This is a genomic window from Hyunsoonleella flava (genome assembly GCF_004310325.1).
Lineage (GTDB): Bacteria > Bacteroidota > Bacteroidia > Flavobacteriales > Flavobacteriaceae > Jejuia > Jejuia flava.
The window spans coordinates 115,344-173,014 of record NZ_SIRT01000008.1; the positions used below are offsets into that span (position 1 = coordinate 115,344).

The 57,671-nt window shown below is 34.9% G+C and carries 58 protein-coding genes (1 of these 58 only partly in view); 26 read left to right on the plus strand and 32 right to left on the minus strand.

Annotation, left to right across the window (positions count from 1 at the left end):
• The first annotated feature begins 38 nt into the window (after positions 1–38).
• The 5 genes from EYD45_RS10500 to aldA all read left to right on the plus strand — a co-directional run bounded on the left by EYD45_RS10500 (position 39) and on the right by aldA (position 6,702).
• Positions 39–1,319, plus strand: a complete 1,281-nt coding sequence (locus tag EYD45_RS10500; protein WP_130964506.1) for a sugar isomerase — start codon at positions 39–41, stop codon at positions 1,317–1,319.
• 8 nt (positions 1,320–1,327) lie between these two features.
• A complete protein-coding gene (locus EYD45_RS10505) occupies positions 1,328–2,704 on the plus strand; it encodes an FGGY-family carbohydrate kinase (protein WP_130964507.1) in 1,377 nt (458 codons plus the stop codon).
• 61 nt (positions 2,705–2,765) lie between these two features.
• The gene (locus EYD45_RS10510; protein ID WP_130964508.1) at positions 2,766–4,055 is read left to right on the plus strand and encodes a class II aldolase/adducin family protein; all 1,290 of its coding nucleotides are present in this window, start codon (positions 2,766–2,768) and stop codon (positions 4,053–4,055) included.
• A 5-nt stretch (positions 4,056–4,060) separates the two neighbouring features.
• A complete protein-coding gene (locus EYD45_RS10515) occupies positions 4,061–5,209 on the plus strand; it encodes an alpha-hydroxy acid oxidase (RefSeq protein WP_130964509.1) in 1,149 nt (382 codons plus the stop codon).
• A gap of 53 nt (positions 5,210–5,262) precedes the next feature.
• The gene (gene aldA, locus EYD45_RS10520; protein WP_130964510.1) at positions 5,263–6,702 is read left to right on the plus strand and encodes an aldehyde dehydrogenase; all 1,440 of its coding nucleotides are present in this window, start codon (positions 5,263–5,265) and stop codon (positions 6,700–6,702) included.
• An 81-nt stretch (positions 6,703–6,783) separates the two neighbouring features.
• Here aldA and EYD45_RS10525 read toward each other — a convergent pair whose 3' ends face one another.
• From EYD45_RS10525 to EYD45_RS10540, 4 genes are read right to left on the minus strand one after another with little or no spacing between them, the layout of a single operon-like run.
• Complete coding sequence (locus tag EYD45_RS10525; protein ID WP_130964511.1) at positions 6,784–7,560, minus strand: carboxylesterase family protein; 777 nt, start codon at positions 7,558–7,560, stop codon at positions 6,784–6,786.
• A 40-nt stretch (positions 7,561–7,600) separates the two neighbouring features.
• A complete protein-coding gene (locus tag EYD45_RS10530; protein ID WP_165453926.1) occupies positions 7,601–8,206 on the minus strand; it encodes a LutC/YkgG family protein in 606 nt (201 codons plus the stop codon).
• Entirely contained in the window at positions 8,172–9,539 is a 1,368-nt protein-coding gene (locus EYD45_RS10535) for a lactate utilization protein B (protein WP_130964513.1), read from the minus strand. Before EYD45_RS10535 ends, EYD45_RS10530 begins: the two co-directional genes overlap by 35 nt.
• Positions 9,540–9,542: 3 nt before the next feature.
• Positions 9,543–10,295: a (Fe-S)-binding protein gene (locus tag EYD45_RS10540; RefSeq protein ID WP_130964514.1), complete on the minus strand. Its 753-nt coding sequence runs from the start codon at positions 10,293–10,295 to the stop codon at positions 9,543–9,545.
• Positions 10,296–10,552: 257 nt separating this feature from the next.
• Here EYD45_RS10540 and EYD45_RS10545 point away from each other — a divergent pair, with 257 nt between their 5' ends.
• Together EYD45_RS10545 and EYD45_RS16755 are read left to right on the plus strand one after the other, a co-directional pair.
• Positions 10,553–11,944: a purine-cytosine permease family protein gene (locus EYD45_RS10545; RefSeq protein WP_130964515.1), complete on the plus strand. Its 1,392-nt coding sequence runs from the start codon at positions 10,553–10,555 to the stop codon at positions 11,942–11,944.
• Positions 11,945–11,947: 3 nt separating this feature from the next.
• Positions 11,948–12,118: a hypothetical protein gene (locus EYD45_RS16755; protein ID WP_165453927.1), complete on the plus strand. Its 171-nt coding sequence runs from the start codon at positions 11,948–11,950 to the stop codon at positions 12,116–12,118.
• Between the two features lie 193 nt (positions 12,119–12,311).
• On the opposite strand, the gene EYD45_RS10550 is transcribed toward EYD45_RS16755, so the two are convergent.
• From EYD45_RS10550 to EYD45_RS10570, 5 genes are all read right to left on the minus strand, one after another.
• Complete coding sequence (locus EYD45_RS10550; protein ID WP_130964516.1) at positions 12,312–13,148, minus strand: GIN domain-containing protein; 837 nt, start codon at positions 13,146–13,148, stop codon at positions 12,312–12,314.
• A 166-nt stretch (positions 13,149–13,314) separates the two neighbouring features.
• Positions 13,315–14,040, minus strand: coding sequence for a head GIN domain-containing protein (locus EYD45_RS10555; protein WP_130964517.1), 726 nt, complete (start codon positions 14,038–14,040; stop codon positions 13,315–13,317).
• A gap of 118 nt (positions 14,041–14,158) precedes the next feature.
• Positions 14,159–15,964, minus strand: a complete 1,806-nt coding sequence (locus tag EYD45_RS10560; protein WP_130964518.1) for a PspC domain-containing protein — start codon at positions 15,962–15,964, stop codon at positions 14,159–14,161.
• A complete protein-coding gene (locus EYD45_RS10565) occupies positions 15,964–16,302 on the minus strand; it encodes a PadR family transcriptional regulator (RefSeq protein ID WP_130964519.1) in 339 nt (112 codons plus the stop codon). Before EYD45_RS10565 ends, EYD45_RS10560 begins: the two co-directional genes overlap by 1 nt.
• Before the next feature lie 198 nt (positions 16,303–16,500).
• Positions 16,501–16,947 (minus strand): DUF4870 domain-containing protein, encoded by a 447-nt coding sequence (locus tag EYD45_RS10570; protein ID WP_130964520.1) that lies wholly within the window; start codon positions 16,945–16,947, stop codon positions 16,501–16,503.
• A 156-nt stretch (positions 16,948–17,103) separates the two neighbouring features.
• On the opposite strand from EYD45_RS10570, the gene EYD45_RS10575 reads away from it, so the two are divergent.
• From EYD45_RS10575 to EYD45_RS10585, 3 genes are all read left to right on the plus strand, one after another.
• Positions 17,104–17,559: a DUF4442 domain-containing protein gene (locus tag EYD45_RS10575; RefSeq protein WP_130964521.1), complete on the plus strand. Its 456-nt coding sequence runs from the start codon at positions 17,104–17,106 to the stop codon at positions 17,557–17,559.
• Positions 17,560–17,689: 130 nt separating this feature from the next.
• Complete coding sequence (locus EYD45_RS10580; RefSeq protein ID WP_130964522.1) at positions 17,690–18,490, plus strand: TIGR00266 family protein; 801 nt, start codon at positions 17,690–17,692, stop codon at positions 18,488–18,490.
• A 125-nt stretch (positions 18,491–18,615) separates the two neighbouring features.
• On the plus strand, positions 18,616–18,813 hold the full coding sequence (locus EYD45_RS10585; RefSeq protein WP_130964523.1) for a hypothetical protein: 198 nt from the start codon (positions 18,616–18,618) through the stop codon (positions 18,811–18,813).
• Positions 18,814–18,868: 55 nt separating this feature from the next.
• Here EYD45_RS10585 and EYD45_RS10590 read toward each other — a convergent pair whose 3' ends face one another.
• The 5 genes from EYD45_RS10590 to EYD45_RS10610 all read right to left on the minus strand — a co-directional run bounded on the left by EYD45_RS10590 (position 18,869) and on the right by EYD45_RS10610 (position 23,193).
• Entirely contained in the window at positions 18,869–19,816 is a 948-nt protein-coding gene (locus EYD45_RS10590) for an MBL fold metallo-hydrolase (RefSeq protein ID WP_233702620.1), read from the minus strand.
• 59 nt (positions 19,817–19,875) lie between these two features.
• Complete coding sequence (locus EYD45_RS10595; RefSeq protein ID WP_130964525.1) at positions 19,876–20,883, minus strand: M28 family metallopeptidase; 1,008 nt, start codon at positions 20,881–20,883, stop codon at positions 19,876–19,878.
• Between the two features lie 19 nt (positions 20,884–20,902).
• Positions 20,903–21,952 carry a M28 family metallopeptidase gene (locus EYD45_RS10600; protein ID WP_130964526.1) on the minus strand — a complete coding sequence of 350 codons (1,050 nt, stop codon included), beginning with the start codon at positions 21,950–21,952 and terminating at the stop codon, positions 20,903–20,905.
• 118 nt (positions 21,953–22,070) lie between these two features.
• Positions 22,071–22,412 carry an FUSC family protein gene (locus EYD45_RS10605; RefSeq protein ID WP_130964527.1) on the minus strand — a complete coding sequence of 114 codons (342 nt, stop codon included), beginning with the start codon at positions 22,410–22,412 and terminating at the stop codon, positions 22,071–22,073.
• Positions 22,413–22,425: 13 nt separating this feature from the next.
• Positions 22,426–23,193 carry a DUF3108 domain-containing protein gene (locus tag EYD45_RS10610; RefSeq protein WP_130964528.1) on the minus strand — a complete coding sequence of 256 codons (768 nt, stop codon included), beginning with the start codon at positions 23,191–23,193 and terminating at the stop codon, positions 22,426–22,428.
• A 184-nt stretch (positions 23,194–23,377) separates the two neighbouring features.
• Here EYD45_RS10610 and EYD45_RS10615 point away from each other — a divergent pair, with 184 nt between their 5' ends.
• Together EYD45_RS10615 and EYD45_RS10620 are read left to right on the plus strand one after the other, a co-directional pair.
• Positions 23,378–24,223, plus strand: coding sequence for a universal stress protein (locus EYD45_RS10615; protein WP_130964529.1), 846 nt, complete (start codon positions 23,378–23,380; stop codon positions 24,221–24,223).
• Positions 24,224–24,369: 146 nt separating this feature from the next.
• Positions 24,370–24,711 carry a DUF4870 domain-containing protein gene (locus EYD45_RS10620; protein ID WP_130964530.1) on the plus strand — a complete coding sequence of 114 codons (342 nt, stop codon included), beginning with the start codon at positions 24,370–24,372 and terminating at the stop codon, positions 24,709–24,711.
• A gap of 552 nt (positions 24,712–25,263) precedes the next feature.
• Here EYD45_RS10620 and dnaN read toward each other — a convergent pair.
• The 4 genes from dnaN to EYD45_RS10640 form a co-directional block, all read right to left on the minus strand.
• Positions 25,264–26,382 (minus strand): DNA polymerase III subunit beta, encoded by a 1,119-nt coding sequence (gene dnaN / locus EYD45_RS10625; protein ID WP_130964531.1) that lies wholly within the window; start codon positions 26,380–26,382, stop codon positions 25,264–25,266.
• Between the two features lie 84 nt (positions 26,383–26,466).
• Entirely contained in the window at positions 26,467–28,869 is a 2,403-nt protein-coding gene (gldG, locus tag EYD45_RS10630) for a gliding motility-associated ABC transporter substrate-binding protein GldG (protein ID WP_233702622.1), read from the minus strand.
• 129 nt (positions 28,870–28,998) lie between these two features.
• Positions 28,999–29,295: a putative quinol monooxygenase gene (locus EYD45_RS10635; RefSeq protein ID WP_130964532.1), complete on the minus strand. Its 297-nt coding sequence runs from the start codon at positions 29,293–29,295 to the stop codon at positions 28,999–29,001.
• A gap of 8 nt (positions 29,296–29,303) precedes the next feature.
• Positions 29,304–30,170 carry an SAM hydrolase/SAM-dependent halogenase family protein gene (locus tag EYD45_RS10640; RefSeq protein WP_130964533.1) on the minus strand — a complete coding sequence of 289 codons (867 nt, stop codon included), beginning with the start codon at positions 30,168–30,170 and terminating at the stop codon, positions 29,304–29,306.
• Positions 30,171–30,417: 247 nt separating this feature from the next.
• Between EYD45_RS10640 and EYD45_RS10645 the strand changes: the two genes are divergently transcribed.
• Both EYD45_RS10645 and EYD45_RS10650 read left to right on the plus strand, forming a co-directional pair.
• A complete protein-coding gene (locus tag EYD45_RS10645) occupies positions 30,418–31,371 on the plus strand; it encodes a PhoH family protein (protein ID WP_130964534.1) in 954 nt (317 codons plus the stop codon).
• 167 nt (positions 31,372–31,538) lie between these two features.
• Positions 31,539–32,486 (plus strand): phosphoribosylaminoimidazolesuccinocarboxamide synthase, encoded by a 948-nt coding sequence (locus tag EYD45_RS10650; protein ID WP_130964535.1) that lies wholly within the window; start codon positions 31,539–31,541, stop codon positions 32,484–32,486.
• Between the two features lie 2 nt (positions 32,487–32,488).
• Here the strand turns inward: EYD45_RS10650 and EYD45_RS10655 are convergent, their stop codons facing one another.
• The 3 genes from EYD45_RS10655 to EYD45_RS10665 form a co-directional block, all read right to left on the minus strand.
• Positions 32,489–33,136: an HAD family hydrolase gene (locus EYD45_RS10655; protein ID WP_130964536.1), complete on the minus strand. Its 648-nt coding sequence runs from the start codon at positions 33,134–33,136 to the stop codon at positions 32,489–32,491.
• Between the two features lie 9 nt (positions 33,137–33,145).
• Entirely contained in the window at positions 33,146–33,931 is a 786-nt protein-coding gene (locus EYD45_RS10660; protein WP_130964537.1) for a carbonic anhydrase, read from the minus strand.
• An 88-nt stretch (positions 33,932–34,019) separates the two neighbouring features.
• Positions 34,020–34,391, minus strand: coding sequence for an RNA methyltransferase (locus tag EYD45_RS10665; RefSeq protein ID WP_130964538.1), 372 nt, complete (start codon positions 34,389–34,391; stop codon positions 34,020–34,022).
• 80 nt (positions 34,392–34,471) lie between these two features.
• Between EYD45_RS10665 and EYD45_RS10670 the strand changes: the two genes are divergently transcribed.
• From EYD45_RS10670 to acs, 3 genes are all read left to right on the plus strand, one after another.
• Positions 34,472–34,729 carry a DUF4212 domain-containing protein gene (locus tag EYD45_RS10670; protein ID WP_130964539.1) on the plus strand — a complete coding sequence of 86 codons (258 nt, stop codon included), beginning with the start codon at positions 34,472–34,474 and terminating at the stop codon, positions 34,727–34,729.
• Positions 34,719–36,497: a sodium:solute symporter family protein gene (locus EYD45_RS10675; protein WP_394343489.1), complete on the plus strand. Its 1,779-nt coding sequence runs from the start codon at positions 34,719–34,721 to the stop codon at positions 36,495–36,497. The genes EYD45_RS10670 and EYD45_RS10675 overlap by 11 nt, the downstream gene beginning before the upstream one ends.
• Positions 36,498–36,721: 224 nt before the next feature.
• Complete coding sequence (acs, locus tag EYD45_RS10680) at positions 36,722–38,629, plus strand: acetate--CoA ligase (RefSeq protein WP_130964540.1); 1,908 nt, start codon at positions 36,722–36,724, stop codon at positions 38,627–38,629.
• 52 nt (positions 38,630–38,681) lie between these two features.
• Here the strand turns inward: acs and EYD45_RS10685 are convergent, their stop codons facing one another.
• Positions 38,682–39,296: a fumarylacetoacetate hydrolase family protein gene (locus EYD45_RS10685; protein ID WP_130964541.1), complete on the minus strand. Its 615-nt coding sequence runs from the start codon at positions 39,294–39,296 to the stop codon at positions 38,682–38,684.
• 101 nt (positions 39,297–39,397) lie between these two features.
• On the opposite strand from EYD45_RS10685, the gene EYD45_RS10690 reads away from it, so the two are divergent.
• Complete coding sequence (locus EYD45_RS10690) at positions 39,398–39,940, plus strand: DinB family protein (protein ID WP_233702623.1); 543 nt, start codon at positions 39,398–39,400, stop codon at positions 39,938–39,940.
• Between the two features lies 1 nt (position 39,941).
• Here EYD45_RS10690 and EYD45_RS10695 read toward each other — a convergent pair whose 3' ends face one another.
• Positions 39,942–41,147 (minus strand): multidrug effflux MFS transporter, encoded by a 1,206-nt coding sequence (locus tag EYD45_RS10695; protein ID WP_130964543.1) that lies wholly within the window; start codon positions 41,145–41,147, stop codon positions 39,942–39,944.
• A gap of 145 nt (positions 41,148–41,292) precedes the next feature.
• Here EYD45_RS10695 and EYD45_RS10700 point away from each other — a divergent pair, with 145 nt between their 5' ends.
• Positions 41,293–41,934, plus strand: coding sequence for an acyloxyacyl hydrolase (locus EYD45_RS10700; RefSeq protein WP_130964544.1), 642 nt, complete (start codon positions 41,293–41,295; stop codon positions 41,932–41,934).
• A gap of 168 nt (positions 41,935–42,102) precedes the next feature.
• Positions 42,103–43,629, plus strand: coding sequence for a helix-turn-helix transcriptional regulator (locus EYD45_RS10705; protein ID WP_130964545.1), 1,527 nt, complete (start codon positions 42,103–42,105; stop codon positions 43,627–43,629).
• Positions 43,630–43,940: 311 nt separating this feature from the next.
• Here the strand turns inward: EYD45_RS10705 and EYD45_RS10710 are convergent, their stop codons facing one another.
• The 4 genes from EYD45_RS10710 to EYD45_RS10725 form a co-directional block, all read right to left on the minus strand.
• Positions 43,941–45,491, minus strand: coding sequence for an acyl-CoA carboxylase subunit beta (locus tag EYD45_RS10710; RefSeq protein ID WP_130964546.1), 1,551 nt, complete (start codon positions 45,489–45,491; stop codon positions 43,941–43,943).
• 55 nt (positions 45,492–45,546) lie between these two features.
• On the minus strand, positions 45,547–46,989 hold the full coding sequence (gene accC, locus EYD45_RS10715) for an acetyl-CoA carboxylase biotin carboxylase subunit (RefSeq protein WP_130964547.1): 1,443 nt from the start codon (positions 46,987–46,989) through the stop codon (positions 45,547–45,549).
• Between the two features lie 96 nt (positions 46,990–47,085).
• A complete protein-coding gene (locus EYD45_RS10720; protein WP_130964548.1) occupies positions 47,086–47,571 on the minus strand; it encodes an acetyl-CoA carboxylase biotin carboxyl carrier protein subunit in 486 nt (161 codons plus the stop codon).
• Between the two features lie 57 nt (positions 47,572–47,628).
• Positions 47,629–48,180: an NUDIX hydrolase gene (locus tag EYD45_RS10725; RefSeq protein ID WP_130964549.1), complete on the minus strand. Its 552-nt coding sequence runs from the start codon at positions 48,178–48,180 to the stop codon at positions 47,629–47,631.
• A gap of 138 nt (positions 48,181–48,318) precedes the next feature.
• Between EYD45_RS10725 and pyrR the strand changes: the two genes are divergently transcribed.
• Genes pyrR through EYD45_RS10745 form a run of 4 tightly spaced genes read left to right on the plus strand, consistent with a single transcriptional unit; the run spans position 48,319 to position 51,045 of the window.
• Positions 48,319–48,858, plus strand: coding sequence for a bifunctional pyr operon transcriptional regulator/uracil phosphoribosyltransferase PyrR (gene pyrR / locus EYD45_RS10730; RefSeq protein WP_130964550.1), 540 nt, complete (start codon positions 48,319–48,321; stop codon positions 48,856–48,858).
• Between the two features lie 7 nt (positions 48,859–48,865).
• On the plus strand, positions 48,866–49,795 hold the full coding sequence (locus EYD45_RS10735) for an aspartate carbamoyltransferase catalytic subunit (RefSeq protein ID WP_130964551.1): 930 nt from the start codon (positions 48,866–48,868) through the stop codon (positions 49,793–49,795).
• A 3-nt stretch (positions 49,796–49,798) separates the two neighbouring features.
• Positions 49,799–50,131, plus strand: coding sequence for a ribonuclease Z (locus EYD45_RS10740; RefSeq protein ID WP_130964552.1), 333 nt, complete (start codon positions 49,799–49,801; stop codon positions 50,129–50,131).
• Between the two features lie 5 nt (positions 50,132–50,136).
• Complete coding sequence (locus tag EYD45_RS10745; protein WP_130964553.1) at positions 50,137–51,045, plus strand: ribonuclease Z; 909 nt, start codon at positions 50,137–50,139, stop codon at positions 51,043–51,045.
• Here the strand turns inward: EYD45_RS10745 and EYD45_RS10750 are convergent.
• Positions 51,038–51,451, minus strand: coding sequence for a hypothetical protein (locus EYD45_RS10750; RefSeq protein WP_130964554.1), 414 nt, complete (start codon positions 51,449–51,451; stop codon positions 51,038–51,040). The genes EYD45_RS10745 and EYD45_RS10750 overlap by 8 nt on opposite strands.
• 106 nt (positions 51,452–51,557) lie before the next feature.
• Here EYD45_RS10750 and pdxH point away from each other — a divergent pair, with 106 nt between their 5' ends.
• Positions 51,558–52,205: a pyridoxamine 5'-phosphate oxidase gene (gene pdxH / locus EYD45_RS10755; protein WP_130964555.1), complete on the plus strand. Its 648-nt coding sequence runs from the start codon at positions 51,558–51,560 to the stop codon at positions 52,203–52,205.
• Between the two features lie 167 nt (positions 52,206–52,372).
• On the plus strand, positions 52,373–52,867 hold the full coding sequence (locus EYD45_RS10760; protein WP_130964556.1) for a CAP domain-containing protein: 495 nt from the start codon (positions 52,373–52,375) through the stop codon (positions 52,865–52,867).
• A 190-nt stretch (positions 52,868–53,057) separates the two neighbouring features.
• Here EYD45_RS10760 and EYD45_RS10765 read toward each other — a convergent pair whose 3' ends face one another.
• The 4 genes from EYD45_RS10765 to EYD45_RS10780 all read right to left on the minus strand — a co-directional run.
• The gene (locus EYD45_RS10765; protein WP_233702624.1) at positions 53,058–53,513 is read right to left on the minus strand and encodes a DUF5063 domain-containing protein; all 456 of its coding nucleotides are present in this window, start codon (positions 53,511–53,513) and stop codon (positions 53,058–53,060) included.
• Positions 53,514–53,610: 97 nt separating this feature from the next.
• Positions 53,611–55,557 (minus strand): OmpA family protein, encoded by a 1,947-nt coding sequence (locus EYD45_RS10770; RefSeq protein WP_130964558.1) that lies wholly within the window; start codon positions 55,555–55,557, stop codon positions 53,611–53,613.
• 67 nt (positions 55,558–55,624) lie between these two features.
• Positions 55,625–57,547: an OmpA family protein gene (locus EYD45_RS10775; RefSeq protein WP_233702625.1), complete on the minus strand. Its 1,923-nt coding sequence runs from the start codon at positions 57,545–57,547 to the stop codon at positions 55,625–55,627.
• An 18-nt stretch (positions 57,548–57,565) separates the two neighbouring features.
• Positions 57,566–57,671, minus strand: the 3' end of a protein-coding gene (locus EYD45_RS10780) for a PorP/SprF family type IX secretion system membrane protein (RefSeq protein ID WP_130964559.1). Its footprint extends 815 nt past the window's final position; 106 of the gene's 921 nt are visible here — the last part of the coding sequence; the start codon falls outside the window, past its right edge; its stop codon occupies positions 57,566–57,568.

The following is a 57,671-nucleotide window of genomic DNA, read 5'->3' on the forward strand; positions in this document are numbered from 1 at the left end:
TTTATGGAAGTTTCTTTTCTTTTAAAGGTTAAAAAAACATGAAAATTCAGCAAGAACAAGTATTCGAAAACAACAAAAAGAACTTAAAAAATCATGAGGAGAGCTATGATTTTTTAGCAAACAAGTTAAGCAAAGATGGGCACGACGTTTCTAAAATTGTTTCAGAACTATCAGACTTTCAAGTTGCAATACCAAGTTGGGCTTTAGGGGCAGGAGGAACACGTTTTGGACGTTTTTCATTTTATGGGGAGCCATCAAGCCTTGAGCAAAAAATAGACGATATAGGTGTTTTACATAGTTTAACACAAACCGCAGGGGCTGTGTCGTTACATATTCCTTGGGATATCCCTTCAGATTATGCAGCAATTAAAGAAAAAGCAGATGCTTTAAATATTAAATTCGATGCTGTAAATTCAAACACATTTCAAGATCAAAAAGATGCTGCAGAGAGCTATAAGTACGGTTCTTTGAGTAATACAAGCAAAGCTGTACGTGAACAAGCTATTCAGCATAACTTAGATGTTATTAAAATAGGAGACAAACTTGGTTCAAAAGCTTTAACAGTTTGGTTAGCTGACGGCTCTTGCTTTCCTGGACAAAATAATTTCCAAACCGCTTTCCAAAATACACAAGATAGCTTAATAGATATTTATAAAGGATTACCTGATGACTGGAAGTTGTTGGTAGAGTATAAACCTTATGAGCCAAACTTTTATAGTACGGTAATTCAAGATTGGGGCGCGTCTTTAATGTTGGCAAATGGTTGCGGAGATAAAGCTTATACCTTAGTAGACTTGGGGCATCACTTACCAAACTCAAATATTGAGCAAATTGTATCAATTTTACAGTTAAAAGGTAAGTTGGGAGGTTTCCACTTTAATGACAGTAAGTATGGAGATGATGATTTAACGGTAGGTAGTATCAAACCTTACGCCTTATTCTTAATCTTTAACGAGTTGGTGTATGGTATGCAAAACAACCCACAAAACCCAGATTTAGCGTGGATGATAGATGCAAGCCATAATGTAAAAGACCCTTTGGAAGATTTGATACAATCGCTAGAAGCCATTCAGGAAGCTTACGCAAAAGCAATGTTGATTGATCAAAACGCGCTTAAAGCAGCACAAATTGATAACGATGTTGTAAAATGTCAAGAAATTTTACAGGGTGCCTACAGAACAGACGTTAGGCCGTTATTAGAAAAGGCACGCCTAAATACAGGAGGAGCATTAAGCCCAATAAACGCATACCGTGAGCTAAATGTAAGAGGCAGTTTAATTTCAGAAAGAGGTAAACATACTGTAGCAACCGGTTTATAACCACAATAATGAAACAAAAAGTAACCGCCGTTTTTGACATTGGAAAAACAAATAAAAAGTTTTTTCTATTTGACAAAAAATTTAAGGAAGTACATAAGGAATACATTTCTTTTGAAGAAATAGAAGATGAAGATGGGCACCCAACAGAAAACCTTCCTGCACTAAAAAAATGGTTAAAAAAAGTTTTCGATCGTATCCTAGAGAAAAAGGAGTTTAATGTAGAGGCTATCAACTTTTCAACTTACGGTGCCAGTTTTGTACATATTGATGAAAACGGAAAGCCCCTAACACCGCTTTACAATTATACAAAGCCATTACCAAGCAACATTGTAGATTCGTTCTTTAAGAAGTACGGACCTAAAGAAGAATTTCTTAAAACTACCGGATGTGTGGATTTAAGTATGCTTAACTCTGGACTACAATTGTATTGGTTAAAATATTCTCAACCAGAGGTTTTTTCTAAAATCAAATACTCATTGCACTTGCCTCAGTATTTAAGTTATGTGTTTACGGGAATTCCTTTAAGCGAATATACCAGTATTGGCTGCCATACAGCATTATGGGATTTTGGAAAGAAAGACTATCATGATTGGGTTTATAAAGAAGGCATAGACAAGATATTACCTCCAATAGTTTCAACTGAAACTAGCGTAAACATGAATTACAATGGTAATAGAATAAAAATTGGTGTGGGTATTCATGACAGTTCCGCAGCCTTATTACCCTATGTAAGAAGTATTAAGAAGAAGTTTGTTTTAGTGTCTACAGGTACTTGGAGTATTGTGTTTAATCCTTTTGCCGGAGATCAAATTTTAGATGATGCATTTAAAAATGATACTCTGAATTATATGCGGATTAATGGAAGGCCAGTTAGAGCTGCACGTATATTTTTAGGGAATGAATATAAATTGCAAGTAGAAAAACTCAACAAGCACTTTGGCGTAAATGATGAATATCACCAAACAGTTAGTTTCGATTACGACACGTATCTTGAGATTATGAAGGATTTTAAGTATTGTTTCAAATGGGAAAGTATTACGGACGATAATATGCCTGAAAAGACAGCTTTTTATTTTGATAAGTATGAGCATGCTTATCATCAAATGATGACGGAACTTGTGCTATTACAAATAAAGTGTATTAAAGAAGCACTAGGTAGTGATGAAATTAAACGTATATATGTAGACGGCGGTTTTAGTAATAACGATATTTATATAAAACTCCTATCACATAATTTTAACGATAAGAAGTTAAGTACGACAGATGCGTCCCTTGGTTCAGCACTAGGGGCGGCTATTTCAATTTCAGATAAGAAACTGAATTCGAAATTTTTAAAGCAAAATTATGCTCTTAAAAAGCATGTGCCTTTTATAGTTAATGGATAGTCCAAGTAATTATAATTAGTTTAAAATTAAATAAATAACATTATTTCCAAATCAAAATAAAATGTCTAAAAACATAAAATTAGTTCATCCAAGAGATCAAATTACAGAAATCATCAGCAGAGTTTATAAAAGGGGAATGACCACAACTTCTGGTGGTAATATTTCTATTATAGATGAGCAAGGAGATATTTGGGTAACACCTTCAGCAATAGACAAAGGGTCTTTAAGAGCGTCGGATATTATATGCGTAAAACAGGATGGAACCATCATCGGTAAGCATAAACCGTCATCTGAGTTTCCGTTCCATAAGGCCATTTACGAGGCAAGACCAGATATTAAGTCAGTTATTCACGCACACCCGCCAGCTTTGGTGTCGTTTAGTATCGTGCGTCAAATTCCTAACACGAATATTATTTCTCAAGCAAAACATATATGCGGTCCGATAGGATACGCAAAGTATAGACTTCCTGGTAGTGAAGATTTAGGAGATGTGATTGCAGATGAATTTAAAAAGGGATACAAAGCTGTTATAATGGAAAATCATGGAACCGTTTTAGGAGGAAGTGATTTAACAGATGCTTACGAACGTTTTGAGGCTTTAGAGTTTTGTGCAAGAACTATCATATATGGATCGCAAATAGGAGCACCAAAATATTTATCAGACGAACAAATAGACGCATTTGAATCTCAGGCTACTGGTGTGTTGCCAGAAATGGAAGCTACCGACTATACTTCTGATGAAGTGGAAAAACGCTTAGAAATTTGTAAAATAGTACAGCGTTCTTGTCAACAAGGTTTAATGATTGGTTCCTATGGAACAGTGTCTATGCGTTGGAAAGACAACGACTTTTTAATTACACCAACCAATGTTAATCGATGGGATTTAGATTTAGATGATATCGTTCAAATAAAAGATGGACATAGAGAGGCTGGAAAAATACCAAGTAGAGCTACATGGATGCATCAAGAGATTTATAATAGAAACCCTGATGTCAATTCCATTATCATGACACAATCACCATATCTCATGGCTTTTGGAGTTACAGCAGAATATCTTAACGTAAGAACTATCCCAGAGAGCTGGATATTTTTACAGGATATTAATTTTGTTGAGTATGGAAGTCATTTCAGAAAGAATAATAATTCAGATATTGTAGATAACTGTCCTACTGCTTTAATTATTGAAAATGATTCTGTAATTATTACTGGAGATAAGTTGCTACAAACTTTTGACTATTTGGAAGTTGCCGAATTTAGCGCAAAATCCATAGTACTCGGAAATTCATTAGGTGATATGGTACCTATAAATGATGAACAGGTAGAAGATTTAAGAAAGAAATTTTTAGCATAAAAAATATGGCAATAAGTTTTGATACACGTTATCCATCAATTGATGATTTAAGAACCAAAGCTCAAAAAAAGATACCAAAATTTGCATTTGAATATCTTGATGGTGGGTGTAATGAAGACGTTAATTTAGTACGAAATACTGCGGAATTAAGGGAAGTACAACTTAAGCCTAATTATTTAAGAAAGCATCATGGTTCTTCATTGAAAACTAAGTTGTTCGGTGTGGAGTATGATGCACCTTTTGGTATTGCACCAGTTGGTTTACAAGGTTTAATGTGGCCTAATTCACCAGAAATTTTAGCAAAAGCGGCATTTGAGCATAATATCCCATTTATTTTAAGTACTGTAACAACAACAAGTATAGAGAGAGCTAGTGAACTAACGGAAGGCAAGGCTTGGTTTCAGTTGTATCATCCTACTGAAAATAGCTTACGTGATGATATTATCAAACGAGCTGAAGTAGCGGAATGTCCAGTTTTGGTTATTCTTTGTGATGTACCAACTTTTGGTTTTAGACCTAGAGATATCAGAAATGGGTTGGCAATGCCACCAAAAATGAATCTAGCAAATATTTTAGAGGGTTTCACGCATCCACATTGGAGTTTACAAACTTTAAAACATGGTATTCCTAATTTTGCAACCTTAAAACCATATATGCCTAAAAACTTGGATTTAAAGCAATTAGGTAAATTTATGGATCAAACTTTTAGTGGAAGACTAAACGAAGAAAAAATAAAGCCTATCCGAGATATGTGGAAAGGTAAGTTGGTACTAAAAGGTGTAGCTTCTGAGTATGATACAGAAGAGGCAATCAAATTAGGACTGGATGGTATTATTGTTTCCAATCACGGAGGTCGTCAATTGGATGCTGGTCAATCTACAGTAAAGCCTTTATCTACTATTGCTGAAAAGTATGGAGACAAAATAGAGGTGATGATGGATAGTGGCGTACGCTCAGGGCCAGATGTAGCAAGAGCAATGGCTAGTGGTGCTAAATTCACTTTTATGGGGCGCTCTTTTATGTATGGTGTGTCAGCACTTGGTAAAAAAGGAGGTAACCACACAATTTCTTTATTAAAAACAGAATTGCAGCAAGTTATGGAGCAGCTATGTTGTGAGACAACGAGCGATTTTCCTAATCACTTGATAAAATAGAATAAAACCTTAGATAATTCTAAGATACTAACTAAACCAAACTTTAATATATCATGAAGCATTACAAGCAATTTATCAATGGCCAATTTATTGACTCCAAAGCTACTTCTGTTATTGAGATTTTAAATCCATGTACAGAAGAAGTTATCAGTACTATATCAACAGGAACCGTAGAAGATGCTAATAATGCTTTAGAAGCGGCACAAGCCTCACAACCAGCATGGGAAGCGTTACCGGCAATACAAAGAGCAGCATATTTACATAAAATGGCTGATGTTATTAGAGAAAACCGAGTGTTTTTGGCTGAAACATTGTCTAGAGAACAAGCCAAAGTTATTGGTTTAGCACAAGTTGAAATTGATGTGACAGCTGATTATTTTGATTACAATGCAGGTTGGGCAAGACGTATAGAAGGTGAGATTATTCAAAGTGATAGAGAAAAAGAACATATTTATTTACATAAAGTGCCAATTGGAGTTGCAGTAGGTATTTGTCCTTGGAATTTTCCATTTTTCGTAATGGCACGTAAAGTTGCAGCTTCATTAATAACAGGAAATACTTGTGTAATTAAACCAAGTTCTGAAGCACCAAATACCATTATGGAATTTGCTGACCTTATCCAAAAAATTGAATTACCAGACGGTGTTTTAAACTTTGTTTGTGGTGCAGGTAGAACAGTTGGAAATGCCTTGTCTGCAAGTCCTATTACAGGTATTATCAGTTTAACGGGTAGTGTTGGTGCAGGACAAAAAGTAATTACTGCAGCTGCGGAAAATATCACAAAAGTATCGTTAGAGTTAGGAGGAAAGGCACCTGCTATTGTTTGTGCAGATGCTAATATGGAATTAGCTATTAATTCTGTGGTATCTTCTAAAGTTATTTTTAGCGGACAAGTTTGTAACTGTGCAGAACGCGTGTATGTTGAAGATAGTATTTATGATGAATTTGTAGACAAGCTCACTAAGAAAATGAGCGAAGTTACCATTGAAGATGCTATTACAGGAACTAATGCTGATATGAGTAGCTTGGTATCTAAAGATCAATTAGATAAAATTACTGAAATGGTTGAGTTTGCTAAGAAAGAAGGTGCTGAGGTACTTGTTGGTGGTGGTCAACCAGATAAATTTGATAGAGGTTACTTTTATGAGCCAACTGTAATAACAGGTTGTAGTCAGGATAGTCAAATTATTCAAGAAGAAGTTTTTGGTCCTGTATTACCAGTAATGAAGTTTAATACTTTAGATGAAGCGATTGCGATGTCTAATGATACAGAATTTGGTTTAACTTCATCGATATTTTCTGAAAACTTCAATAATATTATGAAGGCTACAAATGGACTTCATTTTGGAGAAACTTATGTAAACAGAGAACATTTTGAAGCTATTCAAGGATTTCATGCTGGATGGAAAAAATCTGGTGTTGGTGGAGCTGATGGTAAATATGGTATGGAAGAATATTTACATACAAAAGTAGTTTACGCTAAATACTACTAGAAGTATTATTTAATATATAAGAGAAAGCTCAGCTATAGATTAATAATAGCTGAGCTTTTTTATTTAAAGTATTAAAACTATCTAATTATTATTTGAAAAGTTAAGCATCCATTCCACACATTCTACATGACTAAATAGTTTTTTGTTTCCTTGTGGATGATTGGCACCAGGAAAAGCAATATACTTTACATTTTTATTGCCTGCGGCCTTTAACAGGTCGGTCATTTTTTTTACTGAAGCTACGTTTTTTCCATCTTCTCCACCTACCATCCCGAATACAGGAAAATTAGCAAGTTTATCAAAACTATCATTATCAGAAACACCACTAAATCCTCCTGGAGCTGCAGCTGCAAAACGTTCTGGAGATTGCTGTATCCATTCCCAAGAGCCTCGACCTCCCATACTATGTCCCATAACATAAATACGACTTTGGTCTATTTGAGGATAGGTCTCAAGTATGTAATCTAACATGATATTCAGTGTTTTAGGATCCCATTTTTCAAAAGAATTGGGTTCTAATAGCATTAAATCTTTACCAGCTAACTCAGCAAGAGATAGTCCTTTTACTTTAGCGGAACGCTTAAGTTGTTCTTCAATACTCCATTTCTTTCCACCACCACCATGTAATGTGATAAGAAGTGGTAGCTTACCTTTAATTTCTTTCTTTGGGAAAGCTATGAATGCAGTTTTTTTAAGATTACCCAATTTAGATTGTAAGTCTTCAGGCCAGTGTAACAAACTTACTTCCATGTTTTTAAAAGTGTTGTTTATTTCATTAAGTGCCTTTTCAATATCTGGCGTTTGCTGAAAACTGGTAAGTAAAAGAAAAGTAAATATGCTAAAAGCTAATTTTTTCATTGTTTAAAATTTATGTTATTAAATTTCTATTGACAATATTTTAAACCAATAAAACCGTTAAACTCATAGCGCCGTGAGCACCAACTACAAGACATTGCTCTATATCTGCTGTTTTAGACGGTCCTGATATAAACACGCCAAAATCTCTATCTCTTTTAGCAATGTTATCATAGGCTTCTAGCATGTGCAAGCAAATATTACGCTTGTCTAGAATGATAACTAAATCATTGGTGATAAAAGGAAGTGCACGTACCAAGCTATTATTTGCCGTTATCCAAATAGCACCATTTTCAGAAACACCAAGTTCTCCTTCAACAATGGCTAAATCAATATGTTCAAGTGTATGCGGATCAGTGTTTTTATCAATTTCAACATTACCCAGGTTAGATTTAGTTGTTGTAGCAACAATAGTTGATTTATTTGGGTACTGCTCCTTAATCTTAGCGTCAATAGCATCAGTAGTAATCTCAAAAACTTGTCCGCCAACTAAAGCTAAATTGTCCTTAAAAGTTTTTACTACATCAATATCTTCCTGAAATGCCGATTCATCAATTTCTGGTAAAGGAAGTACCTCAGGTTTATTCTTTTTTACTGCTTTTAATATGGCTTCTCTACTCATTTTTACGTCTTTTTTTATACCATTCATCAAAACTCTCATGTTTTACTTCAGGCAAGTCTCTGGCTTTACCCCAAGCATTTAACTTGTTGTAAATCATAAATCGTGGTGCATGTTTTAATGCAAATCGAGCAGATTTTCCTGCCATTTTGTAAAGCTTAGGTTTTGATAAAACTACACCAGCAGTTTTTAAAATTGATTTTTTTACAATGGGTTGCTTTTCTTCTTGAACAATAATTTGGCGCCATTTATAGAGCTGTTCATGAATATTAATTTTTACAGGGCAAACATTGGAGCAGGAACCACATAAGGTTGATGCAAATGGCAGCGAACTGTGCTTTTTTAAATCCTTTCCTGGTGAAAGAATTGAACCTATAGGCCCAGGAATTGTATAATCATAACTATGGCCGCCACTCCTCCTGTAAATAGGGCAGGTGTTCATACAAGCACCACAACGTATACAATGAAGTGAGGCTCTAAAGTCTTCTCTACTTAGTTGCTCGGTTCTTCCGTTATCCACAATAACTATGTGCATTTCTTTACCCTCTTCAGCTTTGTTAAAATGTGAAGAATAGGTTGTAATGGGTTGCCCTGTTGCACTTCTGGCAAGCAATCTTAAAAATACACCTAAGTGTTTTTCTTGGGGTATAATTTTTTCAATGCCCATACAAGCAATATGAGCTTTGGCCAAATGTACGCCCATATCTGCGTTGCCTTCATTTGTACAAACTACAACACCACCGGTATCTGCTACGGCAAAATTTACACCAGTAATGGCTACATCGGCATTAAGGAATTTGTCTCTAAGATGTTTTCTAGCTTCACCAACTAAATATTCTGGGTTTCCACCACTAGGTTTAGTGTTTAAATGCTCCTGAAATAACACATCAACATCTTCTTTGGTTTTATGTATCGCGGGCAATACAATATGGCTTGGTGGTTCTTCAGCCAATTGTACAATACGCTCACCTAAATCTGTATCCACAACTTCAATGCCTTTTGATTCCAAAAACGGATTCAAATGACATTCTTCGGTTAGCATAGATTTACTTTTTACTACTTTTTTAGCATTATGTTTTTCAAGTATACTGTTTATGATAGTGTTATGTTCTTCAGCGTTTGATGCCCAATGCACTTGGATACCATTATTTTTTGCATTTGTTTCAAATTGAATGAGATATTTATCTAAGTTTGATAAAACATTAGCTTTTATGCCAGACCCTAGTTGTCTTAAATATTCCCAACCTTGAACATTATGTGCTGATTTATCACGTTTTTCCCTAACGTACCACAAAGCTTTATCATGCCAATTTACTTTTGCTTCGTCTTTATTAAATTCCGTTGCTTTTTGTGCGTGCCCCATAACTTATAAACTACTATTTAGTATTTCGGCAATATGCATCACCTTAAGTGGTTGTTTGTTTCTGTTTACAATCCCTTCCATGTGCATCAAGCAGGAATGGTCTGCGCCAGTAAGTACCTCCACATCACTATCTATATGGTCCTGCACACGATCTTTTCCCATTTTAGAAGAAATTGCTTCCTCAAAAACAGCAAAGGTGCCACCAAAACCACAACACTCATCTTTTCTATTAAGTGCCATCAGTTCTAAGCCTTTTACTTCTTTTAGTAAATCTTCTTCAGTAGAGTAATGTTCGCCTTGTACTTCAGAACACTTTCCTAATTTAAGTCCGCGCAAACCATGACAACTTTTATGCAATCCTACTTTGTGAGGAAACGAAGCACCTAAATCTGTTTTTCCAAGAATTTTTACAATGAATTCGCAAAGTTCATAAGCATTATTTCTAACGCGTTTTACCTCAGGCGTTTGTTCTAAAATATCAAAATGATGTTTTACATGATAGATGCAACTTCCAGAGGGCCCAACTATATAATCATAGTCATTGAAATTTTTAACAAATAAGTTGCAAATGCCTTTGGAGTCTTGCTCGTATCCTGAATTTCCAAGAGGTTGACCACAACAGGTTTGTCCTTCGGGGTAATACACATCAACTCCTAATTTCTCAAGGAGTTCAAGCGTTGCAATACCGACCTGAGGATATAATTGATTAACGTAACAGGGGATAAATAATCCGACTTTTATGGCGCTATTAGTCATTTAGTTTAGTGAAGTTTTAGTTAATTAAAAATATCTTAAATTGTGACAAAAACTGTCCTGTTCTGACCTGTATTTTAGAATGCAGTTTTGATTTTTATAATTTCTAATTACAGGGTTACTCAAGTTCTTATTCGTATTTAGGAATTTTTTAGTAACAGAACAGTACAGGATGCAAAAACCTGATGGACGTCCTATTTTCGTTTTCATGAGTATTATAAATTATTCAATACAACTAACTAATTAAACCGTAAGAACTTATGATCCAACACAATATTGACGACGATTATGAAGAATTAGCAGTAGGTGAATTTGAAAGAACCCCTGTGCCAAAATCTAGATTAAAGGGATGGAAATCTTTTTTAGGGATGTATGCAGGTGAACATGCTGCAGGTACTGAATTTATGATTGGCCCCTTGTTTTTAGCTGCAGGAGCCAGTTTGAAAGATTTAATACTGGGATTGTTTATTGGTAATATTCTGGCTATACTTACCTGGAGATATATAGTAGCTCCTATAGCTGTATCAAAAAAATTGACCTTATATTATCAATTGGAAAAAATAGCAGGAAAGCATCTTGTAAAGGTGTATAATGTTGTGAATGGGGTACTTTTCTGTTTTTTAGCGGGCGCCATGATTACGGTTTCTGCTAGTGCTGTCGGGGTTCCGTTCGATATAAGTTTTTCTGTTCCTGAGAGTATCTTTGGTTTAAGTAGTGCCGCGTTTTCAGGAATTGTTATTATCGTAGGTATAGTAATGACCATTGTAGCAGCTGCTGGTTACAATATGGTTTCTAAATTTGCCAATATTGCTGCGCCTTGGATGATTATTGTTTTTGCTGCTTGTGGGATATCTGCAATGTCTCAAATGGAGGTTGATTCTTGGAAAAGTCTTCTAACAGAATGGGATCAAGGAATAAGTGTGGTACAGTCTATTAATGGTAAGGTAGATTTTGGTTTTTGGAAAATTGTAATTTTCGCGTGGTTATGTAATGCTGCTATGCATTTTGGAATGTCTGACTTGAGTATTATGCGTTTTGCCAAGGATAGTCGGGCAGGATGGGGGCCTTCTATAGGGATGTTTTTAGGACACTACATGGCATGGATTTGTGCTTCGTTAATGCTAGCAGCCCAAATAAAATTAACAGGCGATATTTCTGCTAATCCAGGAGCTTTAGCTTGGAGTGTAGTAGGGTGGACTGGAATTATTTGTGTTATTATTGCCGGTTGGACAACCGCCAACCCAACCATTTATAGAGCTGGTCTTGCGTTTCAAAGTTTGTTTTCTTCTAAGGCAAAAGCCTATTCAGGCGTAATTTTAGCTGGTGTTGTGGCTACTGTTGCAGGTATTTTTCCAACACTATCTAGTAAGTTGCTTGATTTTGTCGGTTTGTATGGTACCATTTTGGGACCTATGGGAGGGGTAATTTTTGTTAACCATTACTTGGCAAAGAAAATGGGCTTTACCGAAGACTATGCAGATGAAAAGGGATCTAGCTTCAATGTAGCTGTTTTATTAGCTTGGACCATTCCCGTAGCTTTGGGCTTGTACTTTATATTTGCAAAAGGATTATTTCCTGCTTATGCAGTGATACCTTGTTGGATCGCTTCCAGCGTGTTATATGTACTTATTATGAAACTTCAAAAATCTTAAATTATGAAAATACTAAAATTGATTAGTGTCTTATCCATTAGCGTTTTGATACTGCTGGTAGGCATACTTTCATTCTTAGGTACTATAGAGGTGGCCAATATGAAAACGCTTATGTTAGTAGGAACAATCCTATGGTTTGCTACTACACCCTTCTGGATGAAAGAAGAGGAGTAGATTATTAAAAGATGTTTTTTTAATAGTAATAAAGCGCTTATCTAAAATAGGGCTTGCCGATAAATTTCAGGTAATAGTGCTTAAAAAATGTAACAAAAAACGAACTTGTCTTGAACGAGTCAATTTGATTGCTAAGATAATGAGCAATGTAATACTATTGTCTTAGTTCGATTTGTTTTTCTGTAAATGACGTTTATTTTACTTTCTTTTGAAGTTTTGTAGTATCTGTCATACTATTGATGGTAATCTTAGGGTTTTGATACAAATAGATAGAACTTGTACCTGTAGCATCAATAGTAATATCTTTAATTACTTCTAAATAGGCATCACTGGAAATATTACAAACTACGTTACAAGTATTTATCGTAAAGTTTTTTCCGTTTAATTGTGCATTATTGTCCAACTCTAAGCTTGCAGTATCGCAATTACCTTCAATAACTGCGTTAGCTCTTTCGTATATATTGGCGTTTACGCTTGGAGCATTTACCAAAGCTTCTAATTTGCCATTACCGCGCATATTTACAGCACAGGTGTCTGCTGTTATGTTCAATTTGGTTTTTGCTTTATCTGCACTTTCAAAATTGAAATTATTCGTTTTTATTGTTAGGGCTACTTTGGCTGAACCACTAGTTTTCAATGAGCCATAAAACAAATCTAGAGGTGTTAACCCGTTTACTTCTGCATCATCAGTAACTTCAATATGCTGTAAAAAATCGTCATAACTTACTTTAATGTTTAAGCGTTTTTTCGATGTTATTCTTTTCAATTTATTAAAGTATAGGACACTATCCTTTACCATAAAATCAATCACTTCATGTAAATTCTCATCAGTTTCAATTTCTACCGATGGTATCTTGTTGTAGATTAAATCGATTTCAAAATCTTCATCTAAAGCAATGGTATGAAACGCATTAATTTCAGTAATTACAATAGAAACTAAACGGTTTCCTTTTATTTTATCTGGGTTTTGGGAGTATGTTTCGGTAAACGTTACCAAAACTAGAACTAATGCTAAAAAATATCTTATCATTTTAATGAGGGTTAAAAAGCATAACGCAAATACTATACCGTTATTCTGCTTATTTAGACACACTTAAGTAGAGGGAAGTCACTTTTTGGAGAAAATCAAAGATAATAAAAAACCACCCAAACCAATTAAGGTTTAAGGTGGTCAAAAATTCACAAAGTTTAGTTGGTTATCTTTTACTGATGCTGCCACCAGAGCTTTTATCTGTATCAAGCATTTCAGGATTACCGTAGTATTTCACGCCACCGCCACTAGAAGCTTTGGCGATTAAAGCTTTAGACGTATTAACCGTTAAGTTCGCACCACTAGAGGCTGAAACTTCAGACGACTCAGCTTTTAAGTCACCTGCTTTTATGTTACTGCCGCTACTGGCATCTGCAGATAGACTTACAGTTTCTCCTGATACTTTTAGGTTGCTTCCACTTGAGGAATCACAGGTTAAATCGTTAGTGTTTACCTTTACTTTCATGTTGCTGCCACTACTAGATTTTAAAGCAAGCTTTTCCGAGGTAATGGTATTGGTAGAATATACATTGCTACCACTTGTAGAAGTAATACCAGAGATTGATTTAAAATTCACATTTACTTTTTTAGAAGATGCTTTACCTATTTGTTCCTTGCAATGAATTTTAAGAACGCCATCCTTTACTTCAGTTAAAATAAGTTCTTGCAGGTTTTCATCTGCTTCAACAGTAATGCTCTCGTTACCGCCTTGTGTGAGGTAAACACTTAAGCCTTCTGTTGCTTTTATTTTAGAGAATGGCTCATCCACGGTTCTGGTTTCCATAACGACATTGCCGTTACCTTTTACGCCCCCATTCCAATTCATATTGATGCAGGAGAACATAAGCAAGCTTAAGATTGAGGTTACAATGATTCTGATTAGTGTTGTCATGATGTTTTGTTTTAAAGTGATTGATGATTAGTATTTAATTTTATAGTCTAAATTTAGAATGATTTATAAATAATTTATAATCTAAATATCTGAATTGTTGAATTATAGCGATGAATTGTTAATTGTCTGATTTTATGTCAATACCACTTCTGTCAATATTAACTTTAACATCGTCAGATTCTACTTTTATGCCTTCTTTATTAATTTTTACATTATCGTTGCCATCGCCTATTTCAATGCCATCTTCATTAATTTTAATGCCTTCGGTGTCTACATTAACTTCAAAAGCCTCGTCTTCATTGCAGTCCAAACATTTCGTGTCGTCATGTAATATTTTCAAATAGTGTTCTTCCTGTCCATTATCTAAAATGTCATTGTAGTAAGGGGAATTTCTGTGAAAAGAGTAGGTATTATCATCAGCATACAGTGTTGCACCTTCTGGTAAATACAATATTAATTCCACTTCTTGATCTCTAAATTTATTTTCAAAATCAGTAATTAAAAAGGCATCTAGTAATAATTCGTTGTTGTTCAATGCATAGCTATAGTTAATCGCTTCAGCACGTTTTTTAGCAATAGTATAACTGCTACCTTCAGCTCTTTTTTCAATGCTTAAAGCTGCTAAGGAATCCTTTGTAGATCTTACTATTAATCTAACATCCGAAGAATAGATGATTTTTTCGTCATTTTCATCGGTTACAATTCTAAAACCATGAGCGTCTCTATATAAATGACCGTGTTTTGATCTATAGTAATTATCATTACCTACCATCTTTACAAAAACGGTATCCTTGGCAGTGATGTTAATTTGCTCTTTTTGAACAATATTGGCATCAAAAGCATGTTCGCTAGCATGTTTTACGCCCATTACAATTAAGCCTATTATAGCTATTAACCACAATCCAATTAAGGAGAATTTAGCAATATAACCAATGGACTTTAGGTTATTTACCAAAATTTTTAATCCCAGATAAGCCAAGAAAAAGAATGGTACCCCCACAGCAAAAAGCACAAGTAACGACACCAGCCATATTGGGGTGTTTGCTGCGTTAGCCGCATCAACAATATCAAAACCTGGTATATTCACAGCATCCGAAATACCAACCGTAAATAATGACACTATTAAAGCTATTACCGTAACTGATCCCACAAAGAGCAGTATAGCACCGATAAATTTGGCAAATATTTTAAAGAAGAACATAATAACATCCCCAAGGGTTTCAAAAAAACTTCTTGATGAAGATTTTATGGAATTAGCACCCTTCTTAACATCTACATTTTTGGCTGCATTAGAAACAGAGTCTGATACATTTTTGGCAACATCGCCAACGGTTTCAGTTACGGTATCAAACCCATCCTTAATTTTTTTTTCTATGTTACTAATGTTTACCGGTTCCCCTGTCATCATTATCTTTTCGGCGGTAGTTTTGGCTTCAGGAACCAAAATCCAAAGCAAAATATATAGTAAAATACCAGTACCGGCACCAGCTACCAAAAGTACCCAAGCTAAACGAATCCAAATGGCATCTACACCAAAATAATGACCTAAACCAGAGGATACACCACCAACGTATGAGTTGTCTGTATCTCGATACAATTTTTTAGAAGTTGTAGTTTTTGGTCTATAAGTTTGTTGAGGTTCGTCCTCAAAAATCTCATCATCTACAAGGTAATCCTCAGGTTGCCCCATAATGGTAATCACCTCGTCTACCTCTTTAATTCTAATAACTTGTTTGTCGTTTTGCACACGCTCGTTAAAAAGTTCTGCAATGCGTGCTTCAATATCTGCTATAATTTCAGATCGACCCTGAGAGTCTGTAAATGAACGTTTTATAGCCTCCAGATAGCGTTGCAATTTTAGGTACGCATCCTCATCTATGTGAAAAAATATACCTGCTAGATTTATGTTGACTGTTTTATTCATTATTTTGTTGTTTTTTGGCTTGTTACAATGTTTACCGCGTTTCGTAATTCGTTCCAAGTACTATCTAACTCCTTTAAAAAGAGTTTCCCTGTTTCCGTTAAACCATAGTATTTTCTTGGAGGTCCAGAGGTAGATTCTTCCCATCTGTAATTTAAAAGACCTGCGTTTTTAAGTCGCGTTAGCAAAGGGTAAATTGTCCCTTCTACCACCAGCAACTTAGCGTCTTTAAGCGTTCCTAAAATTTCTGCTACGTAAGCATCTTCGTCCTTTAAGACTGAAAGAATGCAGAATTCCAGAACGCCTTTTCGCATTTGTGCTTTTGTGTTTTCTATCTTCATGTTGTCATGCGTTTAATGTTGTAAAACTGTTCATTTTTTGATTGATTTGATTGATGATATTGATGAAATATTCTTTGTTTATATTGTTATGGCGTTACCACAAGGGTCGGGCTTTCACTACTCAATCCCTCCTGCGTCGGGGATTTCAAACATGCCGTTCAATCCCTAACGCGGCACCGTCTATTTATTACATTGCCGTCATTTTAAAAAATTAATTGTAAATGGATACCTATACAATTCGCCATCTCTTGCCTTTAAACTTGCAATTATAATCAATGCTAATTCTGCGATAAAGGCAATAATAGCTAGTACCCCTAAACCGCCGCCTATATAAAGTAATGGTGATGGTTTTCCCATAGAAATGTGAAAATCATGAAATCCATGAAAATCTATAAAATCCAATCCGCTAAATATTTTAAAAATAAAAAATGGGATGGTAAGTGTGCCTAAAATAATAGCGTATAGCAATATGCTTATTTGAAAGTTTATGGCTTGCTTACCGTGTTGGTCTACAAATTCTGATTTGTCTTTGTTGATGGTCCATAATATTAGTGGACCAATAAAATTTCCAAAAGGAACCACAAACCTACTAAACGTAGATAAGTGGATGAAAGTGGCAATGTTTTTTTGATGATTATCTAACATGATTATTTTGATTGATTAAAAACATATAATAGTTTCCTATGCAAATATATGTCTAAAATCAGGTACTTTGTTACGCATAGTACTATAATTAACATTTTTTTAACATTTTGAGACGACGTTAAATTTCATAACTTAGTGCAAAATAAAACCAGATATATGAAGCTTACCCCCAGTAAATTAAATACCTTTAGTATGTTGAAGTTGCCTTCTGCATACTTATGTGGTGTTCGCGTTAAATATTTAGATGAAAACAAGTGTGAGGTAAGTGTAAAACATAAATGGATCAATCAAAATCCATTCAATTCCATGTTTTGGGCAGTTCAAGGTATGGCCGCAGAACTCTCAACAGGAGCTTTAATGATTGGTAAAATTCAAGAATCTGGAAAAAAAGTGTCTATGTTGGTTACCACCAATAATGCGTCGTTTACAAAAAAGGCAACTGGGAGAATTGTATTTACATGTAATGATGGACACTTAATTGACAAAGCTTTACAAAAAACAATTGAAACTGGAGAAGGACAAACTATTTGGATGAAATCGGTTGGGGTTAACGAAGATGGTGTTGAAGTTTCTACCTTTAATTTTGAGTGGAGTGTTAAGGTAAAACAGTAATTAGTATTCAATTGCAGTTTACATTTAGTTGCTTTTGAAATTTTGAAATCGAAAATTGAATTTTATTTTTAGTTGTAACAAAATCTAAAACAAATCAACATATAAACGAATCAACAAAAAACAATAAAAAATGACTTCACACGAAATAGACTATCGCATTTACGGAGAAGAAATGCAATATGTGGAAATAGAATTAGACCCTAATGAAGGTGTTGTTGCCGAATCTGGCAGCTTTATGATGATGGATGATGGTATTAAAATGGAAACCATTTTTGGAGATGGGTCTCAAAAAGATACTGGCTTTTTGGGTAAAATATTAGGCGCAGGAAAGCGTATCCTTACTGGAGAAAGCTTATTTATGACGGCTTTTTACAATACTTTAGTAGGCAAGCGTAACGTATCTTTTGCATCACCGTATCCAGGGAAAATAATCCCAATAGATTTAACCGAGTTTGGTGGAAAGTTTATCTGTCAAAAAGATGCTTTCCTTTGCGCCGCAAAAGGTGTAAGTGTCGGAATTGAGTTTTCCAAAAAATTAGGTCGCGGTCTGTTTGGAGGCGAAGGTTTCATCATGCAAAAACTGGAAGGAGATGGTATGGCGTTTGTGCATGCTGGTGGTACTATGGCGAGAAAGGAATTAGCTGCAGGAGAAACATTGCGAGTAGACACAGGTTGTATTGTAGGCTTTGATCAAACTGTAGATTACGACATTGAATTTGTGGGTGGTATTAAAAACACAGTGTTTGGTGGTGAAGGTTTGTTTTTTGCAAAGCTTCAAGGGCCAGGAACAGTTTATGTACAATCATTACCATTTAGTAGACTAGCTGGTCGTGTATTAGCATCAGCACCAAGATCTGGAGGTAAAAATAAAGGTGAAGGCAGTATACTGGGAGGTTTAGGCGATATATTAGATGGGGACAATAGATTTTAACAGTGTTAAAATCCTATTAAAAAGGTAGATTTTTGTAATTTTTAGTTAAATTTATACGTTAATTAAACACAAAGCCTATAAATTAAATCTACTTTATTATTACAAACCTAAATCCTAACATTAAAATGGCAAGAGCAATGCTAGAGTACACTAAAACCGTACTGGAGAAAGTGAGTTTTGACGCGACATTGTTTTGCAAAGAAGTACAAAAGGCGGTACAGCGATTACTACCTTACGAGATTGAAGAGCTTAAAATTTATATTCTATCTCTTGTACAGCAAAACCCAGAACTAAATCAATGTATGATTTATTTGAAATCATAAAAAAAGCGGCCAAAGGGTCGCTTTTTTATTGAAATTAACTTCCGCTATTATAGATTTACAATTTGAATTTATCCAATTTTCTAGCAATCCTAAACCCTTTTTCTAGTACAGAATTACTCTCCATACTTTCTGGATTTAACAAAGGATTTGTATGATTAAAATGAATAAAAATGATTTTATTCCTCTCCTGAAAACTCAATTTTTCGAATTTTTTTAAGCTCTCAATCACAAAAGGATGTGGAATTTGAGACATATCCCTGTTGTTTATTTCGTCGCCATCATAAAACGTAGCATCCAAAAAAGCATAGTCCACTTTTTTAATTTCTTCAATAATATCTTCATCCCATTTTTTCCATTTATCAATATCTGGAATAAACAAAGCAGTTTTATTTGGCCCCTTAATTTTATATCCTACAGTTTCTGAAAATTCATCCCTGTGTGGTACTAAAAAAGGAGTGACTTCTAAAGTGTTTGACAGCTGTACAGGTGTTTCATTTTCTATGGTATGTAGTATAATATTTTTGTTTTTCACTAACTGAGACCAAGGACCGTTGTTTTCAAAAAAACTTTTGATTCTGGGCATGGTATAAGTCGGAATTTTGTCTGTATTTGTAGCTTCTTTTCCTAAAAACATCAGCCCTGTATAGTGTCCTATATGGGCGTGTGTTATAAAAATACCATCTACCAAGGTGTTACTTTTATCACCCTTTAAATGAGTCAATATTTCTATCTGTGCTCCAATATCTGGAGTAGCTTCAAACAGATAAGTCTTATTGTTCTCAGTATCCAAAACCCCTAATGACACCACATGTCTTTTAATATTAGCGTTGTTGAATAAATGAGAACAACAACTTTTGTTGCATCCTATTTGTGGAGAACCTGCATCCTGTGCAGTGCCTAGGATAACAATCGAAGGTGCGCTTATATTTTTTTCGTCAGTTGTATTTTTACCTATTACTGCTTCCGAAGACTTTTTCTGTTCGCAGCTTGAAAAAAGAAGCAATACAAGGGTTAGATAGAAGTATTTATAACATATCATACCCAAAAGATAACACTATTCTTTTAATCTAGTTTAACCCGTGCTTCGCGGTTTGCCAATTCCCAAGCTGTATAAAAAATAAGTTGTGTTCTGGCTTCTAAAAACTCATAGTTTATTTTATCTGGCGTGTCGCTTGGTCTATGATAATCAGCATGTGTACCATTAAAATAAAAAATTACGGGAATATTATGTTTAGCAAAGTTGTAATGATCCGACCTGTAGTAAAAACGATTTGGGTCATTTTCAGCATTAAATGTATAATCCAGTTCTAATTTTAATGTGGCATTGTTGATAGAATCTGAAACGGTATGTAATTCCGTGCTCAATCTGTCAGAGCCTATTAAGTACAAATAGTTAGGTTTCCCTTCGTGCTTTTCATCTACACGACCTATCATATCGATATTTAAGTTGGCTATGGTATTCTTCAAAGGAAAGATAGGATCCTCGTCCGCATAATATCGCGACCCAAATAAACCAATTTCTTCACCGGTTACGTGTAAAAACACAATGGAGCGCTTTGGAGGAAATCCATCTTTTTCTGCAGCTTTAAAGGCTTCAGCAATTTCTAAAATACCCACAGTACCTGATCCATCATCATCTGCACCGTTATTGATTTCTCCACTTTTTGAAATCCCTATATGATCTAAATGTGCTGAAATCACCAAAACTTCATCAGGTTTTTCAGAACCTTTGATGTAGGCCACTACGTTCTCAGAAGCGTTGTCCGCTCGATTGTTAAAATATTCCACAGGGATTTCCTGAAAATAATCACCTTCGGCAATGGGAGAGGGTATGCCATTATCTATGTAATGTTCCTTAATAAAATTTATGGCTTTTTTTTGTCCAGGTTCGCCTGTTTTTCTGCCTTCAAACTCATCTGAAGCATAAGTAAATAGCATATTTTTTAACTCATCCGCAGTTATAGTTTTAGCATAAGTTTCAGGATTTGCCACCCGTTTTGCACTTTTATTGGCACTACTACAGTTAATAAGTAATAAGGTTATAACTAATACTAGGCTAAGTTTTTTCATAGTAACAATTTTGAATAAATTAATTAAAAAACACACTGTTCTTATCAGTAGTTACGCGTTTGTCTTGGTTTGCTAATTGCCATGTTGTAGCGAAAATAAGTTTAGTGCGTTTTGCCAATAACTCATAGTCTATTTTATCGGGAGTATCTGTTGGCTTTGAGTAATCTTCATGTACACCGCTAAAGTAAAAAATTACAGGAACACCTTTTTTGGCAAAGTTGTATTGGTCAGATCTTGTGTAATATCGATTATGATCGTTTAAGGCATTAAACTTGTAATCTAATTTAATGTCTACGTATGTTTTTTGAACTGCTTCTGAGATAAAGTGCAGTTCTTTACTAAGTCTGTCGGAACCTATTAAGTAAATGTAATTTTTGTCTTCTGGATGTCTGTCATCTACACGACCAATCATATCCATATTTAGGTTGGCAATTGTATTTTCTATCGGAAAGACGGGGTTTTCAGTATAAAACTCTGAGCCGTATTTTCCAATTTCCTCAGCTGTAAAGTGAGCAAATAGAATACTTCTTTTAGGTGGAAATCCGTTTTTTGCAGCCATTTTAAAAGCTTCAGCTATCTCAAGTAAAGCTACGGTTCCAGAACCGTTATCGTCAGCACCATAATAAATCTCACCATCTATTATGCCTTCATGGTCTAGATGAGCAGAAAGCACTAAGATTTCATCTGGCTTTTCGGCGCCTTCAATATAAGCCAAAACATTTTCTGATGCTTTTGTGTTTTTTGGGAAGTAAGATTTAGAAATTCCTTGAAAATAATTGGTTTCTCCAAGAGGTGATGATACGCCTAAGTCTACATAATAAGATTTTATGAATTCAGCCGCTAATTTGTGCCCACGCTCTCCAGTCATTCTTCCTTCAAATTCTTTGGAAGAAAACCTGTAAAGTAATTTTTTAAGTTCTTCGGGAGTAATAGTTTTTGCATATTGCTTTACTTGTGCACTGTCAACTATTGAAATGTTATTTTTAATATTTTCTATCCTTTCAGTATATTTTGGGGTAGCGCATGTACCAACAAGTGTGAGAAAAGAGATAACGTAAATAAATTTCATGTTGTTTTGATTTTATTCAAAAGCAACTCGCACTTAAAAAGCTTTGTGAGTGAGGAAAACTTTATGCCAGTTTTTTTACTGTGCAAATATATAGAAATTAAGCGTAAAAAAACGGCTACTATTCTATATCAATATCATCTAAATCCAGATCTTCTAACTCCTCAATAGCCTCTTCTTTAGATTCGGCTTCTTTTTCAACCAACGTTTCTGTGTCTCCAACTTCTGTGGTATTAAAAATGGCTTTGTAAGTTGTTAAACCTAAAGCCATAATGGTAAGCAAAAATGAAAATTGAATAATTTTTTTTACGTGTCCAGCTTTCTTTGACAAATAGAATGCTATTAGCCCAAATATCAGGGCAGCTCCACCTGGAAATATAGCTAAATTAGAAGCAGGTAAAACCGATAGTACTATAGTTAAAACAGATGCTGTTACAGCTAGGATAGTGAATAAGCGTTTCATGATAACGGATGTTTTAATTTTTTAAACCAGTAGCAGATTTTATTTTGAGTTCTCCACTTCCCACAGGAATTTTAAACTTACCATAAACCATAATTTTATTGTCATCGGCGGTAAGCCACACTAAATTATCCCTATTGTTTTTTATTACATCAGAGTCATTACTCCCAACAGCAACTTTATAACAGGTTTTACTACCAATAGCAGTATTTATGGTTTCTTTTCCTAAGTAAGTAATTTGCGCTTTCACCTCTTTTCTATCAAAAATAATGGTGAATGATTTTTTTGCTCCCACACTCATGGATTCAAAATCAACAAGTCTGATTTTATAGAGTGTAGCTACAATATCCCGAGTCCCCGAATTTATTTTTACATCTTTCTTTTCAACCCAATCGTTTTTTTTGGTCTGTACTGTTTTAACGGTATTTGTTTTATGGCTGAAGGTGTATTTCATGTTTTTAAAATAGCCACCTTCATTTATATCGCGTTTGTACAGATAAGGCGTTAAGGTTTTTGGGTTCACGTAGCTTTCATATAAGTCTCTAATTTTAAAGAAGTTATCCCATTTTTTATAGGTTATAGCTTTACATTTTAAATGTAAAAGAGTTGCTTTTGAGGTTTTTACATTGCTAGTTTCCAGTGTTACTTGGGCAATATCGTTAAGCACTCCAGACATGTTATAAGATGCTGTGTAAACTAATTTTTCGCCTGCTGCTATCGCAGTTTTTTGCGCTTGGGTTGTACAAGTAACCAGAAAAATTAAAGCTATAAATAAACGCTTCATGACAATGGTGTTTAGAGTTATTAACGAACAGTTATACATTTATTGTGCCGAAAATACAATGCAAGTACCTTTTAAACTAATATTTTTTGCAATTCGTTGAAAAATCAAACTAGGAACTGACAAAAGTCATCAGTTAATTGTATTTGAGAAGTTATATTTATAAAACGTCTAAATCCATTTGGTTATGAAAGCTGTTTTATTACCTACCGATTTCTCCAAAAACTCATTAAATGCCATTAACTATGCAGTGAAATTATTAAAGGATAAACCTTGCGAATTTTACTTCTTAAACGTTCAAAAAGCATCATCATTTTTGTCAGATGATATGATGACGGTTAGCTCTTCAGCTACGGTGTATAAAACTTTAGTTGAAGCTGCTAAAACATCTATTGAAAATATTATTTCAGAACTTAAATTAAAATACCCAAACAAACACCATAAATTTTTCTCTATTGTAGATTATGATAATTTCATTGATGCCATACATCAATCCGTTGAAAAGCATGATATTGATTTGATAGTTATGGGTACAAAGGGCGCAACAGGATTTCAAAAAGTGTTATTTGGTAGTAACACCGTTCGTGTTATAAATCGTTGCACCACGCCAATCTTGGCGATACCTAGCGGTTGTGAGTATCATGAGCTTAATAAAATAGCATTTACAGCAAATCATATTGAACTGTACACTGAAGCGGCATTAACTACATTGGGTAATATTCTTGAAAATTACAATGCACAGTTAACCATTTTACATCTAGCAGGACCAAATACTATTGCTCATAAAAAAATGGATAATATGACGTTTTTTGATACGAACTTTCCAGAAGCCCAACACGATTATATTGATGTGGTAGACAGAGATATCGTCAGCACTATAAGTAACTATATGAAAAATCAAGACTTTAATATGTTAGCTATGGTGAAGAAACCTCATTCTTTCTTAGAACGATTGCTGCATACCTATACTGAAGAGAAAATTGGCTACGCCTTTGATATGCCATTTTTAGTACTTACCAATCCTGAGTCTTAATTTGGATAGTTTTTTACTGGTTAGACAGGGTCATGACATCCTTCTAAAGTTTTAAAATCTACCTCTAAAGTAATTTTTCTTTAGACCTGTAACATTTTTCATTTTCCTGCGTCCTATAAGTATCAATCAAATATTCAATCATCATCATGAAGAGACAGGATAATCAATTAATCGTCATCACTCATTTAAGCCAACTTATTTCGCTGCTAACAGGTTTTGGTAGCCTTATAGTACCGCTAATTCTTTGGCTAACACAAAAAGAAAAAGTGCATCAAATGGACGAGCATGGTAAAAATATCATAAACTTTCAATTAAGTTTAATAGTGTATTGTCTCATTTGCATACCACTCATTTTATTATTCGGTTTAGGCATAGTAGGCTTAATAGTTTTAGGAATAATATCTATACTATTTCCCATTATAAACGCTATTAGGGCCAACAATGGCGAAACACCAAAATACCCATTATCTCTTAATTTTATTAGTTAGTTAGAAAAAAATGAGATAACCAAACGCTCACTTTACGGTGGGCGTTTTTTAGTGAAACTCAATTTTAAGAAGTTTATAAGATGAACTTAAAATTGTAAGTTGAACTAATCCAGCTATTTATCGGGATATTAAGGCTGTACCTTATAGCGTCACTTCGAGTGATTTCGATTTTTTTATCGAAATTGTATCGATAAGTTGGGCGTTACCCTCCTAAGGTCGGGTCGGGCTTTCACTACTCGCTCTCTGCGAGGAGCTCAAACATGCCGTTCAATCCCTAACGCGGGTGTGTTTGCTGGCTTATCTGTATAAATAAAAGTTGTCTGCAATTTTTTACAGTTGTTAATCGCTTTTAAAGACTTTTCTAATGGTATTATATTGATGAATATAAAACTAAAAGATGCTTTAAACGCCATAGAAAACGTTGTAAGCAAACGAGATGATATTGAGTGTCATAAAAAAAGCAGCAATCTTAAACTTGATTACTGCTTCTTCAATATAACTAGATTCTTAAATAAATTCAGAATGACAAATTTATTATTTTAATGCCGACAACTAACTATTCAACATCACTGGCATTACCAACATTGTAATTTGTTCGCCTTCATCCAATCCGTCCACAGGTGTTAAAATACCTGCACGATTAGGCATACTCATTTCTAATTGCACATCGGTAGAACTTAAGTTGTTCAGCATCTCGGTTAAAAAACGCGAGTTAAAGCCTATTTGCATATCATCACCTTGATAATCGCACGTTAAACGCTCTTCGGCTTTGTTGCTGTAATCGATATCTTCCGCAGAAATATTTAATTCGGCACCTGCAATCTTCAGGCGTATTTGGTGTGTGGTTTTGTTAGAGAAAATACTAACACGACGCACAGAGTTTAAAAATTGCGTACGGTCAATACTTAATTTATTTGGATTCTCCTTTGGGATTACCGCTTCGTAATTAGGGTATTTCCCATCTATCAAACGACAAATCAACTCAGAATTTTCAAAAGTAAACTTTGCGTTTGAGTCGTTGTATTCAATCGTTACTTCATCTTCGCTTCCTGCTAAAATACCTTTCAGTAAATTCAAAGGTTTTTTAGGCATGATAAATTCTGCTACCTGACTTGCATTGACGTCTTCCCTTGTATATTTTACCAATTTATGTGCATCAGTAGCCACAAAGGTTAATCCTTCAGTAGAAAACTGGAAAAAGACACCGCTCATTACAGGGCGTAAATCATCATTTCCTGCTGCAAAAATAGTTTTGCTAATGGCATTGGCTAAAATATCTCCCAACATTACAGTTTTACTCGGGTCTTCCAAAGCCACAGCCTTAGGGAATTCCTCACCACTAGCATACGCCAAAGCATATTTACCGTGATTTGAACTAATTTCAACGGTGTTATTGTCTTCTACAACAAAAGTTAAAGGTTGTTCTGGGAATGTTTTTAAGGTATCCAAAAGCAAACGTGCAGGAATGGCAACACTACCTTCACTATCACTTTCTACATCAAGTGTAGAAGACATGGTAGTCTCCAAATCACTGGCAGAAACAGTTAATTTTGTATGATCTAACTCAAACAAAAAATTATCTAAAATAGGTAGCGTGTTAGAACTGTTGATAACACCACCCAAAACCTGTAATTGCTTTAAAAGGTAAGTACTTGATACTATAAATTTCATCTACTTGGAATAGTTTTGTTAAGAAAATCGTTACCTACAAATATATCTTAAAGCAACGTTTTATCGAAACAAACTTATTAACAGTTAGCTAGCGTATTTTTTCTTTCTAAGGTAGTTAAAGCCAAAACCGAACAGTGCCAGTAAAGCTATTGGTAATCCAATGTTTAGCAGTTGCCAAAGCGTTTTTTCTTCAGCTATTTTTTCCTGATTTAAAAAGGCGACTTCAATTTCTTTACTACGAATGTTTATAAGTCCGTTATCGTCCAAAAGATAATTCACCGCGTTTAATAAAAATTCCTTGTTGCCATATAATTTTCCGGTCCATCTATCAAACCCTAATTCTTGTGGTCTGTTGCGCACTACATCGTTTTTAATCACATCGCCATCAGAAATCAAAATCATTTTTGTAGCAACACTTTTATCCTTTCTAGCTTTAACGTCGAAAGGCGTAACTAGATTTGCAAAAGCCGATTTAAATTCGCCTTCCAACAGTACTGCAAGTGACTGCGTTTCGCTGTTGAAGGTTTTAGGGTCGATGGGTTTGGTTACTAATTCCAAACTAATTTCTCGTGGTGTGCCTTCCAATCTGGAAATTGGTGCGGTTTCTAAAAGAATTGTCTTATTAATATCATTTTTAAGCGTGTCAATAGGACTAGCAAAATCAAAACGCACAAAATTCAAATTATTGGTAATAGGATGATTGCTTTCGGAATTAGCCAAAGGCGAATACGGCCAATTTAAATGTTGAAATTGTGAATCGCTACCATCTCCAATAGCCAAGGTAATAGGAGCAGAGTAGGGTGTAGCCACCATTACTGGATTAATGCGAACGCCATAATTAAAAAAGAAGTCTGTTAGGTTTAAATCTCTACCAATAGCATAATTTTTACCTGCTTCGTTATACAAACTATCCTTTTCCATGGCCACAGCGTCAATCAGCCATAAACTTTTGCCACCTTGCATAGTGTATTGGTCCAAAACAAATTTTTCCTCTTCGGTAAAGGGTTCAGTTGGTTTTGCTGAAATCACCAAATCATAACCGCTTAAATCTTGCAATGTTTTTTGAGAATTATTGGCAACACTATCCAAAGTAAATGGTGCAATAAAGTAATATTCGCCTAAAGTTTTGGCAAAATCAGCAATGTATCTATCAGCCAGTTGTGTGTTACCTTTTAATACCGCTATTTTCTTGGATTTTGGAGTGACCAATTTTTTAAAACCATCAGCAAATGCATATTCCAGATGCTGTACAGAATTAGTGACCAATTCTTGCTGTGATGCTCCAATCTTTGTTTTTACTAACGGTATAATTACGGTTTGCTCGTTATAACTTGCCAAAGCCCATGGGAAAATAACTTCCTGTGTGGCTTTTCCGTTTTCTTTAACTTCAAGTTGCATCGGTGTCAAACCACGTTGTGTCATCACTTGAATGGTCTGTTGGCGAGTAGATTCATCTTCTAAGGGATTGATAAAACTAAAAGCTACATTGCCATTTTCATTAGAGAACTCTTCCAATAGCTGACGTGTTTCAGTCTGTAAACGCCTAAACTCTGACGGGAAATCGTCTCCTTTTAAAAAAACGTCGACGACTATTGGGGAATCTGCCTTATTGATGATGTCTTTTGCCGAATCACTTAAAGTGTAGCGTTGGTCTGTTGTGACATCCAAACGTTTATAAGCATAGGTGGAAGCGATGTTTAAAACCAACAAACCCATAAAAACCATCACGATTTTAGTGACATCGGTTTTATTTACTTTTCCAGTTTTAATGCCTAAACGTGTCAATAAAATAAAAAATACAACAACGCTTAAAAAGTAGATGATATCTCTGGAGTCTATGACACCTCGACTCATACTTTTGTAATGATAATTCATCCCGAATTGTTCTACAATAGTACTTGAGGTAAACCCTGAAATACCCTCGAAACCAATAAAAAAGAACAGGCAAATAAACACAGATGTGATAAAAGCCACAATTTGATTATAGGATAAGGTCGAGCAGAACACTCCAATAGTGGTGTAGGCAGCAGCTAAAAACACAAGTCCGAAATAAGAACCAAACGTGCTGCCCAAATCCAAATTTCCAATAGGATTTCCTAGTTGAAAAACGGAATACACATATAAAAGCGTTGGTAACAATGCCATTAAAATCAGAATAAAAGCCCCTAAAAATTTACCTAAAACGATGTTGAGATGGGAAATAGGTTTTGTCAGTAATAATTCTAAAGTTCCCTGTTTTTTTTCATCTGAAAAACTGCGCATAGTCACAGCAGGAATTAGAAATAATAAAATCCAAGGTGCTAATAGAAAGAAAGCTGATAAATCTGCAAATCCGTAATCCAGAATATTGAATTCTCCCTTAAATACCCAAAGAAACAAGCCATTTAAAACCAAAAAAATGGCAATAACTAAATAGCCTATTGGTGATGCAAAAAATGTGTTTATTTCTTTTTTAAGTAGTGCTAGCATTGTTTTTGTTTGCGTCATTACGAGGCTATTAAAAATCAAAATATATTTTGATTGAAAATACCCAAACGTAGTTTAGGACGACGTAATCTTTTAAATTATAAGATTGCTGCGACAAATCTAATAATTTGTCTCGCAATGAGGTTTATATTATTTTAAACTTTCCAATTTATCCACACTCCAAGCTTCAGGTTTCGCATTAAAAAGTACCTTGGTTTCACTCCAAACAGTTTTAAATAATTCAGAATGTCTATAATTTTCCAAATCACTTTCAGACGCCCAGTAACTATAAGTAAAAAATATGTTGTTTTGATTTTTATCTCTGTACAATTCTAAAAACTCACAACCTTCAAAGTTTCTAATGTGTGCTTTATTTTGTTCAAAAATATTAAGGAATTTGTCAATAGATTGCGCTTCAAAGCTCATTTTTACAATTCGTACCAGCATAATGTTGTTTAAAAAATATCCTCTTTTTGAGTTATCACAGGAACAGTTATAAACTCTATGCCAATGGTATCTCTAACTTGTAATCCCATCAATGTAGCGGCACTTCCGTGTTTATCAGAATCACTTTTATACATGGCTATTTCAAGAAACCCGCCAGAATTAAAAACTACTAAACCTTTGCCTTCATCTTGACGCTTTTCCTTAGGTGTATCAAAATTCACCACATCGCTATACTTTTTGTAAATGGTTTTAAATGTATACTGGCGTGCTGTAATTTCAAACTTGCGCCCTTTTTGTATGGTCTCAAAAAACTTTTTCCGAATATTGGTTACCACATTGCCGTAATTATCTATATAAATCACATTGCCAACAATTTTGGTCTTGTCTTCATTAACATTAGGCTTCAAATTGTTAATGGGTTTTATGGCGCTTATGGGCTTTCCTATAACTTCTAAAGTACCACCGCGTGCAATATGGCATGCCACTTTTACAAATACATCCAGCACGGGAAAACTGGTTTGTATCTTATCATGAATGTTGATTTCCACAATTTTTTCTGGAGCAATTTCAGAACAAATCATACTCATAATACCATTGTTGGCGCATATAAAATAATGATCGTCCAATTTCATGGCAATATGTTTGTTCTCCTCGTTCAACTCAGAATCTATTCCAATAATATGAATGGTTCCAGCAGGAAAACTGCTATAGGCATTTTGAATAATATAGGCAGCTTCTGGAATATTAAACGGTGAAACGTTATGTGAGATATCAACAATATTCACATCAGGAAGTTCACTGTAAATAGCGCCTTTTGTTGCACCAGTAAAGTGGTCTTTCTCACCAAAATCGGTTGTTAGTGTTATAATTGCCATGGGCAAATTTGTTGATATGTTTTTAAGGTTAACTCCTCTAAAATTATGTATTTTTGGACTTAGAGAGAATGATATACAAACCTACGTAATTTTTCGATTTAAACTTTCATCTTTAAATCTAAAAAGTAGGTTCGTGAACTAGATATATTCAAAAATAATATTCTGAAAAACACCGATATATCATTTTACCTAATAATACATTTTTTAAGTTATGTTTTTAAACCTAATCTATATTAAATAAACGCTTTTGAACGAAATTATTTTAGAACTAGAAGAAATATCTCCGAAAGAATTTTTTGGAGCTCAAAATGCCAACATAGAACTTCTAAAAAAGTACTTCCCTAAATTAAAAATTGTTGCTCGTGGTAATAAAATTAAAGCTTTTGGTGATGAAGAATTGCTGGAAGAATTTGATAGACGCATTTCCATGTTGTTAAAGCATTTTGGAAAATATAATAAACTGGATGAAAACGTCATAGAGCGTGTGCTTACTAGCCAAAGTAGTGACGATTACAAAACATCAAAAGATAGCGGTGAAGCTATTGTACACGGCGTAGGTGGAAAAATAATCAAGGCTCAAACCGTAAATCAAAGGCGACTTGTTGAAAGCATGCGCAAGAACGATATGGTATTTGCCATAGGGCCAGCAGGAACAGGAAAAACGTATACAGGTGTAGCTTTGGCAGTTCAGGCACTTAAAAATAAAGAAGTAAAACGCATTATTTTAACACGCCCTGCCGTAGAAGCAGGAGAAAATCTAGGGTTTTTACCTGGAGATTTACAGGAAAAATTAGATCCATACATGCAGCCGCTATATGACGGTTTACGTGATATGATTGCCCCAGAGAAATTAGCAAGCTATATAGAAAAAGGTACTATACAAATAGCACCTTTGGCCTTTATGCGAGGTCGTACGCTGGATAATGCATTTGTGATTTTAGATGAAGCCCAAAACACAACCCACGCCCAAATGAAGATGTTTTTAACGCGTATGGGCAAAAATGCAAAGTTTCTGTTAACGGGAGATCCAGGGCAGATAGATTTACCGCGCAGAACCATATCTGGATTAAAGGAAGCCCTTCTTATCCTTAAAAATGTTGATGGCGTAGGCATCATATTTTTAGATGATAAGGACGTAATACGCCACAAACTAGTTAAAAAAGTAATTGCAGCATACAAGAGTATTGAAAACAGAGATTAAATGTTTTAGGAGCTTTTTCCCGCTTTCGGCAGTCGCTTTTTTGTGTTGCATAGGTGCAACAACACAAAAAGAGCTTCAACAAAGCCTCAATCGGGGCTAAACATATTTGCTAAATGCATTGCTTAACTTTAAACGAATAAACAAATCAACTCATAAACCGTCAAAAAATGAGTAACACCATAATAGATACCAATTTCAATTTTCCTGGACAAAAGAACGTATACAAAGGAAAAGTAAGAGAAGTTTACAATATAAATGACGAGCAATTGGTAATGATTGCTACCGATAGGCTATCAGCATTTGATGTGGTAATGCCAAAAGGGATTCCGTATAAAGGGCAAATCCTAAACCAAATTGCGACTAAAATGATGGCGGCCACAGAAGATTTGGTGCCTAATTGGTTAACAGCTACACCAGATCCAAATGTTGCGGTAGGCCATTTGTGCGAACCATTTAAAGTAGAAATGGTAATTAGAGGCTACATGAGTGGTCATGCAGCTCGTGAATATAAAGCAGGAAAACGTATGCTATGTGGCGTGCCAATGCCAGAGGGTATGAAAGAGAATGATGCTTTTCCAGAGCCAATTATTACGCCAGCAACCAAAGCAGAACAGGGCAATCATGATGAAGATATTTCTCGTGAGGATATTTTAAAGCGAGGTATTGTTTCTGAAGAAGATTATAATGTTCTTGAAGATTACACCAAGAAGCTATTTCAAAGAGGTTCTGAAATAGCGGCATCAAGAGGGTTAATTTTGGTAGACACCAAATATGAATTTGGAAAAACCAAGGAAGGTAAAATTGTGCTGATTGATGAAATCCACACTCCAGATTCCTCGCGTTATTTTTATGCCGACGGTTATGAAGAACGTCAAGATAAGGGTGAACCTCAAAAACAATTGTCAAAAGAGTTTGTACGCCAATGGTTAATATCTAATAATTTTCAGGGCTTAGAAGGACAAACTGTGCCTTATATGAGCGATGAATATATTGAAACCGTTAGCGATAGATATATCGAGTTATACGAGAATATCACAGGAGAGACTTTTGTAAAAGCCGATGTTAGTAATATTCAGGAGCGTATTGAGAAAAATGTTTTAGAGTATTTAAAATAACCTTACAAGATTTTAAGCAAGTCCATAGGCTTATGCAATATGTAATCTGCTCCAGCCTCTACGAGTTCTTTTTTGTCTCTAAATCCCCAACTAACACCAACTGCTTTCATATTGGCACGTTTTGCAGTTTGCATATCTACATTGCTGTCCCCAACATAAATGGTTTCTTCTGGGGTTACATTTAGTGCACTGCATATCTGTAATGCTACTTTGGGATTTGGCTTTTTTAAAGCTTCTTCTTTTAAACCTAAAACAGGATTTAAGCATTGCGGCAATAAAGCTCTAACTACTTTTTTTGTTAAAGTATCCTCCTTGTTAGAAAGCACACTTAGTTTAACACCTTGGTCATGTAAGGAGTTCAAAAGAGATAATATACCATCGTAAGGTTTGGTTTTATTAGTGCATGATTCAGAATAGGTGTGCATCATTTCAGAAAGGCACGCGTTAACTAATGTATCACTTAAGTGGTTTTGTGGTATGGCTTCTTCAATTAAGCGCTTCACACCATGGCCAACAAAGGTTTTGTAGGTGTCGTAATCAAAAGTAGGATAGTTTCTTTGTTTTAAAACGGTATTCATTGCGTCGGCAATATCATAAATGGAATTTACTAAGGTGCCGTCCAGATCAAAAATTATGGCTTTGTAGGTCATATGTCAAAGCTAGTAATTATAGTTAACAACCCTATCATTTATAGGCTGCTCATTCCTATAATTATTTAAAGGCATGTTGTCTCTTAGTTTAATAACTTCTTCAACTGATAAAATAATGGGTTCTTTAAATACAATCCAGTTCACATTTTCGCTACAGGGAGGGGTAGTTAGCGATCCTGTATAAGAGTAGTAATGCTTATCTTCTAGAAATAGACTAGATAAGTCTACTTTTTGATGAATATCTTTTACTGCTCCATTTTTAAGAGGCAAAAAACTCTCAAAAAATTCGAATAACTGACTCTCTTCTCCTTCTTCCCCCAAAAGCCCTAAGACGGTGATGTTACCAGATTTGTTCATGTGTACCAAATGCATTTCCAAGGGATAAATAAGCCCGTTTATTTTATGTTCCGACGGTTCATGAAAATGTATTTGTTTCAGATAATACGTTTCGTTTTTATAATTAATGGAATCGCCTTCCTCAAAATCAAACTGGATAGAGTGCCCGTTATTTTCAACTTCTTTTAACAAAGTTGTTGGCGTGTATTGTATTTTTAAATCCCCCTGTATTTGCATGGAGTCTGTACGCCTATGTATGATGTTTATAGGCGATTGGTATGCTCCACCACAATCAGAATTTTTTTCAATTTCTGTCCAATATTCTGGTGCCGTTTCCCCAGAATAGCCCCAGTGCAAATGTTTTCTATAATCTGCTTTGTGTTTGTCTTTGTCGTATTGTATACAGGATGATAGTAGAAATGTTGATGCTAAAAGGGCTAAGCCAATTGTAGTTTTCACGTGTATATCGTTTTTATGTGTGGATACTACAAAATTAACTGCTTCAAGAAGACTAAAACCTTACAAATGTCAGTTTTTACAAAAAAAACTAACTTTTACGTTTCCGCGATTTACTCGCATTTGCCAACGGATTAAAAGCCAAACATAAATCCAACCAATAACCCAAGTCATCATCGGTATCAAATCCATCTGGAGTTACAAAGATATAACCCTTCATAGGTCGTCCTGTAAAATCCATAGGCAGGCATTCTGGTCTTTCCAATGCGGTTGAGTGAGCATCTAAACCAATACGCGCCATGAATAAACTATCACCATATTTTTTATCAATATGAATGCCGCAGAGCATTTTATCATCCACTTTAAAGCATAACCCGCCCATCATTTTTAATTCAGAGAAACCAATGTGCTTCTCATTTAAGTGCTTTCGAATTCTATCTGCTAAATACTCGTCGTACGCCATAAATTTTGCATTTATGATATGGTCTTTCAAATATATTGAAAAATGATGTTATCTTGAGGCTCCAACTAAATAATAAAAATATGGCGAAAACAAAGCATGCCTCAGCATACTGGAAGGAAAATATAAAGTACGTCTTAATCTTATTACTCATTTGGTTTCTTGTGTCTTTTGGAGCGGGAGTTCTTTTTAAAGATGCTCTAAATACCATTAAAATAGGAGGCTTTAAGCTAGGATTTTGGTTTGCACAGCAAGGTGCTATGTATGTATTTGTAATCCTCATTTTTGTTTATGTACGTATCATGAATAGACTTGATAAAAAGTACGGTTATGATGCATAGTTTGATTTTAGAGGGTATTGGTGTTCAAAATTGGACATATATTTTAGTTGGGGTTACATTTGCTATTTACATTGGGATAGCCATTTGGTCCAGAGCTTCATCAACAAAGGATTTTTATGTGGCTGGAGGCGGTGTGTCTCCATTGGCAAACGGTATGGCAACGGCCGCAGATTGGATGAGTGCAGCTTCGTTTATTTCAATGGCAGGTATAATTTCTTTTGCGGGTTATGATGGTGCTGTGTATTTAATGGGCTGGACAGGAGGTTACGTACTATTAGCATTACTTCTCGCGCCCTATTTACGCAAATTTGGTAAGTTCACTGTGCCTGATTTTATTGGAGACAGATATTACTCAAAAGTAGCACGTTTCGTAGCTGTTTTGTGCGCGCTTTTAGTATCGTTTACCTATGTGGCAGGTCAGATGCGAGGCGTGGGTATCGTGTTTTCGCGTTTTTTGGAAGTCGATATCAATACTGGTGTAATCATCGGAATGCTCATTGTTTTGTTTTATGCCGTTCTTGGCGGTATGAAAGGCATCACATATACGCAGGTGGCACAATATTGTGTGTTGATTTTTGCCTTTATGCTACCTGCTATTTTTATTTCAATACAGATGACAGGAAATCCCATTCCGCAGTTAGGGTTTGGAGACACACTTTCTGATGGATCGGGAACGTATTTGCTGGACAAATTAGATGGATTAAGTGCCGAACTAGGTTTTTCTGAATATACCGAAGGGTCTAAAACTATGATTGATGTATTCGCCATAACACTCGCACTTATGGTTGGCACTGCTGGTTTGCCGCATGTAATCGTCAGGTTTTTTACGGTAAAGCGAGTTAAGGACGCAAGAAAATCAGCAGGTATCGCCTTGTTGCTTATCGTAATTTTATACACTACAGCACCTGCAGTTGCAGCTTTTGCAAGAACCAATTTAATTGAAACAGTTTCAAATAAACCTTATGCCGAAGTTCCCGAATGGTTTAAGAAATGGGAAGAAACCAAGCTGATAAGTTTTACAGATAAAAATGGGGATGGACATATTCAATATGTAAAAGGAGACGCGTATTTAAAGGATGAAAATGGCAAATTCGATTTTCAGAGCCCCAATAATAGCACTAAAAATGAACTCTATGTTGATAGAGATATTATGGTGCTTGCAAATCCCGAGATTGCAAGATTGCCCAATTGGGTCATCGCTTTGGTTGCGGCAGGAGGTTTAGCCGCAGCATTGTCTACCGCTGCAGGATTGCTCCTAGTAATTTCCTCATCAGTATCTCACGATTTGATTAAAAAAATAATTAAACCATCTATTTCAGAGCATGGGGAATTATTGGCGGCACGTTTGTCAGCAGTTGGCGCTGTGTGTGTTGCTGGCTATTTTGGCATTAATCCTCCAGGGTTTGTAGCTGCAGTTGTAGCTTTGGCATTCGGTCTAGCAGCGGCATCTTTTTTCCCTGCTATCATTTTAGGAATATTTTACAAACGCATGAATAAAGAAGGTGCTATAGCGGGGATGGTCATTGGTATTACCGCCATGTTGCTTTACATGATAAAATACAAACTAGGGTGGTTTGACGAAACCGTTCCAGACAAAAGTGAATGGTGGTTTGGTATTTCGCCAGAAGGTTTTGGTACTGTTGCCATGGTGTTGAATTTTATAGTGTCAATCGTAATAATGAAATTTACACCTGCACCTCCAGAAGACGTTCAGGAAATAGTTGAGAACATTAGGATACCAAGTGGTGCTGGTGAGGCCACGCATTAATTTTTTTTGGGCGCTCCCTGCGGGCGGGCTTTACGTTCCAAGTCCTCGCACCTCCTGCGTCGGGCTGTGGGCTTTCCTCTGCAATCCCTAGCGCACTTATCCGCCTAGGCAAGTGCTTATCAAAAACTTATAGCTTGTCTGTCTAAAACACTCAAAAAACCGCTATATTTTGTTATTTTTAAAGTTCGAAATTTAAAATCACACCAATATAAACTAAAAGACCAATGAGTAACTACCATATAAAACACTTAGAAGAATACTATCAAGTATATCGAAAATCGGTGAGGGAGCCAGAGCATTTTTGGGAAGAGATTGCCGAAGAACATTTTTTATGGTACAAAAAATGGGATAATGTGCTTACTTGGGATTTTTCAAAACCTGAGGTAAAGTGGTTTGAAGGGGCAAAACTTAATATTACGGTAAATTGTATCGATAGGCATTTGACCACCAGTGCAAACAAAACGGCGATTTTATTTGAGCCAAATAACCCCAATGAAGCAGCGGAACACATCACATACAGGCAACTTCATAAACGTGTTTGCCAATTCGCAAATGTGTTAAAGGATAAAGGCATTAAAAAAGGGGATAGGGTTTGTATTTACTTACCGATGATTCCTGAACTGGCTATTGCCACTTTGGCATGCGCTAGGATTGGTGCCATACATTCTGTGGTGTTTGCTGGGTTTTCTTCAACTGCTTTAGCCACCAGAATTAACGATAGTGACTGTAAAATGGTGATTACAAGTGATGGTTCCTATCGTGGTGCCAAAACCATCGATTTAAAAGGCATTGTAGATGAGGCTTTGAATGAATGCCCGTGTGTAGAATCCGTTTTAGTGGTGAAGCGTATACATTCTGAAATCAATATGAAAGAAGGTCGTGATGAGTGGATTGCACCTTTATTGGAAGAAGCTTATGAAGATTGTGTTCCTGAAGTTATGGATGCTGAAGATCCACTATTTATACTTTATACATCTGGCTCTACCGGTATGCCTAAAGGGATGGTGCACAGTACTGCTGGTTATATGGTTTATACCGCTTATACATTTAAAAATGTGTTTCAATACAAAGAAGGTGATGTATATTGGTGTACTGCCGATATAGGTTGGATAACGGGACACAGTTATATTGTTTACGGTCCTTTAGCTAATGGCGCAACAACGGTGATGTTTGAAGGTGTGCCAAGTTATCCTGATTTTGGACGTTTTTGGGATATCGTGGAAAAACATAAAATCAACCAATTTTACACGGCACCAACGGCAATTAGAGCTTTAGCTAAAGAGGGATTGGAATTGGTTGAAAAATACGATTTATCTTCACTTAAGGTTTTAGGTTCGGTAGGTGAGCCTATAAATGAAGAAGCGTGGCATTGGTACAATGATAATATTGGTAAAAAGCAGAGTCCGATTGTAGATACTTGGTGGCAAACTGAAACTGGCGGAATTATGATTACACCTATCCCTTTTGCAACACCTACAAAACCAACCTATGCAACGTTACCTTTTCCTGGGATTCAACCAGCTTTAATGGATGAAGAAGGAAAGGAGTTAAAGGAAAACCAAGTTTCTGGACGTTTATGTATCAAGTTCCCATGGCCTTCCATGGCAAGAACCATTTGGGGTAATCATCAGCGTTATAAGGACACTTATTTCTCAGCTTTTGAAAATAAATATTTTACTGGTGATGGTGCGTTGCGGGACGAAGTTGGGTACTATAGAATTACAGGTAGGGTAGACGATGTCATTATCGTATCAGGACATAACCTAGGAACCGCACCCATAGAAGATGCTGTAAACGAACACCCTGCTGTGGCCGAAAGTGCAATAGTAGGTTTTCCGCATGATATTAAAGGAAATGCTCTGTATGGTTATGTTATTTTAAAGGATGTGGGTGAAGGACGTGTGCATGATAACCTGCGAAAAGAAATCAACCAGATTATCACTGAACATGTGGGACCGATTGCTAAGTTGGATAAGATTCAATTCACCAAAGGATTACCTAAAACGCGTTCAGGGAAAATTATGAGACGTATTTTACGAAAAATTGCTAGTAATGACACAAGTAATTTAGGTGATACTAGTACGTTACTAAACCCAGAAGTGGTTCAGGATATTATGGATAATGTGTTATAGTATAAAATCAAATACAGTATTATTTCATATATAACTTGATTTTTTAATGCTATTATGTCATTTTAAAATCTAACAACACTTCACCTTCAATAGCGGCTTGCAAATGGTCTCCTTTATAAATTAGTCCAGTGCCCGAAGCTGGAGTTCCAGTAAAGAATAAATCCCCTTCTTTAAGGGTCATAAACGTTGAGACATATGAAATAATTTCGGCAAAATTATAAATCATCTTAGATGTGTTTCCAACTTGTTTTAATACTCCATTTATCTTTAAATCAAAATTGATATTGTTTAAATCTGGAAACTCAGAGATTGGTTTGAAATTTGAAATTGGAGAAGCGCCATCAAATCCTTTCGCCAACGCCCAAGGCCACTTCAGTTCACGATTTGTATTAAGAAGATCTGTTGCAGTATAATCTATACCAACAGCTATTTCGCTTATATGCGATGTGGCATTTTCAACAGAGATGTTCTTACCTGTTTTACCAATTTTTGCAACTAGTTCTACTTCATAAACAATTTCATTGGTAATTTCAGGATATGGTACGTCATTATTTCCAGTAACCAGAGTACTATCAGCTTTAATAAATATAAGTTGATGTCCGTTTTTTAATGCTTTAACTTCAGATAAATCGTTAACATAATTCTTGCCAATGCCAATTACTTTCATTTTCGTTTTATTTTATAAGAATGCTGTGAAATTATAAAATTATACATGAACATTAAAGCTAAAAACATTCAATTTTACGCACTCATTAATTTTGCTTTACTTTGAGAAACGATAAGTACATTTTTATGATTAAAACGGATGTAGATTCTAAGGAGTACAATGCCTATTATCAAGTTTATTTGAATAAATTATCAGATAATGTAGGTTTATTGGAAGGTTTTATAAACGGAAGAAAAGAGGTCCTTGATTTCTTTATGTCATTACCTAATGAAAAACATGCTTTTGCTTATGCTAAAGGAAAATGGACGGTAAAAGAAGTGTTTCAGCATATAATTGATACCGAACGTATATTTATGTATCGTTGTTTTAGAATTGCCAGAAGGGATGCAACAGCTTTAGCTGGATTTGATCAAGATGATTTTATGATAACTTGCAGCGCAAATTCAAAATCCATAACGTTACTACTTGAAGAATTTACCTCTGTTAGGGATAGTTTTATAGTGCTGTTGAAAACGCTAAGTAGTGACGATTTAAAGTTTATAGGCGAAGCAAGTGGATATCCAATTTCAGCTAGAGCCATAGCTTTTATAAACTTAGGGCATTATCTCTGGCATATTGATGTTATCAAAGAAAGGTATTTGTAAGTTAAATGGTAATTGTTTCCATTTTTTTCCTCATGATAAGAAACACAGATAATGATAATAACCCAAATACTGAAAATCCGATAAATAAAGGTAAAACTGAGGTAGAAACAAAACTACCAATATAGTTGGCGATAGGAACTGCTAAAACGGTACTTACAAACCCGTTTATCGCGGCACCGATCCCCGCGATATGTCCTAACGGCTGCATAGCAATCGCACGAAGATTTCCAAATAAGAAGCCTACAGCAAAAAATTGTAAAGCAAAAAAACCTAGTAGCACATAAATGCTAGGATTTTTACCTGAGAAAAACAGAATAACATATAGTATGGATACTACTGAATACGCAATAGCTGCTGTATATGCCATACGGTACATACCATATTTTTCAACTAAGCGACTATTAAGATATGTTGCTAATCCTACTGATATGGCTAAACTCGCAAATATATAAGGGAATAGCTTTGCCAAATCATACTGTTCCTGGAAGATTTGTTGGGATGTACTTAAATATACCATAAAGGACCCTGTTATAAATCCAGAAACAAAAGTGAATGCTACCGCTTCTTTGTACTTAATAAACTCTTTTACACCATCAATAAATAGATGGGCGGAGAATTTTATGCGCTTTTCTTTAGGAAGTGTTTCAGGTTGTCGCAACCAAAACCAAATCATGATTGCAATTCCAAAAATTAGATTAAAATAAAAAACAGATTGCCAATTAAAAACTGTAATAAGCCATTGCCCTAAGGTTGGTGCCACCACTGGTACAAGAATAAAAAACATGACAATGATAGACATTACTTTTGCCATGTAATCCCCACTGAATAAATCCCTAATCATTGATAATGCGATGCTTCTAGGGGATGATAAACCTACACCTTGCAACACACGACCAATAATCATCATTTCAAAATTTTTGGTGGTAACGCAAATTATACTTGCAACTATAAACAATGCAAAACCTATATAAACAATGGGTTTTCTGCCAAAACTATCAGATAAAGGCCCAAATAGTAATTGGCCAAAACCAATGCCTAAGAAAATCATGGTTATCAGCAATTGGTTGTTATTTGAATTAATAACACCCAAATGATCTCCAATTTCTGGAAGCGCTGGTAATAGGGCATCAATTGACAATGCAACTATGGACATCAAGGACGCCATAAGTGCTATAAATTCAAACTTAAATTGCTTTTGGTTTTGCATACCGCAAAAGTATGGCAATTAAAAAGCTCTTGTAACTATTCATTATTTTATAACTCAATATCAATATTGCTAAACTTGATTATTAGTAATATATTAACTCCTGATTTTTTAAATCATAACTTTAGTAACAAGAACAAGTTTAAAAATGTATCTCAAAAGTATAGGAGTTCTCTATATGTTTCTGGTGTTATTTATTTGCAGCAATATAGTTAGCTCACAAACTGAGCAAGATAGAACAAAACTTGGTTTTTCCTTTGGAAAAGGTTTTCATAATAAATTCCCATTTAATTCGGAGGACTACTCACATGAGGTAGAATTCTATAAGGTGATTTTTAATTACCGCTTTAAGGAAAGTAAAAATTGGGCATTTGAATTTGTTGCTGAACCTAGTTATAACCGTGTTGAGCACCAACTTTTAAATAAATGGTTTATCCAGCCATCGGATGGACAGAATTATTTAGAACTTCGAGAAATTTTTACCAAAAAAAGGATGTTTAACGAATATGTTTTAAACTTAGGTTTGATAGCGAGATATAAACTATTTAGAAAACTTAGCGTTTATGCTGTTGGAAGTGTAGGGCCTATGGTAGCTGATAAGGGTACCGAAAGGTTAGCTAGTGGTTTTGCTTTTTCTGACGTTTTTGGATTGGGATTATCCTATGATAGTGGCAAGGTAAGGTTATGTTTTAGGTATTCGGTAAGGCATACTTCAAACTTAGAAATGAAGCAACCTAATAATGGACATAACACAACAAACGCTGAGTGTTCAGTTTTGTTCAATTTGTAGTGTATTTTGGATTGAGCTTTGCTTCAATTCACTTATTCATTAAGATTTTTCTATTTTTGTGCTATAGCTAACTAACAATAACCTTAAGGTTTGTCGCCATCTAATACTAATTTCTCTCTAAAAATAGTTGGGGTTTTTCTATTTCTCTCACTACATCACTACTCTTGTGTGTCACAAGAGAACAATTACCGACTTTTAGATTCTGCTATTGCCTCTATTGATATTGATGCCGAAAGAGCATGGAGGTTTTTAGATAGTATTCCTGAGCCTGTTCCTAAAAGCCTCAAAGGTAGGGTGGCTGAGTATTATTCTACCAAAGCACTTGTGCATGACGAGTATAACCAGTATTCCAAATTTCATCAATCAAATATTCTTGCATTAAAATATGCTGTCGAAGAAGAGAACTTCTGCATTGCTGGTCAGGCAAGTTTAGATTTGCACACCGACAAATATTTAGTAGCCGAGGATACTACGGATTCGAGATATTTGGATCAAGCCAAAAAATATTTCGAGAAATGTGATGATAAATACCTTGCTTTACAAATTGAAGAGATGCAATCTTATTATAAATCTCTGGATGGTAAATTTGAGGAAAGCAATGCTATTATATTGGATAAAATCGATTATTATAAAAGTATTAGCAATGAAGTAGGGTATTATTATATGTTTGCAAATTATCTGCTCGCTTCAAACTACTTACAGTTAAAAAACCTAGAAAAGGCGCATAAGTATTTTAACGAACTAAAAGCACTAAAAAACAACCCTTCTATTTTACCCTATAATCAAAAATCATTTTTAGCTTCATTGGACATGTATTTTGCTGAGACCTATTATGAAAAAAGCATTATGGATTCTACGTTCCATTATCTTCAAAGTGCTTCAAGAAATTCAAAATATATGGCAGGTGATGTACTGCAAGATTATTATAAATTATCTGCTAGTGCCTATAAGGAAGCAAATGATTTGGAAAAGTTCACAATATATATTGACTCCTTAGTAAATTATGAAGATAAACTTTTCATAAATAATGTCGATGCGAGTTTTGACATCAATAAGAATTTGCTAGATGCAGAATCTGAATTGCATGATCAGAAAAAAGACAAAGCATTGGTAATTAGAATAGTATTCTTTTTGTTAGGTCTTGTAATAGTCGTAAGCCTTATCTATTTATTTCTATATGGCAAACATAGAAGTAAACTTAAGACAATAAAGAAAAAAGCGACTGATTTATCTTATTTGAAATCAAATAATGAACAGTTGGCAGTAAAAATACATGGTTTAGAGGAGTATATAAAAAATCTTAAAAAAGAGGTAAGGGATATTGCATCAGTAAAGTGTTTAGATCATCAAAAATTAAAAATCAAAGAACTTTACACGAATTTGCATGTTAACTCCTCTACAATTTTGGACAAAGGCGATAGCCATTTGGAATTAATTAATGACTTGAATATCGATTTTTTTAAAAAGATAAATTCATTATACCCTGAGTTAAATAAATCTGAGGTCATTATCTGTTATTATGTACTTATGGGATTTAGCAATAAGGAGATTTCGGTATTTTTGAACACAACCATAAGATCTGTTGAAAGCCGGCGCTATAGAATTTCAAAGAAAATAGATTTTGATAAAAAAGAAACTACACTTGTAGAGCATTTAAGAAAAACATTTAAGGAGACCCTGCATAGTGCTATTTAAACAGGTATTCTTTAAGTTGCGTAAACAATGCGTAGTAAAAAACTATGTATTTTTCCCTTAGTTTCTTGATATTTGTTGAGCTATTATCAATTTAATTAATTTAGGTGATAGTCTTAAGATTTCTATTAGGGAAAATTAAAATAGAAATTAATATACCAAGGGTTGGTTGGCTATTAATTCGTTTTAATTAAATATTTGATTAAGATTATTACAATTAATTTATAAACGATTCTACCCAGAAAAGTTTATTGGTTACAGTTGAAAAAAGGAGCCTAATTAGGCTCCTTTTTCAGTTTGTGCCCAAGTGTTTTTTACAGAGGAATATTTCCGTGCTTTCGCCTTGGTGTATTTACTTCTTTGTTTTCAAGAGAAGCAAAAGCTTTCAGAAGTTTTCTTCGCGTATTTTTTGGTAATATCACTTCATCAATAAAACCGCGTTTAGCAGCACGATAGGGGTTTGCAAACTTGGTGGCATATTCTGCTTCCTTTTCTGCCAGTTTTTCTTCAGGGTTTTTAGCATTTGCAATTTCTCGTCTAAAAATAATTTCACTAGCGCCTTTAGCTCCCATTACCGCAATTTCTGCTCCTGGCCATGCAAAATTAAAATCGGCTCCAATATGTTTTGAATTCATTACATCATACGCTCCACCATACGCTTTTCGAGTAATAACTGTAACTCTTGGTACTGTGGCTTCACTCAAAGCATACAATAATTTAGCACCATGTACGATGATGCCGTTCCATTCTTGATCTGTTCCTGGTAAAAAGCCTGGAACATCTACCAATACCAAAAGTGGAATATTAAAACAATCGCAGAAACGTACAAAGCGCGCTGCTTTTTTTGAACTGTTAACGCCCAAAACTCCTGCAAATGCCATAGGCTGATTTGCTACTATCCCAACGCTACGCCCACCAAGTCTTGCGAAACCTACTATGATGCTTTCGGCATAATCTTTATGGATTTCATAAAATGAGTCTACATCAATAATTCCAGAAATTACCTCATGCATATCATAAGGCTTATTGGGGTTGTCTGGTACAATATCAGATAACACATCTCTTACTTCATCTTCAATTTCATACGCTAATAGCTTTGTGGTTTCAGTATTATTCTGGGGTAGGTAGCTTAAAAGCTTTTTTATGTCCTCTAAGCATTCTACATCATTTGCAGATGTTTTATGCGCTACACCAGATTTTGAGGCATGTGTTTGAGCACCACCTAATTCTTCGCTTGTTACTTCCTCATTAGTAACGGTCTTAACCACATTAGGACCTGTAACAAACATATAGCTGGTTTCTTCAACCATAATAATAAAATCCGTCATTGCAGGTGAGTAAACCGCACCTCCTGCACAAGGCCCCATTACAGCGGAGATTTGAGGAATGACACCGGAAGCTTGTACATTTCTAAAAAATATATCGGCATAACCTCCAAGCGAGCGAACACCCTCTTGAATACGCGCTCCTCCAGAATCATTTAATCCAATTATTGGAGCTCCAACCTTTACGGCCATATCCATAACCTTGCAAATCTTTTCAGCATGTGTTTCTGATAACGAGCCTCCAAAAACAGTAAAATCTTGGGCATATACGTAAACAAGTCTACCATCAACAGTTCCATAACCAGTAACGACGCCGTCTCCATATATTATTTGGTCTTCCATTCCAAAATCTGTGGTTCTGTGCGTTACTAATGCCCCTATTTCTTCAAATGATCCTTCGTCTAGAAGATATGCAACGCGTTCACGCGCTGTCAGTTTTTTATTTGAGTGTTGTTTATCAATACGTTTTTGCCCTCCTCCAAGTTTGGAAAGTGCGATACGTTCATTGAGCTTATCTATTTTATCTTGTTTTGAATCCATAATATCTTAATTCTCGCAAATCCGCCGAGGCGCAAAGGAGTGGTTTTACTTTAAATTAATTTAGTGGTAATCTCAATTTTTTCTGATCTTCCAGATATTGTGTTATAGCAACCAAAGCTGCAATTTTAGCTTCGTCCTCTGTGTTTTTTTGCAGTACTTCAGGCGAATAATAATTTTTAACAAAATGTGTATCAAAGTTTCCTGATGTAAAAGCATCATGTTCGCATACATATTTTCCAAAAGGTAATGTTGTTTCTACACCTTCTACCTTGTAATTGCTTATAGCGTCTATCATAAGCATAATGGCTTCCTCTCTAGAATCACCATAGGTAATGAGTTTAGAAAGCATTGGGTCATAATAAATAGGGATATCCATACCTTCTTCATAACCATTATCCACACGAATGCCATTACCTACAGGAAGCTTGTAGGTATCTAAATGTCCTACACTGGGTAGAAAGTCATTTAATGGGTCTTCTGCATAAACTCTCAATTCTAACGCGTGACCTTTAATCTTTAGATCTTTTTGTTGAATATCAAGTTCTTCTCCTCTTGCGACTTTAATTTGAAGCTCTACTAGGTCCACACCAGAAATAATCTCAGTTACTGGATGTTCTACTTGCAAGCGCGTATTCATTTCCAGAAAGTAGAAATTGTGATCCGCATCCAACAAAAACTCAACAGTTCCTGCTCCAAGATAATCACATGATTTAGCTACTTTTACGGCAGCTTGTCCCATTTTTTCACGCAATTCAGGAGTTAATACTGAGGAAGGTGCTTCTTCAACTACTTTTTGGTGACGACGTTGTATGCTGCATTCTCTTTCAAAAAAATGAAGAATATTGCCATGAGCATCAGCCATCATTTGGATTTCGATATGTCTTGGAGAACTTACATACTTTTCTATAAATACCGAGCCATCTCCAAAAGCTGAAACAGCTTCGCTAATGGCACGATCCATTTGAGACTCTAGATCTTTTTCTTTTTCGACGACACGCATGCCTTTACCACCGCCTCCTGCTGAGGCTTTTATCAAAATAGGGAAACCTATTTCTTTGGCAATGCCTTTCGCTTTATCCACATCGGTAATAGCCTCATCAACTCCAGGTACCATCGGTATATCGTATTTCTTAACAGCTTCCTTAGCCGCAAGTTTACTTCCCATGATTTTTATCGCTTTAGAGCGAGGACCAATAAAAACAATATCATTTTGTTCGCACAATTCAGCAAAATCGGCATTTTCGCTTAAAAAACCATATCCAGGATGAATGCCATCTACATTCAAATTTTTGGCAACCTCAATAATCTTATCTCCTTTTAAATAAGATTGGTTTGACGGTGGGTCTCCGATACAAACCGCTTCATCAGCAAATTTTACATGTGGTGCATTTCTATCTATGGTAGAAAAAACAGCTACAGTGTTTATCCCCATTTTTTTTGCCGTTTTCATTACACGGAGCGCAATTTCCCCTCTGTTAGCTACAAGAATTTTTTTCATCCGTTTAAATTTTATTTTTTTTCATAGGTCAGATGTAATTCGCCATTAATACTATCAATTGGTATTACCATTTGGTTACTGTGGCTCATTTCATAACTATTCAAATTCTATGATGAGTTGGCCTTTATCAACAGCATCTCCTTTTTTGGAGTGAATTGCCTTTATAACGCCGTCAATTGGTGAAGTAATACTGTTTTCCATTTTCATGGCTTCCAAAATCAGTAAGGTATCATTTTCTTTAATGTCTTGACCAACTTCAATATTAATCTCAAGAATCAGTCCTGGCATTGGTGCAATAATGGACGTAATCGCTTTTTTAGACCCAATAGAAAATCCCATATCGTTTATCAATACATCTAAATCATTGGAAATTTGCACCTTATATAAGGTGTTATTTACTGAAACTTGATACGTTTTTTTGCTGAAATTTGAATTATTTATTTCGCAATGAAACGATTTGTCGTCGTGAAGTAGGTGATAGTTTGAGTTGGAAACGGAAACAATATCTAAGCTGGAAATATCATCAGAACTAATATCAAAATCAAAATTGTTATTGACTTTGGCTTTTAAAATGTTACTCATAAGTATCTTGCTTTCTGTAAATATAAGCAAGATTTATATTATAAACTAGAGCAAAAGTCAGTCTATTCTAGCTTTTATTTTTTTATAAACTTCTTGGTAATATGCTTTGTTTGAAGGTACAAAATGATTGTCTTTTCCTATATGATTTAGCAAAGATTCAAACTCTAGGAATGATATTAATTTAAGTGCTTCCACTTCGTCTTCTTGGGGAGTTAATTTGGATAATGGCACCTTAAGTTTTGCTATAAATGTGTTATGAAATTCATTGTCTATTAACCCATTAGCGTAACTTTGAAAACACTTAAAAACGCCAATTAACTTTAGACTTTTTTCTGAAAGTTCTAAGCCAATTTCTTCCTTGGTCTCTCTAATGGCAGCTTGTTTCGCTGTTTCTCCTGCATCAATATGTCCTGCAACTGAGACATCCCAAAGTAAAGGGCAAATCGCTTTTTTGGATGATCTTTGCGCCAATAAGATTTTTCTGTCTTCAGTATACAACCAGAGATGGGCAGTATGGTGATACAATCCTTTTTGGTGAATTATGGATTTTAATTCTCGCTTTCCTGTTAATTTCCCCTCTTTAGTAGCAACATCAATATATTCATCCATAATTTTTCCTATTAGTAAATTACAGATGCAAAACTAATTAAATCTAAAAGGAGTTGCCAACTGGATTAAGCAAAACTAATAGGATTAGGTTTTAATTTTTTGCATTACCTTTGTATTCCAAATACGTTTGGGTAATATATGAGTCAGAAAGTTTTACTTAACGCAAAAGAGGTAAACATCATTCTTCATCGATTGGCTTGTCAACTCATTGAAAAACACAACGATTTCTCTGATACAGTTTTAATAGGATTGCAACCTCGTGGGGTATATTTAGCTGATAGAATTGCGAAGATTCTAAAAGAAGATTACAGCGTTAGCGATATTAAATTAGGATATCTTGATATTACATTTTACCGTGATGATTTCAGACGAAGTGACAAACCCCTTGAAGCAAATAAAACCAAAATTGACTTTTTGGTTGAAGATAAGAACATCGTTTTTATTGATGATGTACTTTATACTGGCAGAAGTATAAGAGCTGCTTTAACAGCAGTACAATCTTTTGGGAGACCTAACGAAATTGAACTGTTAACCTTGATAGACAGACGCTTTAGTAGACATTTACCAATTCAACCTGACTACAGGGGCAGGCAAGTAGACGTTATAAATAGTGAAAAAGTAAAAGTAAACTGGAAAGAACATGACAAAGAAGATTCGGTTTACTTAATAGATAAATAGAAAATAAATGAGCGAATTAAGTGTAAATCACTTACTTGGAATAAAATATCTTAACGAAAAAGATATTGAACTTATTTTTGAAACAGCCGATCATTTTAAAGAAGTGATTAACCGCCCCATTAAAAAAGTACCTTCTTTACGGGATATTACCATTGCAAATTTATTTTTTGAAAATTCCACCAGAACAAAATTGTCTTTTGAACTGGCTGAAAAACGATTATCCGCAGATGTGATAAACTTTTCCTCTGGACAATCCTCGGTTAAAAAAGGAGAAACCTTGGTAGATACCGTGAACAATATCTTATCCATGAAAGTGGATATGGTAGTAATGCGACACCCAAATCCAGGGGCAGGAGTATTTTTATCAAAACATGTAGATGCCAGTATTATCAATGCAGGAGATGGTGCTCATGAACATCCAACGCAGGCACTATTGGATTCCTATTCTATACGAGAAAAATTAGGCGAGGTAAAAGGAAAAAAGGTAGTTATAGTTGGAGATATATTGCATAGTAGAGTGGCCCTTTCTAATATTTTTGCACTGCAATTACAAGGTGCTGAGGTGATGGTGTGTGGTCCAAAAACCTTAATACCTAAGTACATCGATAAACTTGGTGTAAAAGTAGAAACAAATCTGTTAAAGGCTTTAAATTGGTGTAATGTTGCAAATATGCTTAGGGTTCAAAACGAACGTATGGATATTAGTTACTTTCCATCAACAAGAGAATATACCCAACAATATGGCGTAAATAAAGAACTACTTGATAATTTGGATAAGGAAATTACCATAATGCACCCAGGACCGATAAATAGAGGTGTGGAAATTACAAGTGATGTGGCAGATTCTAAACAAGCTATTATTCTGGATCAGGTACAAAATGGCGTTGCGGTTAGGATGGCCGTGATTTATTTATTAGCTTCAAAAATAAAACAGTAAATCATGATTATTGATAAAAGAGGCAATATTACTATCATTACCCAAGAAAAATTTACGGTTGTTGAACTTGTTAAGAAGCTGGAAGCCTTATATCCTAAATATAAGAATGACAATATAATAGTCGTACTTACTGCTTTAGAAAAAATTGCTATCACTGATGTTACGGAGTTCCTTCAAATTTCAAACATACATAGAGGCAAAAAGCATTCGTTCGTTATCGTTTCTGATAAGGTGGATTTAGATGAAATTCCAGAAGAGCTTATTGTGGTACCTACGCAACAAGAAGCTTTGGATATCATCGAAATGGAAGAAATGGAACGTGATTTAGGGTTTTAATAACTATGAAATTAACCATTTTAGGCTGTTACAGTGCAACTCCGAGGACTCTAGGTAATACTACCGCTCAGGTTTTAGAAATAAATAACCACATGTTTTTAATAGACTGTGGAGAAGGAACGCAGGTTCAATTGCGGAGGCACAAGGTAAAGTTCAACCGCATTAAGCACATCTTTATTTCTCATTTGCACGGAGACCATTTTTTTGGTTTGGCAGGCTTAATTTCTACATTTCGACTTTTAACGCGAGAGGCAGATTTACATATTTACGGACCAAAAGGTATTAAGGAAGTGATTACACTTCAAATGAAACTTGCCGATTCTTGGACGAATTATAAGCTCTGTTTTCATGAATTATCTTCTAAAGAATCACAATTAATTTTTGAAGATGATAATGTGGAGGTTTATACTATTCCGTTGGAACATCGCATCTATACAAATGGTTATCTGTTCAAAGAAAAAAAGGGTGATAGAAAATTAAATATTGACGCTGTAGAGGAGGCTAATATTGATACTGCATACTACAGAAAACTAAAACAGGGGTTTGATGTAAAAAATGAAGATGGTGTTTTAATCAAAAATGAAGCTGTTACTTTTCCTCCTAAAAAGCCAAAGAGCTATGCGTTTTGTAGTGATACAGTTTATAAGGAAGATATAGTACCCATCCTAAAAAACGTTGATGTATTGTACCATGAGTCTACGTTTTTAGAAGCCCATGCGCACCTAGCACCAAAAACGAAACATTCTACTGCAAAAGAGGCAGCTAGTATCGCAAAACAAGCTAATGCAGGTACTTTAATATTAGGACATTATTCTTCGCGATATCCAGATTTGGAAGTGTTTAGAACAGAGGCGAAAACGGTGTTTGAGAATGTTAAACTAGCAGAAGATGGCAAGTACTTCAATTTTAATTAAACTCTCTTAGGTTTTCAACCCAGTCCATGGCTTCATTTAAGGAAAGGCAGCGTTTAATACTTTTTTTGGTAAAATGTTTTTCTAAAGACGCATTAATGTAAGACGCGTTGTTATAAACTACAATGGCGCTAGCCAGCAAAATATCGTATTCCTTTTCAATCCTTAACCAGTTTTGGGGATCAATGGAGTAAGCATTAATTCTGTTGGCGATATAACAAATTTTAGCATTTTCTCCGTAAAATTTATAGATTTCTTGAAGTAAAATTTTTGCCATGATCCAGTCAAAATGAACGCCTTCAAAAAGTTCTCCTACAACTAGGTTTTTACAAAAAAAATAATTGCCAAATGGAAGTTCTAACTTGTAGGGCTTAAGTTTCTCAAAATAGGGAGTCTTTTCAAATTTCATTGGTTGGAAATGAATTTAAATTAAAAATTTTGAGAGACACTCGAAGTTAAGAAGTTTATCTTGATTTTCTTAACTATAAAAGATTAATTTTTGATAATTTCGTTGTATGGACAATGATTTAAGTAATTATAGAAAATCGTACGACAAAGGGGAGCTTTTGTTGGAGGGTGTTCCTGAAAATCCGCTTGAGCTATTTCAGAAATGGTTTTATGAGGTTGATGCCTACTTTTCAGAAGATGAAAATAATGCCATGACCATTTCCACTATTGGAAAAGATGGCTTTCCCAAAAATAGGGTAGTGCTACTAAAAAAATTCACTTATGAGGGTTTTATATTTTATACCAATTACAATAGTGAGAAAGGAAAAGCCATAGCTAAAAACCCAAATGTGTGTTTGTCATTCTTTTGGCATGGAGCAGAGCGACAGGTAATAATAAAAGGAAAAGCAGAAAAGATTGCACCTAATTTAAGCGATGGATATTTTGAATCGAGACCAAAGGGAAGTCAACTTGGTGCATTGGCATCTAACCAAAGTGAGGTGGTTCCTGATAGAGCTTTTTTAGAAGATAAGCTAAAAACTTTGGAAGAGGAATATAAAGGTAAGGAAGTTGAAAGACCTGCATATTGGGGAGGTTATATTGTAAAACCGGTTGAACTTGAATTTTGGCAAGGGAGACCCAATAGACTTCATGATAGGATAAGATACCGCCTTCAGGATGACTATAATTGGGAAGTTAATCGATTATCTCCATAAAAAACACGACGGAATACACTTTTACTTACGTTACATATGTATTTCATCGATTAAAAACGCTTATATTCGACGAAATACATGTTTTTAATCGAATTTAACATTTCATTAACGCTTATCCCGTGGTTTAGAAAGTAGATTTATAGTCCCAAATCTAAATTTACTTAACCATGAAGTTGCTAACCAAATTGTCGCTAGCGGCAGTTATAACCTTAACTTTATTTTCATGCGCTCCAGAGTCATTGGATGATAAGGCAGATGCTCTAATTGAAAGCACAAAAGTTATACCCCCAAAGTCCATAGAATTAGAAATTTTAGAACTAATTAATAACTACAGATTATCTGAAGGGTTGAATCCTTTACAGAGTATGACGATAATTAAATCTACAGCATTTACCCACACAGATTACATGGTAGATACGCAAACAGTATCTCATGCAAATTTTTTTACAAGAAGTAACTATTTAAAAAGTAACGCAGGAGCCAAAAGTGTTTCAGAAAATGTGGCTTATGGTTACTCATCTGCTCAATCAGTAGTAAATGCATGGATGCGAAGTGAGTCTCATAAAAAAAATATTGAAGGCGATTTCACAAACTTTGAAGTATCTGCCGAAAAAGATATTGACGGTAGATGGTACTTTACCAATATTTTTATCAAAAAATAAATTGCTTAAGAAGCAATAAAAACATAACCTTTTTTAACTACTGATTGATAGCCATAATTGGATATAATATTTAATTTGAATTAGTTTTTAGCGAGGTTATAATGATAACTTAGTTGTTATTAAATTTAGCTTTAGGTATAAACCCTTTCAGAAATGGAAGGGTTTTTAGTTTTTAATATGGATAATAAGTTTATCCCTTTTGGTCTTTTGCATATTTTAGAAAATTTACTAAGTGTTGCTCGCAATGATGTTGCATCAAAAAATTAAAGAGCCACATCCCGTTGCTTGCACTTTCATTTTCTATTGTCCATTTAACTTCCATCATATCTTTAATAATATCCGTTAAATCATCTATTGCATCTCCAGTTACTAAATTTTCAGACTCAGTAATTTTATGAGAATTTATCAAGGAGTGATACCAACCATATTCTGGGAAATTTATCTCTACAAATTTTCTAACTTTTTCATATTCAAACTCAGGTACATCATCTCGGGTTTCATTATCAAGCTCGCTCTTGTCTAATTTTAAGTATTCAGAATATAAGCCTACTAGGAGCTCAGTTATTTTGAGTTCATTATCATTTGAATTCAACATAGGTTTTGTTCCAAACTCAATTAATTGTTCAATAATTCCTTTTAATTTCACCAAAACTTTAGATTCCTTTATCTAATAAATATAAAACAAAAACCATCAAAAGCATAACTCTTGATGGTTCTTAATTATTATTAAACTAAGCTTTAAATTATTTCACTTTTATCACGATAAAATTAGTACGTCTATTAAGCTGATGTTGTGCTTCTGTACATCTAACAGTACCATCACAACCATTGGTTAGGTTGCTTTCACCATAACCTTTGTATTCAATTATTCTAGATGCATCAACGCCTTTAGATGTCAAATAGTTATATGTGGCAGTAGCTCTTCTATTGGATAACATATCGTTATAAGCTGCAGGACCTCTGGAATCGGTATGAGATTCAATCTTAATAGTCATTTCTGGATATGTATTAACCATAAGATCTACAATTCTAGCTAATTCGTCAGAGTCGTCTTTTCTTATTTTTGCACTATCAAAATTGAAGTAGATAGGACCAAGATCATCAATAATTATCTCTTCCTCTTGCTCCATATTTTCTTCAACAGTTTTTTGTATTGGACTGATTTCAAAATCTGCAGTAATCGATTTAATAGTGTTGTCTAAACCTTTGGTGGTTACAGAAGCACTGTATTCGGGATATCCATCTTTAGTGGTAGTTACAACATAATCAGTTTCTCTATCAATGTTTATATCATATTCTCCATTTTCATCTGTCTCTACATAGGCTATTTTATTGCCATCGGCGTCAGATAATGTTACTATAGCATTTTCTACGGGAACATTTCCAATAGAATCTGTAATAGTACCTTCAAGCTTTAAGCGAGGAATTCGGTTAAATGCATAAATATCGTCATCACCTTTACCACCGTCTCTATTGGAGGCAATGTAACCGTTAATACCATCATTGTTCATAAAGAATGAAAAATCATCTTTATTTGAGTTTACAGGTATCCCCAAGTTTACTACGTCTGTAAGCGTTCCATTTTCATCATAAACTGTAGCAAAAACATCCAATAAACCTAATCCTAAATGGCCATCTGAAGAAAAGAACAATATATCTTCGGTATTGATGAAGGGGAATAGTTCGTTTCTTTTGGTATTGATGACATTTCCAGCATTTTGAGGCTTACCGTAGTTTCCATTCTTGTCAATATCAACATAATAAATATCTGAACCTCCTAAACCTCCTGGCATATCTGAGGCAAAGTATAATTTTGTTTCATCACTATTAAGGCTAGGGTGCCCCACGGAATAATCATCATTATTAAATGGTAATTCTTCAATGTTAGTCCATTCGTCTTCTATCAGTGAAGCTTTATATATTTTAAGGTTGCTTATACCATACCTGTCTTTTCCTAACTTTTTATCGTTAAAATTATTCCTGGAAAAATACATGGTTTTTCCATCTTTTGTAATCACAACAGGTCCGTCATGATACACGGAATTAATATCTCCTTTTACTTTAGATAAATGATGAATTATGGTGTCAGCATTTTTTTCAGTGACGTAAACGTCCAAAAACGGTTGTTCGTTCCAAGCATATAAATGCTTTGTTAATACGCCTTTATCTGCTGAAGAAGTGAAATAAACTTTTCCATTCTGTTCAAATGCACCAAAATCACTTAAATCGGAATTAATATTTACATCTTTTAAAAAGTATTTGTGTCGCGCATTAAAAACCGCAGTTATAAAGTCTGGATCTCTAGTAATCTTATTTTTATCAATAACACCGCCAGCATCTTTGAATTTTTTTAACCATACTCTTGATGCCTTGTAATCTTTTGTTCCTCTTAATGCTTGTGCATATTTATAATAATATTCAATAGGAACATTTTCCTGCGCCACGGCATTTTTATAATAGGTTGCAGCTTTTTCGGGGTTACGCATATAGGCATAACAATCGCCTAATTGTCTGGTGGCATAAGCCGCATTATAATCTTTTTCTACTAATTTTTTATAAGCGTTAGCAGCATCTACAAAAGCAAATTTATTAAAAAGGCTATCTGCTTTTTTCTGTAAACCTTGTTGGGCATAGGTACCCAATGTAAGTATACACACTGCAAAGGTTAATAAGTAGTTTTTTGGTTTCATGGGGTCTTGTTTTTTAATAAAACAATAAAGTTTTATAGTAATTATACAAGTGGCTAGTTTGTTATTTCTATTCCATTTGAACAACTATAAATTGTGTTCTACGGTTAAGTTGATGTTGTTCCTCTTCACATTTTGAACCATCTTCACAACCGTTAGTAAGTCGTCTTTCGCCAAAACCTTTATGTTCTGTAATTCGACTTGGATCTACGCCATTTGAAATTAAATATTCGTAAGTGGCGTTGGCTCTATCTATAGACAACCTATCGTTGTAGCTTAATGATCCTCTAGAATCGGTATGTGATTCAATCCTGATTACCATTTCTGGGTAATCATTATTCATTAATTTAATTATTTTGTCAAGTTCTTTCTTGGCATCTTCGCGTATGTTGTGCTTGTCAAAATCAAAATAAATCGTATTTAATGATAAGTCTGCCAATACTTCAACATTTTGAACAGGATTCAAAATTAAATTTGCTACTATAATAGACTCTATACTAGAAATATTTTTTGATGTAAATTCTCTGTAATCGTCAATGTATTTGTCTTGACTCGCTACAATCTTATAATCTTTGTTTCTATCGATGTTTATATTATAATAACCATCTTTATCTGTTACCATATATGCTATTTTATTATCATCAGCATCAAACAGATTAATAACAGCATTTGGAATAGGGTTGGTGTTAATTGCATCAACTACTTGACCTTGAACATTTAACAAAGGCTTACGGTAATATTCATAAATATCATCATCTCCTCGTCCACCTCTACGGTTTGAAGAGAAATACCCAGTTAACCCGTCTTCGTTCATAGTAAAAGAGAAATCATCTTTTTCAGAATTTACGGGTACTCCAAGGTTTACAACATCGGTAATACTACCATTTTCGTCAGTAACAGTACCAAAAATATCCAATAGTCCTAGACCTAAATGGCCATCAGATGAAAAGAATAATATACCTTCATTATTGATGAAAGGTGTTCCTTCGGCATCTTTAGTATTTACAACATCACCAACATTTACAGGTTCTCCGTATGTTCCGTCTGGGTTAATATCTACATAATAAATATCAGAACCTCCATAACCACCGGGCATATCTGATGCAAAATACAGTCGTGTATTGTCATTATTTAAGGCAGGGTGTTGCGTTGAGTATTCTGTATTACTTATGGGGAGTTTTACAACATCAGTCCATAGGCTATCTTTTAAAGTAGCTTTGTAGATGCTCATATTACTAACTCCATTTTTGTCATTTTCCTTACCATATTTATTGGCGGCATTCCTAGAGAAATACATGGTTTTTCCATCTTTAGTAATAACTACTGGCCCGTCATGATAAATAGAGTTTACATCACCCTTTAGTTTATGGGTATGATTTACACTTCTTTTACCTCCCTTTTCAGTGACATATACATCAAGGAACGGTTGTTCGTTCCATCCATAAACACGTTTTACTGAAACCCCTTCATCTCTAGAGGACGCAAAATAAACTTTGCCATCATGCTCTATTGCACCAAAATCGCTAAACTTTGAATTGATGCGTGTGCGCTTTAAAAAGTACTGTTTTTTAGAACTGAAAACATGCGCCATAAACATTTGGTCTTTTTCAAAACTATCAGTGTTCGTTACACCTCCTGAATCTTTAAAGCGTTGCATCCATTCTCGGGATTCCTTGTATTTTTTTATACCTCTTAATGCTTGGGCATAACTGTAATAGTATTCAATAGGAACATTATCTTGCTCTACAACACGCTTGTAGTATCGAGCTGCAGCAGATGGGTTCCTTAAATATGCATAACAATCAGCAAGCTGTCTTGTGGCATAATCTTTATTGTAATTATTTTTGATAAGATCTTTGTATACTTCAGCAGCCTTAACAAAAGAAAACTTATTGAATAATGTATCTGCTCTTTTCTGCCTACCAGGTTGAGCAAATGCTGCAGACACCATTAATAAAGCAATACAAGCTAATATGTAAGTTTTTAATTTCATAATGAATACATGCAGTTTTTAGAAATATCTAGGAGATTTAAGTTTAGAACTTAAGAACCTGAATTCATAAATTAATAATACTTCATGTGTTCCACTGGTATAGGATCTGATATCTGAAATAGGT

Bases quoted from the DNA above. Each gene is read 5' to 3' on its own strand.
- EYD45_RS10500 (WP_130964506.1), top strand. From the start codon at position 39: ATGAAAATTCAGCAAGAACAAGTATTCGAAAACAACAAAAAGAACTTA.
- EYD45_RS10505 (WP_130964507.1), top strand. From the start codon at position 1,328: ATGAAACAAAAAGTAACCGCCGTTTTTGACATTGGAAAAACAAATAAA.
- EYD45_RS10510 (WP_130964508.1), top strand. From the start codon at position 2,766: ATGTCTAAAAACATAAAATTAGTTCATCCAAGAGATCAAATTACAGAA.
- EYD45_RS10515 (WP_130964509.1), top strand. From the start codon at position 4,061: ATGGCAATAAGTTTTGATACACGTTATCCATCAATTGATGATTTAAGA.
- aldA (WP_130964510.1), top strand. From the start codon at position 5,263: ATGAAGCATTACAAGCAATTTATCAATGGCCAATTTATTGACTCCAAA.
- EYD45_RS10525 (WP_130964511.1), bottom strand. From the start codon at position 7,560: ATGAAAAAATTAGCTTTTAGCATATTTACTTTTCTTTTACTTACCAGT.
- EYD45_RS10530 (WP_165453926.1), bottom strand. From the start codon at position 8,206: ATGAATGGTATAAAAAAAGACGTAAAAATGAGTAGAGAAGCCATATTA.
- EYD45_RS10535 (WP_130964513.1), bottom strand. From the start codon at position 9,539: ATGGGGCACGCACAAAAAGCAACGGAATTTAATAAAGACGAAGCAAAA.
- EYD45_RS10540 (WP_130964514.1), bottom strand. From the start codon at position 10,295: ATGACTAATAGCGCCATAAAAGTCGGATTATTTATCCCCTGTTACGTT.
- EYD45_RS10545 (WP_130964515.1), top strand. From the start codon at position 10,553: ATGATCCAACACAATATTGACGACGATTATGAAGAATTAGCAGTAGGT.
- EYD45_RS16755 (WP_165453927.1), top strand. From the start codon at position 11,948: ATGAAAATACTAAAATTGATTAGTGTCTTATCCATTAGCGTTTTGATA.
- EYD45_RS10550 (WP_130964516.1), bottom strand. From the start codon at position 13,148: ATGATAAGATATTTTTTAGCATTAGTTCTAGTTTTGGTAACGTTTACC.
- EYD45_RS10555 (WP_130964517.1), bottom strand. From the start codon at position 14,040: ATGACAACACTAATCAGAATCATTGTAACCTCAATCTTAAGCTTGCTT.
- EYD45_RS10560 (WP_130964518.1), bottom strand. From the start codon at position 15,964: ATGAATAAAACAGTCAACATAAATCTAGCAGGTATATTTTTTCACATA.
- EYD45_RS10565 (WP_130964519.1), bottom strand. From the start codon at position 16,302: ATGAAGATAGAAAACACAAAAGCACAAATGCGAAAAGGCGTTCTGGAA.
- EYD45_RS10570 (WP_130964520.1), bottom strand. From the start codon at position 16,947: ATGTTAGATAATCATCAAAAAAACATTGCCACTTTCATCCACTTATCT.
- EYD45_RS10575 (WP_130964521.1), top strand. From the start codon at position 17,104: ATGAAGCTTACCCCCAGTAAATTAAATACCTTTAGTATGTTGAAGTTG.
- EYD45_RS10580 (WP_130964522.1), top strand. From the start codon at position 17,690: ATGACTTCACACGAAATAGACTATCGCATTTACGGAGAAGAAATGCAA.
- EYD45_RS10585 (WP_130964523.1), top strand. From the start codon at position 18,616: ATGGCAAGAGCAATGCTAGAGTACACTAAAACCGTACTGGAGAAAGTG.
- EYD45_RS10595 (WP_130964525.1), bottom strand. From the start codon at position 20,883: ATGAAAAAACTTAGCCTAGTATTAGTTATAACCTTATTACTTATTAAC.
- EYD45_RS10600 (WP_130964526.1), bottom strand. From the start codon at position 21,952: ATGAAATTTATTTACGTTATCTCTTTTCTCACACTTGTTGGTACATGC.
- EYD45_RS10605 (WP_130964527.1), bottom strand. From the start codon at position 22,412: ATGAAACGCTTATTCACTATCCTAGCTGTAACAGCATCTGTTTTAACT.
- EYD45_RS10610 (WP_130964528.1), bottom strand. From the start codon at position 23,193: ATGAAGCGTTTATTTATAGCTTTAATTTTTCTGGTTACTTGTACAACC.
- EYD45_RS10615 (WP_130964529.1), top strand. From the start codon at position 23,378: ATGAAAGCTGTTTTATTACCTACCGATTTCTCCAAAAACTCATTAAAT.
- EYD45_RS10620 (WP_130964530.1), top strand. From the start codon at position 24,370: ATGAAGAGACAGGATAATCAATTAATCGTCATCACTCATTTAAGCCAA.
- dnaN (WP_130964531.1), bottom strand. From the start codon at position 26,382: ATGAAATTTATAGTATCAAGTACTTACCTTTTAAAGCAATTACAGGTT.
- gldG (WP_233702622.1), bottom strand. From the start codon at position 28,869: ATGACGCAAACAAAAACAATGCTAGCACTACTTAAAAAAGAAATAAAC.
- EYD45_RS10635 (WP_130964532.1), bottom strand. From the start codon at position 29,295: ATGCTGGTACGAATTGTAAAAATGAGCTTTGAAGCGCAATCTATTGAC.
- EYD45_RS10640 (WP_130964533.1), bottom strand. From the start codon at position 30,170: ATGGCAATTATAACACTAACAACCGATTTTGGTGAGAAAGACCACTTT.
- EYD45_RS10650 (WP_130964535.1), top strand. From the start codon at position 31,539: ATGAGTAACACCATAATAGATACCAATTTCAATTTTCCTGGACAAAAG.
- EYD45_RS10655 (WP_130964536.1), bottom strand. From the start codon at position 33,136: ATGACCTACAAAGCCATAATTTTTGATCTGGACGGCACCTTAGTAAAT.
- EYD45_RS10665 (WP_130964538.1), bottom strand. From the start codon at position 34,391: ATGGCGTACGACGAGTATTTAGCAGATAGAATTCGAAAGCACTTAAAT.
- EYD45_RS10670 (WP_130964539.1), top strand. From the start codon at position 34,472: ATGGCGAAAACAAAGCATGCCTCAGCATACTGGAAGGAAAATATAAAG.
- EYD45_RS10675 (WP_394343489.1), top strand. From the start codon at position 34,719: ATGATGCATAGTTTGATTTTAGAGGGTATTGGTGTTCAAAATTGGACA.
- acs (WP_130964540.1), top strand. From the start codon at position 36,722: ATGAGTAACTACCATATAAAACACTTAGAAGAATACTATCAAGTATAT.
- EYD45_RS10685 (WP_130964541.1), bottom strand. From the start codon at position 39,296: ATGAAAGTAATTGGCATTGGCAAGAATTATGTTAACGATTTATCTGAA.
- EYD45_RS10695 (WP_130964543.1), bottom strand. From the start codon at position 41,147: ATGCAAAACCAAAAGCAATTTAAGTTTGAATTTATAGCACTTATGGCG.
- EYD45_RS10700 (WP_130964544.1), top strand. From the start codon at position 41,293: ATGTATCTCAAAAGTATAGGAGTTCTCTATATGTTTCTGGTGTTATTT.
- EYD45_RS10710 (WP_130964546.1), bottom strand. From the start codon at position 45,491: ATGGATTCAAAACAAGATAAAATAGATAAGCTCAATGAACGTATCGCA.
- accC (WP_130964547.1), bottom strand. From the start codon at position 46,989: ATGAAAAAAATTCTTGTAGCTAACAGAGGGGAAATTGCGCTCCGTGTA.
- EYD45_RS10720 (WP_130964548.1), bottom strand. From the start codon at position 47,571: ATGAGTAACATTTTAAAAGCCAAAGTCAATAACAATTTTGATTTTGAT.
- EYD45_RS10725 (WP_130964549.1), bottom strand. From the start codon at position 48,180: ATGGATGAATATATTGATGTTGCTACTAAAGAGGGGAAATTAACAGGA.
- pyrR (WP_130964550.1), top strand. From the start codon at position 48,319: ATGAGTCAGAAAGTTTTACTTAACGCAAAAGAGGTAAACATCATTCTT.
- EYD45_RS10735 (WP_130964551.1), top strand. From the start codon at position 48,866: ATGAGCGAATTAAGTGTAAATCACTTACTTGGAATAAAATATCTTAAC.
- EYD45_RS10740 (WP_130964552.1), top strand. From the start codon at position 49,799: ATGATTATTGATAAAAGAGGCAATATTACTATCATTACCCAAGAAAAA.
- EYD45_RS10745 (WP_130964553.1), top strand. From the start codon at position 50,137: ATGAAATTAACCATTTTAGGCTGTTACAGTGCAACTCCGAGGACTCTA.
- EYD45_RS10750 (WP_130964554.1), bottom strand. From the start codon at position 51,451: ATGAAATTTGAAAAGACTCCCTATTTTGAGAAACTTAAGCCCTACAAG.
- pdxH (WP_130964555.1), top strand. From the start codon at position 51,558: ATGGACAATGATTTAAGTAATTATAGAAAATCGTACGACAAAGGGGAG.
- EYD45_RS10760 (WP_130964556.1), top strand. From the start codon at position 52,373: ATGAAGTTGCTAACCAAATTGTCGCTAGCGGCAGTTATAACCTTAACT.
- EYD45_RS10770 (WP_130964558.1), bottom strand. From the start codon at position 55,557: ATGAAACCAAAAAACTACTTATTAACCTTTGCAGTGTGTATACTTACA.
- EYD45_RS10775 (WP_233702625.1), bottom strand. From the start codon at position 57,547: ATGAAATTAAAAACTTACATATTAGCTTGTATTGCTTTATTAATGGTG.